General features: G+C 40.3%; 41 protein-coding genes and 3 pseudogenes. 26 read left to right on the top strand and 18 right to left on the bottom strand.

All coding sequences use genetic code 11. The features are described from left to right. Positions 1–34: 34 nt before the first annotated feature. The 4 genes from BP861_RS10835 to BP861_RS10820 form a co-directional block, all read right to left on the bottom strand. Positions 35–787, bottom strand: a complete 753-nt coding sequence (locus BP861_RS10835; protein WP_292375355.1) for a hypothetical protein — start codon at positions 785–787, stop codon at positions 35–37. Between the two features lie 415 nt (positions 788–1,202). Further along, a complete protein-coding gene (locus tag BP861_RS10830; RefSeq protein WP_292375352.1) occupies positions 1,203–1,604 on the bottom strand; it encodes a hypothetical protein in 402 nt (133 codons plus the stop codon). A 74-nt stretch (positions 1,605–1,678) separates the two neighbouring features. Then, entirely contained in the window at positions 1,679–2,212 is a 534-nt protein-coding gene (locus tag BP861_RS10825) for a gamma carbonic anhydrase family protein (RefSeq protein WP_292375349.1), read from the bottom strand. A gap of 355 nt (positions 2,213–2,567) precedes the next feature. Beyond that, positions 2,568–2,846: a hypothetical protein gene (locus BP861_RS10820; RefSeq protein WP_292375346.1), complete on the bottom strand. Its 279-nt coding sequence runs from the start codon at positions 2,844–2,846 to the stop codon at positions 2,568–2,570. 1,101 nt (positions 2,847–3,947) lie between these two features. On the opposite strand from BP861_RS10820, the gene BP861_RS10815 reads away from it, so the two are divergent. Both BP861_RS10815 and BP861_RS10810 read left to right on the top strand, forming a co-directional pair. Further along, entirely contained in the window at positions 3,948–5,183 is a 1,236-nt protein-coding gene (locus BP861_RS10815) for a radical SAM protein (RefSeq protein WP_292375343.1), read from the top strand. An 840-nt stretch (positions 5,184–6,023) separates the two neighbouring features. After that, positions 6,024–6,137 (top strand): annotated as a pseudogene (locus BP861_RS10810) (IS5/IS1182 family transposase); the annotation flags it as partial. 340 nt (positions 6,138–6,477) lie between these two features. On the opposite strand, the gene hypE reads toward BP861_RS10810, so the two are convergent. The 5 genes from hypE to BP861_RS10785 all read right to left on the bottom strand — a co-directional run bounded on the left by hypE (position 6,478) and on the right by BP861_RS10785 (position 10,154). After that, a complete protein-coding gene (hypE, locus tag BP861_RS10805) occupies positions 6,478–7,521 on the bottom strand; it encodes a hydrogenase expression/formation protein HypE (RefSeq protein WP_292375341.1) in 1,044 nt (347 codons plus the stop codon). Positions 7,522–7,648: 127 nt separating this feature from the next. Next, positions 7,649–8,317, bottom strand: coding sequence for a hydrogenase nickel incorporation protein HypB (hypB, locus tag BP861_RS10800; RefSeq protein WP_292375489.1), 669 nt, complete (start codon positions 8,315–8,317; stop codon positions 7,649–7,651). A gap of 44 nt (positions 8,318–8,361) precedes the next feature. After that, positions 8,362–8,763: a hydrogenase maturation nickel metallochaperone HypA gene (gene hypA, locus BP861_RS10795; RefSeq protein WP_292375338.1), complete on the bottom strand. Its 402-nt coding sequence runs from the start codon at positions 8,761–8,763 to the stop codon at positions 8,362–8,364. A 13-nt stretch (positions 8,764–8,776) separates the two neighbouring features. Further along, positions 8,777–9,886, bottom strand: coding sequence for a hydrogenase formation protein HypD (gene hypD, locus BP861_RS10790; RefSeq protein WP_292375335.1), 1,110 nt, complete (start codon positions 9,884–9,886; stop codon positions 8,777–8,779). 7 nt (positions 9,887–9,893) lie between these two features. After that, the gene (locus BP861_RS10785; protein ID WP_292375333.1) at positions 9,894–10,154 is read right to left on the bottom strand and encodes a HypC/HybG/HupF family hydrogenase formation chaperone; all 261 of its coding nucleotides are present in this window, start codon (positions 10,152–10,154) and stop codon (positions 9,894–9,896) included. Between the two features lie 1,291 nt (positions 10,155–11,445). On the opposite strand from BP861_RS10785, the gene BP861_RS10780 reads away from it, so the two are divergent. The 4 genes from BP861_RS10780 to BP861_RS10765 all read left to right on the top strand — a co-directional run bounded on the left by BP861_RS10780 (position 11,446) and on the right by BP861_RS10765 (position 15,751). Further along, complete coding sequence (locus tag BP861_RS10780) at positions 11,446–12,600, top strand: hydrogenase small subunit (protein ID WP_292375330.1); 1,155 nt, start codon at positions 11,446–11,448, stop codon at positions 12,598–12,600. A 7-nt stretch (positions 12,601–12,607) separates the two neighbouring features. After that, positions 12,608–14,383, top strand: coding sequence for a nickel-dependent hydrogenase large subunit (locus tag BP861_RS10775; RefSeq protein ID WP_292375327.1), 1,776 nt, complete (start codon positions 12,608–12,610; stop codon positions 14,381–14,383). Between the two features lie 14 nt (positions 14,384–14,397). Beyond that, on the top strand, positions 14,398–15,171 hold the full coding sequence (locus BP861_RS10770) for a cytochrome B (protein ID WP_292375324.1): 774 nt from the start codon (positions 14,398–14,400) through the stop codon (positions 15,169–15,171). A gap of 94 nt (positions 15,172–15,265) precedes the next feature. Continuing rightward, a complete protein-coding gene (locus tag BP861_RS10765; RefSeq protein WP_292375321.1) occupies positions 15,266–15,751 on the top strand; it encodes a hydrogenase maturation protease in 486 nt (161 codons plus the stop codon). Between the two features lie 92 nt (positions 15,752–15,843). Here BP861_RS10765 and BP861_RS10760 read toward each other — a convergent pair whose 3' ends face one another. After that, the gene (locus BP861_RS10760; RefSeq protein ID WP_292375318.1) at positions 15,844–16,764 is read right to left on the bottom strand and encodes a peptidoglycan-binding domain-containing protein; all 921 of its coding nucleotides are present in this window, start codon (positions 16,762–16,764) and stop codon (positions 15,844–15,846) included. A 495-nt stretch (positions 16,765–17,259) separates the two neighbouring features. On the opposite strand from BP861_RS10760, the gene BP861_RS10755 reads away from it, so the two are divergent. The 4 genes from BP861_RS10755 (at position 17,260) to cgi121 (ending at position 21,950) form a co-directional block, all read left to right on the top strand. After that, a complete protein-coding gene (locus BP861_RS10755) occupies positions 17,260–18,423 on the top strand; it encodes a hydrogenase small subunit (protein ID WP_292375315.1) in 1,164 nt (387 codons plus the stop codon). Further along, entirely contained in the window at positions 18,423–20,213 is a 1,791-nt protein-coding gene (locus BP861_RS10750; RefSeq protein ID WP_292375312.1) for a nickel-dependent hydrogenase large subunit, read from the top strand. Before BP861_RS10755 ends, BP861_RS10750 begins: the two co-directional genes overlap by 1 nt. 14 nt (positions 20,214–20,227) lie before the next feature. Continuing rightward, positions 20,228–21,019, top strand: a complete 792-nt coding sequence (locus BP861_RS10745; RefSeq protein WP_292375309.1) for a cytochrome B — start codon at positions 20,228–20,230, stop codon at positions 21,017–21,019. A 406-nt stretch (positions 21,020–21,425) separates the two neighbouring features. Next, positions 21,426–21,950 (top strand): KEOPS complex subunit Cgi121, encoded by a 525-nt coding sequence (gene cgi121 / locus BP861_RS10740; protein WP_292375487.1) that lies wholly within the window; start codon positions 21,426–21,428, stop codon positions 21,948–21,950. A gap of 161 nt (positions 21,951–22,111) precedes the next feature. Here cgi121 and BP861_RS10735 read toward each other — a convergent pair whose 3' ends face one another. Continuing rightward, complete coding sequence (locus BP861_RS10735) at positions 22,112–22,834, bottom strand: type 1 glutamine amidotransferase (RefSeq protein ID WP_292375307.1); 723 nt, start codon at positions 22,832–22,834, stop codon at positions 22,112–22,114. Between the two features lie 412 nt (positions 22,835–23,246). Here BP861_RS10735 and glpX point away from each other — a divergent pair, with 412 nt between their 5' ends. From glpX to BP861_RS10720, 3 genes are all read left to right on the top strand, one after another. Beyond that, positions 23,247–24,335 carry a class II fructose-bisphosphatase gene (gene glpX, locus BP861_RS10730; RefSeq protein WP_292375485.1) on the top strand — a complete coding sequence of 363 codons (1,089 nt, stop codon included), beginning with the start codon at positions 23,247–23,249 and terminating at the stop codon, positions 24,333–24,335. A gap of 195 nt (positions 24,336–24,530) precedes the next feature. Beyond that, on the top strand, positions 24,531–25,838 hold the full coding sequence (locus tag BP861_RS10725; RefSeq protein ID WP_292375305.1) for a tRNA (N(6)-L-threonylcarbamoyladenosine(37)-C(2))-methylthiotransferase: 1,308 nt from the start codon (positions 24,531–24,533) through the stop codon (positions 25,836–25,838). A 241-nt stretch (positions 25,839–26,079) separates the two neighbouring features. Further along, on the top strand, positions 26,080–26,736 hold the full coding sequence (locus BP861_RS10720) for a hypothetical protein (protein ID WP_292375303.1): 657 nt from the start codon (positions 26,080–26,082) through the stop codon (positions 26,734–26,736). A gap of 173 nt (positions 26,737–26,909) precedes the next feature. Here the strand turns inward: BP861_RS10720 and BP861_RS10715 are convergent, their stop codons facing one another. Continuing rightward, positions 26,910–27,188 carry a hypothetical protein gene (locus BP861_RS10715; protein WP_292375301.1) on the bottom strand — a complete coding sequence of 93 codons (279 nt, stop codon included), beginning with the start codon at positions 27,186–27,188 and terminating at the stop codon, positions 26,910–26,912. A gap of 182 nt (positions 27,189–27,370) precedes the next feature. Here BP861_RS10715 and BP861_RS10710 point away from each other — a divergent pair, with 182 nt between their 5' ends. After that, complete coding sequence (locus BP861_RS10710) at positions 27,371–27,736, top strand: cupin domain-containing protein (RefSeq protein WP_292375299.1); 366 nt, start codon at positions 27,371–27,373, stop codon at positions 27,734–27,736. A 242-nt stretch (positions 27,737–27,978) separates the two neighbouring features. Here BP861_RS10710 and BP861_RS10705 read toward each other — a convergent pair whose 3' ends face one another. Beyond that, positions 27,979–28,656: a hypothetical protein gene (locus tag BP861_RS10705; RefSeq protein WP_292375296.1), complete on the bottom strand. Its 678-nt coding sequence runs from the start codon at positions 28,654–28,656 to the stop codon at positions 27,979–27,981. Beyond that, complete coding sequence (locus tag BP861_RS10700; RefSeq protein WP_292375294.1) at positions 28,653–29,378, bottom strand: hypothetical protein; 726 nt, start codon at positions 29,376–29,378, stop codon at positions 28,653–28,655. The genes BP861_RS10705 and BP861_RS10700 overlap by 4 nt, the downstream gene beginning before the upstream one ends. A 121-nt stretch (positions 29,379–29,499) precedes the next feature. Here BP861_RS10700 and BP861_RS10695 point away from each other — a divergent pair. After that, positions 29,500–29,646: pseudogene (locus BP861_RS10695) on the top strand (IS481 family transposase); the annotation flags it as partial. Between the two features lie 89 nt (positions 29,647–29,735). Here BP861_RS10695 and BP861_RS10690 read toward each other — a convergent pair. The 4 genes from BP861_RS10690 to BP861_RS10675 form a co-directional block, all read right to left on the bottom strand. Continuing rightward, positions 29,736–30,515, bottom strand: coding sequence for a radical SAM protein (locus BP861_RS10690; RefSeq protein ID WP_292375483.1), 780 nt, complete (start codon positions 30,513–30,515; stop codon positions 29,736–29,738). Positions 30,516–30,965: 450 nt separating this feature from the next. Continuing rightward, positions 30,966–34,415 (bottom strand): HEAT repeat domain-containing protein, encoded by a 3,450-nt coding sequence (locus BP861_RS10685; RefSeq protein ID WP_292375290.1) that lies wholly within the window; start codon positions 34,413–34,415, stop codon positions 30,966–30,968. A gap of 386 nt (positions 34,416–34,801) precedes the next feature. Then, entirely contained in the window at positions 34,802–35,056 is a 255-nt protein-coding gene (locus BP861_RS10680) for a hypothetical protein (protein ID WP_292375288.1), read from the bottom strand. 154 nt (positions 35,057–35,210) lie between these two features. Beyond that, positions 35,211–35,783, bottom strand: a complete 573-nt coding sequence (locus BP861_RS10675) for a flavodoxin family protein (protein WP_292375285.1) — start codon at positions 35,781–35,783, stop codon at positions 35,211–35,213. Between the two features lie 254 nt (positions 35,784–36,037). Between BP861_RS10675 and pta the strand changes: the two genes are divergently transcribed. From pta to BP861_RS10620, 11 genes and pseudogenes are all read left to right on the top strand, one after another. Then, positions 36,038–37,039 carry a phosphate acetyltransferase gene (gene pta, locus BP861_RS10670; protein WP_292375282.1) on the top strand — a complete coding sequence of 334 codons (1,002 nt, stop codon included), beginning with the start codon at positions 36,038–36,040 and terminating at the stop codon, positions 37,037–37,039. Between the two features lie 122 nt (positions 37,040–37,161). Continuing rightward, positions 37,162–38,388, top strand: a complete 1,227-nt coding sequence (locus tag BP861_RS10665) for an acetate kinase (protein ID WP_292375278.1) — start codon at positions 37,162–37,164, stop codon at positions 38,386–38,388. Positions 38,389–38,569: 181 nt separating this feature from the next. Continuing rightward, a pseudogene (locus tag BP861_RS10660) lies at positions 38,570–39,319 on the top strand (acetate--CoA ligase family protein). 359 nt (positions 39,320–39,678) lie between these two features. Next, a complete protein-coding gene (locus BP861_RS10655) occupies positions 39,679–40,281 on the top strand; it encodes a helix-turn-helix transcriptional regulator (protein WP_292375275.1) in 603 nt (200 codons plus the stop codon). 1 nt (position 40,282) lies between these two features. After that, entirely contained in the window at positions 40,283–41,131 is an 849-nt protein-coding gene (locus BP861_RS10650) for a hypothetical protein (RefSeq protein WP_292375273.1), read from the top strand. A gap of 5 nt (positions 41,132–41,136) precedes the next feature. Next, entirely contained in the window at positions 41,137–42,636 is a 1,500-nt protein-coding gene (locus BP861_RS10645; RefSeq protein ID WP_292375481.1) for a HEAT repeat domain-containing protein, read from the top strand. 223 nt (positions 42,637–42,859) lie between these two features. After that, positions 42,860–45,040, top strand: a complete 2,181-nt coding sequence (locus BP861_RS10640; protein ID WP_292375271.1) for an S-layer protein domain-containing protein — start codon at positions 42,860–42,862, stop codon at positions 45,038–45,040. 385 nt (positions 45,041–45,425) lie between these two features. Then, on the top strand, positions 45,426–47,273 hold the full coding sequence (locus tag BP861_RS10635; RefSeq protein ID WP_292375268.1) for an S-layer protein domain-containing protein: 1,848 nt from the start codon (positions 45,426–45,428) through the stop codon (positions 47,271–47,273). Positions 47,274–47,724: 451 nt separating this feature from the next. Beyond that, a complete protein-coding gene (locus tag BP861_RS10630) occupies positions 47,725–49,062 on the top strand; it encodes a YncE family protein (protein WP_292375265.1) in 1,338 nt (445 codons plus the stop codon). A gap of 329 nt (positions 49,063–49,391) precedes the next feature. Next, the gene (locus BP861_RS10625) at positions 49,392–50,732 is read left to right on the top strand and encodes a YncE family protein (RefSeq protein WP_292375263.1); all 1,341 of its coding nucleotides are present in this window, start codon (positions 49,392–49,394) and stop codon (positions 50,730–50,732) included. Positions 50,733–51,059: 327 nt separating this feature from the next. After that, a partial coding sequence (locus BP861_RS10620; protein ID WP_394339176.1) for a YncE family protein occupies positions 51,060–51,437 on the top strand: 378 nt, incomplete at its 3' end.

Raw genomic sequence — 51,437 nt, 5'->3', positions numbered from 1 at the left:
ATAGTTTTATTTTTCTTCTAGGTGAGTAATCTCTTCAGATTCGCGGTATTCCCTTCCAGGATCCGGGTATATATCGAGGCTTGTAACTAACTTTCTCATTCCTCTTTGGAGCTTCTTTTATTCCTTTCCAGGAGCCGGGCACATAACGAGGGCTATAGCTAGCCTTCTCCGCGGTTCCTTTCCAGAATCCGGGAATATAACGCTGTTTATATCTGATTTCATTTATTTTTGGATTCTTTTTTGATCCTTTCCAGGATCCTGGTATGTATTTTGGCCTGTGACTGACTTTATCTTTCTTTTGGATCTCTGCATTTTCTCTCCAGAACCCGGGAATATACCTCTGCTTGTATTTGATTTCACTTATTTTCAGATTCTTTTTTGTTCCCTTCCAGGAGCCAGGAATATATCGAGGCTTGTAGTCACCTTTTTTCATCTTCAGAGTCTCTTCGGTTCCTTTCCAAAGTCCTGGAATATAACGTGGCTTGTACTTAATTTTTTCAATTTTTGGATTCTCTTTTGCTGCTTTCCAGGATCCTGGTATGTATCTGGGCTTATAGCTGATTTTCTCTACTTTTGATGTTTCTCCCTTCCAGAGTCCTGGAATATAATGCTGCCTTTGTCTGGTTTGCTCAATCTTTGAATTTCTTTTTGTTCCTTCCCAGGAGCCAGGGATATAACGGGGCCTGGAGCCAAATTTCTCATCTATCCCATGAGTTTTTTTGACTTCTATTTTTGCTGTCTTGGCTGCTTTGCCAATTTCTTCTTTTAGTTCATGTTTCTTATGCACGTCACTAACCTCTCTAATTAATTTTCCAGTTTAACTGCGAAATTTACGCATAAAGCATTAAATCCGCTAGATAATACACTTTTAACATATAAATAAATGTTCAAAAGTTAGCTCCATGCGATTTTAACCACTTTGTATCAGCAGGCAGTTAATTTTATCTAAATCTGTTTTAACCGAACCTATCTCTGAGAAAATTCTCTTGAATATTTGAGTTATATACGTCTACAGTTCAAAAAAGAATATTATTAATTTTTAAAATAGTATCTGTTTATATTGTTTATGTGAATAATAATAAAAATTAGTAAAAAATATAGAGAAGTTTGCTCTATGACTTTATTCTATGACTTTAATTTCTACATCTATGGTTTATTCTTAATATTTCCGGCAGTAAGAGATATCCTAAGAACCCGCGTTTTCATCTAAGCTCGTTTGCTCTCTTCTCTGCTTCTTCTTTTGTCTGGAAGATTTCGTCGGTGCAGTTACATTTTCTCATGTCATGGTCACAGTGATAAATAACATACAGTATGTCTGACAGGTTGTCAGTAGGCACATAACTTAACTCGTTTATTCCTCGGCCTATGCGGGTATAATTTTGCCCGTCAATCTCTATTTCTCCTGCATCTTTCATAGGATCATATTCAAAATACATCTCGCTGTCCAGCGCTGCCTGCCACTCCTCTACAAAATAGGCAGGCTGGCCCTCGATATAATCTTTTTCGCAATCCCCAATACCGGAACTTTTTACATACTCAAACATACTTTCATATACATCTACCTGTTTTATTTTTCCGTAATATAAGATGTTTATGTTCTTCATTTCATTTCACCCTCCTATCAAATTTGTTTAATCTATGGTAATTTTATTATTTATTCCTCTACATTTTTTGTAATTCACTTCTTTGGCTTTTCGTATTTTTTTATTTCTTCATTGTATTCCCTGACAAATTTCACATATTCTGCAGCGTTTTCTGCTATGGCTTCAATTTCGGATTTCTCAATTTCTCTCTTAACCTTTCCAGGAACTCCTATTATCAGGCTGTTCTCAGGAAATTTCTTCCCTTCAGGAATCAGTGCATTTGCACCTACTATAGAGTTTTTTTCAATTTCAGCCCCGTTCAGTACTGTAGAGTTCATCCCTATTAGCACATTACTTTCGATTTTGCATCCGTGGAGTACAGCTCCATGTCCCACACTTACATCATTTCCGATCTGAACTCCATTCTCAGGATCAGCATGAATTACGACATTGTCCTGAATACTTGTCTTGCTCCCGATTTTTATTTTATTTCGGTCTCCGCGAAGCACGGCATTAAACCATACACTTGAAAAATCTCCAATTTCAACATCCCCTATCACGTCTGCAGAATCCGCAATAAAAGCTGTCTCTGAGATTTTCGGGCTTTTGCCTTTAAAATCCATTATCATTAATCTATCTCCGTCTTATCTAACACTGTATCTCATGTTTTAGCTGCTCATTAACGCCTGATAAGGTCTAAAAGAGCTAGAAGTTGTCTTAATAATCAGATTTAGTGCTATTAAATACATCTGCCTCCTGGAAAAAGTAAACCATATGATCTGAGTCATGGAGGTGAGTTATTGAAAACCATAAGCATGAGAATCTCTCTTCATTTTCTACAAATATGGAGTGAATACCCATATCTTTTTTCAGAATTGATCAACAACTCAAGGACAAAACTTAGGATCTGATATTAAAGGAATCCGAAAAGAAATTAAAAGAATCAGAAACAGATAACAGAAATGAAACGAAAAACAAAACTTTTCAAAAAGGTTCTATTCTAGCATCACTCCAGACTTTGAGCACACTAGGAAACGATTTAAGTTCTTCTTCTTTTTCATCTTCAACAGTGCCCCGGATCAAAAATACCTTTTCGTTTTCAGCTTCCATCCCCTTACTCATCTCCTTAGGCGGGCTAATAGGAACTGGTTCATATTTCTGATCTATCTTGAATCCAGGAATCTTTGCCACATCTGAATCCAGTGCTGCCTGTATGGAAAAATTAGCCGGTGCTCTCAGCTCAACAATAACTCTTTTAGCCATAATTTATTTCCTTTTAGCTTAATTGATCTCTAACCTGCTAACAGAGAATGAATTTTACAGAGACTTTTTAATATCTTCTGGAATCACCAATAAATTTACCAATAATTTCTCTAGCAATTGACTGTAACCAATCAAAAACCCAGAAAATAATAAAAAGTATCAAATTTTATTGTCTTGCATAATTTTGAGTAAAAATATGAAGGCCAGAAAATAATAAAAAATCTCAAATTTTAGGTCGTGTACACGAGTTATTAATAAATTCCAAAAAAGTGAATACGTCTCATGTATTTGAGGAAAATGTAGAGATGTTCTTGTGCTTACGGTTTTCAATAACTCACACAATCTCTTCACGTTTGCAAGTGAAATCCTAATAACAGATTAATATTCAGAATAAAATATTCTTTAATATTTATATAATTTCGACTAATACATTAGTACTCAGTGAGCTGATTCTAGAATTTATTTCGTTCTTGGTCATTAGGATTTTCCAAGATTATTTTCATGATCAGAATCGCTTAAGCCCATATAGAGGTGTCTATATACATGACTGATTATGCACGATATACAAATATTTCTGAGATAGAATGTTTTATAGAGCCAGTATTTTCAAGTGGCAATAAAAACTCAACTTCTTCTGGGAGTCACAATGCATGCTTAGAATGTAGTTGTGGAGGTACTACCTTTTCGCAACACGAAGGCCATAATGCTGCAGTAACTAATGGATGATAAGAGTGTGCTGGGTTAGGCCAAAATGCTTTAGGAGGCACAACGAGGAGGCACAACGCAGCCATAAAATATTTTGGACTTGGGTATAATGTATCCCCAATCTAATCCTTTTTTATATTCATGTATATTATCTGGAACATAGAGGTTATTATGAACCTAAATAGGATTTCATTATTTAAAAAGTTCCATACTGATACCAATTATTATATATATGATACTTGTACGAATAAAATATTGAGGGTTAGCAAGATTATTTATGATATTATTGATAAATTTTTATTAGAAGGTTCTCAATCAGTCTTGTCCTATTTTGAAGAAGCTTATCCACTTGAAGCACTGAAAGAAGCCGTTTTTCAGCTAGAACAAATCATTGAAATGGAACAATATTTTTCTACGCTCAGGTCGCTTCGATTACAATTTCCCCTTACTACACAAGAAATTGAGAAAAGCCTCGATTATGGGATTCAGCAGCTTATTCTGGGCATAACAGAAGCATGCAACCTTCGCTGCGCCTATTGTGCATATTCTGGAAAATATTATTTCCAGCGTACACATACTAAAAGGTTTATGCCATTACACATAGCTAAGAGCGCAATTGAGTATTACGATCAACATTCCAATGATGTAGAAACACGGTGTATCACTTTTTATGGAGGAGAACCCTTATTGGCAATCGAGACAATCCAACAGGTCATTGATCATGTAAAGAAAAACTTTTCACAAAATTATATGTTCAATCTTTCTACTAATGGCACGTTGTTGAATGGGGAGACAACTCGATTGTTAATAGAAAACGATGTAGCTTTATTGGTAAGTCTTGATGGCCCTGCAGAAGTTCATAATAGTGTGAGAGCGTATCCAGATGGAGATGGATCATTTGATATGATTATACAAAACTTGCGGGCCTTAAAAGAAGAAGACCCAAATTACTATAAAAGAAAAGTCGTATTCAGACCTACGATCTCTCGCTTTGACAAGATTGAATCCATGTATAAATTTTTCTCAGAAAACTCAGAAAATCATGATTTATTCGAAGGACAATATGTAAGTACTGGTTTTGTCGACCCTTTTGACAACAGCATGAAAGAAGGCGTAATATCTACAGATAATGGTATTGGATACCACAACCTGCTCGAAAAATACAAGCAAATTAAAGTTCACGGGCTAGAGGTTCCTCTATTTTTTAATGAGATGTTCGAAGTTAAACTAAAGAAGATTCATAAACGTGACGCTAGTTTGATACCGGATTCGCTTTACCCGAATGGGATATGCTGTCCGGGAGTCAGGAGACTCTTCTGCACGGTCGATGGTCATTATACTATTTGCGAGAGAGTGAATTCCGGCCTAATTATTGGTGACGTTCGTCACGGCATCGATCCCACCAAAGTTATTTCACTTGTGGAGCATTATATCAAAATTAGTGATGCGGACTGCTCTCGATGCTGGGGCGTGCGATTCTGTACCAACTGCTTTACAGCCATCTATGGTAATCAGTTTGATATAGAAAGAAAAAGACAAGTCTGCAACCTTTTTCTGAAAGAACTTGAAAACATGATGAAGCTCTACTGTTCTATACGAGAATTGAACTATACAGCATTTGATAATTTGTAATGAGCCTATCCCAAAACTAAGATTATGTTGAAATTATAAATTTACTATAAGCATTATTCGACTCTGTAGGAAACCTATCTAAATCAGCTTCAAGAGCCTGAAATTAAAAAGACATTCTTCTTATCGGAAACTTTCAATCTGATTCTGCAATTTTAAAGCGGTAGCTTTCGAATAATTCTGGCAAAAATTTGAGGTTTGCACAAAAATAAATATATATGAGTGGATCAATTTATCCCAAATAAGGAAGGGGTTTAATGAATTTGGATGAAATTCAATTGTTCTTTTAAAATTGGAGAGCAACCAGAAAAAATTAAAAAGACTCATTTTACACAGTTCAGAACTGAAGTTGAAAATTTAAAGTTTGCAAGGAAAATAAAGCAAACTTTAAAATTTCGGCTTATAATACCTCACGATCTGGATTGTTACATTGGACGGGCAATGGATACTGAGCTGCTAACTATTTTGTTAAAGGCAGCTTCTACCTGGATTATTCCATAGCCTTATGTGGATTCCAGCCACTGCCACAAAAGTCCTTGGCAGTTTTCTGAAGGGCGTCTATATTCATTCATGTTTTAATAAGGTCATTTTTACAATTATTAATGATATACGATGGGTAAAATAAGATATAAAAATCAGAGAAAGCGTACTTAGAACCTTAAGTACATATAATAGGGTTTTCTTAAATTAACTATGAAACTGGGGTTTATTCCTTTTTTATTCGCTTAATTTAGGTTATTGATAGTTTCTCTCAAAAAAGCACATTCAATTTTTTACCTAAATTTTAATTAAGGTCATTAAAAATCGTAAATTTTATTGAGAAGGATTATTTATTCTTACTTGATGATGATTACGAAACCTCCGCTTATACTGCTAAACGAAGATTTCAAATGGAAACTATTGTCCGAAATATTTAATGTTTTTGATTTGAGATTTTGTAAGCAAACTCTTACACGGAGTGCATAGGGATAATTGTAAATTACGACATTAAAGAAAGGAATTACAAGCCTCTTCTGAATGAAGAAGTTAAGAGAGGGCTAAGTACATATAAAGAAATCTAAAGGATTTGACTAAAAAATGTTCACTCGAAAGAAAAAAGACAATAGATATGAAATTTTTGAATAACAAACACAAATAAATGAAAGTACTTGAAAGCACTTTCATGCCAATTGAAAATTAGTTAAAAATTAGTCCGCTTGAGAGAAGCGACGTGGAGCAAAAAGGACAGCTTACTCCCGAGATGCTACTATTAAGGTGCAATTCGGGAAGCTGAACTCTACTGGTGCTTTGTGATCTCTTAACATACTCTAGGAATTGGGTCTCCGGCAGGCACATCCACATAACGCATGCCACCAAAGCGATTTCTCAGAATTACTTCTCTTTTATCTGAAGTAACTTCTCCTATTACAGCTGCGTCCCTGCCGTATGGATGCTGCTTCAGGATTGAAAGTACTTCTTCTTCAAAACCAGGTTTGACTCCAATAACTGCTTTTCCTTCATTTGCAACTTCAAGGGGATCAAGGCCTAGCATTTCACAGGCTGCGGAAACGGCTGGTTTGAAAGGAATCCAGTCTTCTTCAATAATAATACCTGCTCCTGATTTTGTTGCCATTTCGTTCAAAGCATTTGCAAGCCCGCCGCGTGTAGGGTCTTTCATTGCCGTGATTACAGGTTCACCTTCTGGGGTTCTTAATTTCAGGAGGGGTTCTATGAGTTTCCAGAGTGGAGCTGAATCCGAGGCAAGGTCGGTATCAAAGTCAAAACCTTCCCTGTGAGCCATAAGCGAGATTCCGTGATCGCCAATGGTGCCTGTGACCAGGATTTTGTCTCCTGGCTGAAGTCCTGAATCCCTTATAGGGCTATCCGTAATCCCTAAGCCTGCAGTGTTCAGGATAATCGAATCAAGCGCAGTTTTCTCCACGGTTTTCGTGTCACCTGTTATTATGGGCACGCCAACCTCTGCAGCTGTTTCGTCCATTGTTTTGATTATTTCCTCAAATTCCTTTAGTGGAAAACCTTCAGGGACTATGACAGCACAGGTAAGAGCAAGGGGCTTTGCTCCCATAACCGTAAGGTCATTGACAGTGCCTGCAACTGCAAGCCTTCCTATATTGGTATTTGGGAAAAAGGCAGGTGTTATCACATGACTGTCAGTAGTCATTACGAGTTCGCATCCCGTATTGAAGCCTTCAAGCTTGACCGTGGACCCGTCGTCAAGACATTCAAGCCCTATCGAGCCTGCACTTTTATTTCGAAAGTTTTTAAGAATTATTTCTCCTATAAGTGCCTGCATTACCTCTCCGCCTGCACCGTGCTCAAGAGAAATGGTATTGGATTTCATATAAGTCTCCTTTTTTCCGCCTTTTAAACCCGCTGGATCTTCTCAATCTAATTTAAACCTTTTTAGCCCTAGTTTCGAGTTAATTTTTCTTTAACCTGGTTTTACCTTTATTTCCTTTAACCTTACCTTATTTCTTCTGAACTTCTTTAACTCCAAGCTCGATAAAGCTAATCCAGGTTTCCAGGCTTTCCCAGTCATGCTTTGAAGTCAGAATAACCGGCACATTCGGATTTAAAGAAAGAATATCGTCTCGCATTTTTTCGGCATCGACATCAACTGCATGTGCAATGTCAACTTTATTTATGACTGCAAGTTCCGCAGTCTTGAATATCATGGGATGCTTGAGGATAATGTCGTCTCCTTCAGTTACGCTCACGATTACAACCCTCAGGTGTTCTCCAAGCTTGAAGTCCACAGGGCAGATCAGGTTACCTACGTTTTCAATTAGCAGGAGGTCCGTGTTATCAAGATCGATTTCATCCAGGGCTTTTTCCACCAGTTTTGCATCAAGGTGGCACTCTTTTCCAGTGTTTACAGGAATAGTAGGGACATCGAGTTTTCTGAAACGAGAAGAATCCATCTCTGCGATTACATCACCTGCGATCACAGCTATCTTATACTTATCCTTAAGTTGTCTGATAGCCTCCTCAATCAGAGTAGTCTTTCCTGATCCGATTGCACCCATAACATTTACCGAGAAAACCTGATGCTTGTCAAGTTTCTTTCTGTTTTTTTCAGCAACTTTATCATTTGCTTTGTAGACATCGTGTCCCATATTGATTACGTGCATTAACATAAGCATCACTTGGGAAGTTATTTCTTATTTTTACCGGTTTGAGGTCAATCCTGGTTTTCAGTCTCGATCTCGATACTTTTAATTATCAGTTCTCTGCCGCCTTTAATGCGGGCATGCTTTCCACAGATCGGGCAGTCCATAACTGCTGCATAAGCAAGAAGTTCGCTTGTGAATCCACAATTCTCTTGTATCTGTTTTTCGTCTATTGGTCCCGTGTATCCACATTCGCATTCAAGGGAAGGTGGTATCATTTCGACAATAAAATCCGCATCTTTGGCAATACTGTCCTCTGCAATGGCTTTAAAACAGAAGCTAAGTTGTTCCGGATTTGTATGAGATAATCTTCCAATCTGAAGGGTTACATGCTTAACTTCCGTGGCTCCGTGCTCTGTGGCGGTAGCCATTACCTGCTCGAGAATTTCACATGCAATGGAAAGTTCATGCAAGCCTGTTGCCTCCTTATCTTGAGTACCTGAACCAGTTGTAACACATGCCTTCCTGGCTTACCATACAGGGGCCTGCAGGACTTTTTGGGGTACAGTCCTTCCCGAAGTTTGGGCATTGGGAAGGTTTTGCTTTTCCTGTAAGGATAGCTGCGCAGATGCAGCGCTTTTTGTCTTTTCTTCCTGTTTTCTTTCGGACATCTTCAAGAGCAGAGGTATATAGGTCTTCGTGCTTTTTTGCTGCGTCTTTTTCCTCAAACTCTTTTCTGAGCGCAAGTCCTGAATTTTCTATTCTTCCTATACCTCTCCACTCAGAATCCGAGGTTTCGAACACTTTATCCATTATTTTAAGGGCAATCTGGTTTCCCTCAGGTTTAACAGCTCTTGGGTAACCGTTATCAACCCTTGAGATTCCTTCCTCTGCCTGCATTTGTAAAAGGTTTATTCCAAGGAGAATATCTGCTGGTTCAAATCCGCTTACGACAACAGGAAAGCCTTTTTCTGCAAGAGATTCAAAAGGTTTTGTGCCTATTATGGTTGCCACGTGCCCGGGAGCTATAAAGGCATCAACATCTGCATCCCTGGCAAGGAGTTCTACTGCAGGGGGAGTTTGCTTCTGCGAGGCAAGGAGACTGAAGTTTTCAGGGGTCTTTCTTAAAAGAGCGGCCGCATTTGCGGGAACCGTGGTCTCAAAGCCTATTCCAAAAAAGACTACCTCAAGCTCTGGCTTTTCCTCCGCAAGGGCAATTGCATCGTCAATACTATATACCATTTTTACATCTGCCCCTTCAGACTTTGCATCCAGCAAACTTTCTCCCGAACCTGGAACTCGCATCATGTCTCCAAAAGTAACAACTGTAGCTCCACTTTTTGCAAGGGCTATTGCAACATTAATGTCTTCCTCAGGAGTAACACAAACAGGGCATCCGGGACCACTTATTACCTCAATATTCTTTGGAAGGACACTCCTTAACCCATATTTTGCTATAGTCCGCTCGTGTGTTCCACATACGTGCATTATTCGAAGCGGTTTCTTCGAGTCTCTGATTCTTTCCAGGAGCTTTCTTTCAAGTTCAGGAACTGCTGGTTTTGAAGGGAAATTCCCGTTTTCCATTTCTATCAGCATCCGTTATTCAGGGAGATTCACTTTCAAAAGTATCTATGTCTTCAAGTCCCGCTATTTGTTTGAGAAGGCGCATTGTTTCTTCACTTTCTTCTTCCGATATTTCAGCTATTGCATATCCAACATGGACAAGAAAGTGTTTTCCGATAATGGATTCATTGGCGCCTCCAACAAGGGCCATATTTACGTCCCTGCAGATTCCACCCATGTCAATTGTTGCAGTATTCTCATCTACAATGGATTTTATTTTTCCAGGAATAGCTATACACATGTTTCCTCTAACTCTTTTCTTTTAAAATCTTATTAATTTATATAAATATATAAACTATCTTTTCATGAAATAAATTCTTATAAAATGATTTTTACAAGAATTATTTTACAAAAGATATATATTTGTAAGGTATATATATTTTACAGGTCTTAACTGAGCAAAAAACCCTCCAGTTTTACTTTCTTAACTGGTTAAGTAGCTTTTATCCCCTTACCTATTTTTATTTCTCTACTGCTGCTTTTAATTTATTTGTTTTTCTTTTCTCCACTTGCCGCAGATAGAAATATGGAGATATATGGAGATATCGTGAACAAGAACCCAAATCTACGTTTCGAATTTATATATGTTAAAAATTGTTTCTGAAACTCTATGGTTCTATTTTATATGCTTTTTGTTTTTTCATTTCTCTTGCATAATTTAAAAGTGTTTTTGCCCTAGTCTTGAAATTGCTTTTGAGATATTCTATCTATAACTCTAAAATTGCTCTATTTGAATCTGAATTCACTGAATTTTAAAACGTATGAATAATCTGGAAATAAGTAATATTTCTTCCGAAACTTAGTGCAAAAAATAAGCTTCCTTAGCACTTCTTTTCGAGTTTTTTCTTTTTTTAAGCGTCCTCTTAAGTCCAGAGCACTGAAGATAAGAATTTATAGAGAAAACCTGGGATTAAAAACTAAAAAGCTTTTAATCAGGGGGTTGAATTTTTCCTAGCTCATTGACCCTAGCTGAGGCTCTAGAGATATTAAACAGGATCAATAGAAATACTATGGCTTCCTAAAAAATGTCAGTCATATTTGAGAAAGCTCTATTTACTGAAATATACCTTAGAAATAAGTGATTTTTTTTCTAAGTGATTTTTTCTTTGCGTTTTAAGACTTGTCGTCATTCTACCTTATTTTTATGCGTTTTTGTCATAATACAAGAAAATTTTTATGTATGAATTACTATTCTATTGGTAACTTTCAACTTTTGAACTTATATTAATTTTTTGATTCTATTTTCTCTTTCAAGAGGCTTCAAATTGGCTTATGTATATTCTGTTGCCCAGTTTTGTACATCAAATTACGGTCATTTATTCGGAGAGCTCATTATATTTATCATTGACCCACGTACCTTGAATGCAGCTAATTAATATATTTATCGCATCGTGTAAAAAACCTTATATACTATTCCCTCATTGAAAAACATTAGTGCTAAATTTATGTATGCATTTATATAATTTCCATGGACAATTATTCAAAATTTTCTTTCGGATGTATAATCTGGGTAAAATCAAGATGTGGTAGAGATGAGTACTGGAATAAAAAATCTTGTCCGTACACTGGACAGTGTGGACTTCTTAAAAATGGATCGACGCACTTTCATGAAAGCGTTAGGTGCAATGGGTGCAGCTACATTCCTGGGCACCTATAAGTCTGAGATTGTAAGTGCGCTTGATTTCGCAGAAACCAAGCTTGTCTGGCTGCATGGCTCTGAATGCACTGGCTGCTCCGAATCGGTCTTAAATGCAGGCAATCCTGACCTTGTACAGGCACTACAAAAGCTCAATGTCAATCTTGTTTTCCATGAGACTATTTGTGCACAGCAGGGAATCTGGAACGATGGTAAGCTTGTAAACAATGCCGAGCTTAACTCCGAAGTTCTCCTTGAAGATACTTATAAACAAGGTGGTTATATCCTGGTCGTTGAAGGCTCAATTCCGAATGGCCCGGACGGTTCAGGACGCTACCTGGTTATTGGAAACAAGACTTTCAAGGAATCCCTTGCAGAAGCTGCAAAGAACGCAGTTGCTATCGTTGCAGTCGGTGCCTGTGCTGCATACGGAGGAATTACCTCTGCAGACAGCGAGGTTGCCAAGGATACGGATTACAGGGGAGTAGCTTTCGCAAAGGAAGATCCTACGAAAGGCATGCTTAAAGAACTAGGCATCGATAAGCCGGTAATTAATATTCCTGGTTGCCCTGCTCACCCTGACTGGGTTCTTCTGACCCTGGGCGCGGTAATTCTTGGAAAGATCAAGATCCCTAACGATCTCGATACCCTTCTGGACAACTACGGCAGGCCAAAGGTCTTCTATCCCCCAGACCACACAGTGCATGACAACTGTCCCCGCCGTGGATACTATGACCGTGGAGAGCTCGATGAAGAAGTTGGCGGGCCTGGGTGTCTGTGGAAACTTGGATGCAAAGCTCCTTACGCCCATGCAGACTGTGGAATCCGCAGGTGGAACGGCTCAGTCAGCATGTGTACCCAAGCAGGTGGCCCCTGTATAGCCTGTGTGGAGCCTAACTTCCCTGATGGTTCGAGACCTCTGTATGTCGAAGCTGAAGATAAGGGAGTGCTTCTTGGAGCAAACATTGATACCGTGTCTAAGGTTGCAGTCGGTGCAGCTGCAGTTGCTGCAGGTGTACATGCTGTTAGGAGAATGGGAAAAGGAGAGTGAGTGAAAAATGGTAAACGTTACAGTTGATCCCTTAACAAGAATTGAAGGCCATCAGCGCATATCTACTGAAGTAGATGCTAATGGTTTTATTACCGATGCCCAGTCATCTTCCCTTATATTCAGGGGTTTTGAGCGCATTCTGCAAAAACAGGATCCAAGAGACGCAGCTTTTCTTACCCAGAGAATTTGCGGTGTCTGTCCCATTTCTCATGGAATGACAGCCACAAATGCTCTTGACGATCTTTATGGTGTGGCTGATCAAGTTCCAAAAGATGCTCTTGTAATGAGGAATATTTTCCAGGGCTTGAACATGATTGCAAGCCACGCAACTCATATATATGTCCTCTTTGGCCCTGACCTTGCAAACCCAGCTTACAAAAAGGTCCTTACAACACTTGGAGACACCGGAAGCGCAGTCTGGAATGAGATGGTTGGAAGGTTTGCCCCAATTAGCTACAAAATGGATGGCGCGCCTGTACCTGTGGGAAGTTCCTATCTTGCAGCAATTCCTGAAAAGAAACGCCTTCAGGAGGCTATCGCACTCATTGCCGGTAGAATGCCTGGTCCCTCATCCCTTTATCCAGGTGGATATACCTACCCGGCTACTGTCGCAGATATAACCAAACTTTCCACTTACTATCTGCAGGTCATGGACTTCGTATCCAAGCATACTTTGAGAGTTGATTTCAATACCTGGATCGAAAATACTTATAAGGCAAGCTCTCCTCAAAAAGCAGTAAGCTTTGTTACTGAACACCTCCAGGGACTTGTTGACAAGGCAACCACTTCCAACGACTTCTCCAAAGAAGCAGGTTGGGGAGATGTAGAATTCTATGCAGCTTTTGGTTCCGAACTTGTAGGAGAAACTCTGCTTGGCCTTCCAGCAAGCCTTAAACATGATACAATCGGTGGGTACAAGGATCCCTCAAAGATCTGCTTCGTTTCATATGGTGGATACTACAAGCCCAAAGATGGATACGACCCGAAGAGCCCAGCAGGAGACCGTATTTTCACCTCAGGTGTGGTATCAGGAAAGCTCGAATATCAGAAATTCGATCCGGAAAAGATTACGGAGAGCACTGCTCACTCCTTCTACAACAACAGTACCAAAGATCTCGCACCAGCAAAAGGTGAAACCATTCCGTATACGGATCCAAATAAAATCGCCTTCACAGGAGGTTCGGATAGCCAGTACAGCTGGGACAAGGCTCCGAGATACGACGGAATTCCAGGTGAAGTCGGGCCTCTTGCACGCATGCTAAATATAAAAGAACCGCTCGTAACCGGTCTGGCTCAGGTCTTTGCTGAGAAAGGTTACTCTCCAGCCAACGTTTACACCAGAATGTTGGCTCGTATGCAGGAAGTGACAATACTCGCATATGAACTTCTCAACTGGGTAACAGTTGACTATACACCAGGAGGCAAGATTTCCGTGCCTATAGACCTTAATGCAGCTAAAAATAATCAGGGAATGGGTCTATGGGAAGCACCTCGTGGAGCTCTTGGTCACTGGGTCTCTGCTGGCAGCGATGGAAAGGTTACCAACTATCAGTGTGTAGTTCCAGGTACCTGGTTAATGTCTCCAAGAGACAGCAATGGCATCCCTGGTCCGCTCGAACAGTCTCTCATTGGTTCAAAAATCAATACAGTAGGAGATGTCGACTATACCAATCCATTTGGTATCTTCCATATGGGTAGGTCCTATGATCCTTGCATTTCATGTGCAGTACACACCATTGACCTGACTGGGAAAAACGCTCCAAATACTCTAAGAATAGTATAAGGAGATGACCCTCAATGAAATCCAAGAACAACCCGTCACTGGTTGTTGAGCGGTATACCATTACTGACAGGATAGCTCATACTGTCCACGCTGTCGCAATGTTAGTGCTCATCATCACCGGGTTAAAGATCTATACGGGATGGGACTTTATGAGTTTCCATTCCGCCCGCGGTCTTCACATGATAGCGGTTCCGTTCCTACTTGCAGTGAACTGGATCCTTATCCCTTACAATATCTTCTCCGAAGGTCATGGGATTTTTGGAAAAATTTCACACTTTACGGATCATTATATTTTTGGTCCTAAAGATGCAACTCGTCTGGGCGGTATTATTAAAAACTTCTTCAGGAAAGGTCGATACCCTGCATATTCCATCTATGATGAAGAAAAAGGCCACTATGAGACCAAACTTCACCCCTTAATGAAGATCCTGATTGTGCTTGAAGGTACAGCTATCTTCCTTATTGCGGTCTCAGGCATTGTTCTTTACAAGCTTGACTGGTCACTTTTTGGCCTCCCTATAGCATCGTGGATCTTATCTGCGGGAGATATTATTGCGCCTATATTCGGAATGGGTTCCCTGCAGTTCCTCAGGGCTCTTCACCTGCTGCTGACCTACTGGTTTGTCTTTGAACTGGTAGTGCATGTCGGTATCCTGGAGTTTGACCCTCATGTCTGGAAGTACTACAAAGCTATCTTCTGGTCAGGAAAAGAAGATCTCTCAGACACTCACTATTCAGAGTTTGTAGAGAAATATTCAAGGTTTGATGCTAAGGAACACAAGCACTAAAAACTGCTAAAAAATTATTAAAGAATAATCTTAACTGGAATAGGTAATATAGGCATGTTCAAAAAATCCATACGACTTTTAATTAAGTGAGAACATGTCTATATTACGTGCTCCAGTCCGTGTCCTAGGATGCGGAAGCCCATTAATGGGAAACGATGGTGTCGGCCTCAAAGTCATTGAGGTTCTTCACAAAACCGAACTTAAAGACCTCAAAGATGTCGATATCGAGGACGCAGGGGTCTGTGGACTTGACCTTCTAAACCTTCTCGATGACGCCAGGAAAGTCATTATAGTTGATGCGATTCTGGCTAACAGCCCCCCAGGTTCCGTACACCGTATAGAAGGAAAGGACTTACTGGATGGTGCCGAATTTCATCCCCTGGTTTCAGTACATGACCTGACAATTACAGATGTATTGAAAATAGGAGAACAGGTTCAAGAGCTTCCGGAAATTATAGTCATAGGAATTGAAATTGGATATATTGTCACGGAAGCTACGCAGGAAATAAGTCCAGATGTCCTTAAAGGTGTAGATAAAGCGATAGAGATGATCAGGGAAGAGATATTTTCTTCCCTTTAATTATTTTTTTAACATATTTGGTTCGGTTTCGTTCTATTTTTTACCTGGTTTTTCCTATTATTTATCTCTATTCTGTCTTTTTCCTCAAATATTTACTCGTTTTTTCCCGGCACCCAGTTGCTATAAAGTTTCCACTCGATTAAAGAGTCTTCACTGTCGGTTTCGATGTAAAATCTCCATATAAAGGGTTCTTCTATTGCAGAGAATTCAAAATCTACAAGGGTATCAGATAAAAGTACAGATTCTTTTGCTTCTCCTGTGTTTGTTTTTATCGTGACGCTTGACTCCTTGACATTCAGGTTACTTACTTCAAGACTCACCGATTTTCCAGCCTCAGCTTCAAAAGAAGAATTACTCCCACTCCAGGTTCCTGCAGTATGGAACTTCCTTCCCTTACTATCGACCATATCGGGCAGTTTGGTTAAAGGTGGAGTTATGGGTTTGGTCACACGAACCGGGGTTTGTTCAGGTGGAACTGCCTGCGTTGTCAGGATTGGAGGTTCTGCTACCGGCATAACTGGAGGTTGAGGTATTTTTACTGCAGGAGCCTCTACCCGTGGAGCCCGAGGCACCTTTAATTGCGAGACTTCAGGTGCCCTTACTGGCCCGACCGGAGACGCCCTTGGAGATCGAACAGGAGATTCGGGAAATAGTGGAGTTGGAACCTCTGATACTTGTGGCTCAGTTACTGGTGCAACCGAAGGCTTTGGAACGCCAGTGGAAAATTCTGCATCGAGACTTCCTATAGTTTCCGATCCAACTACACCATCAACTTTTAGTCCTCGTGACTCCTGGTAGCTTCTTACTGCCAGTTCAGTTTCGTTACCAAAGATGCCGTTGGCTCCAACTTCGGGTACAGGAAACCCCAAAAATATCAGAGCCTGCTGAACTTTCCTTACTGCAGAGCCTTTGTCCCCTCTTTGAAGAACTCTTTCATTGTCATAACAAGCCTCTAATACCTCGTCGCCCTCAAATCTCTGCGATATCAAATCGTGACCATCCCCAATAGTCATATTCTATTCCCCCATATTTTGCTGCACAATTTCTTCCCTTAAATATGCAGATTATTACTAAATATTACTAACCTTAAAATTTCAATAAATATGGTAGTGATATTAAAATATATAAGTTTTTAGAAAAAATATATTTATTTTAAATGTACCCAATTTATCTTACAGCTGAAAGTATTAGAAATAAAAAAATCTCTCCAGTTTTCGGTTGTTAACTCTGCTCAAACTAAATTGCTCCAGGTTATTGTCTCCTTTTACGGAATTTGGAGCAGAGCGCGAACATACTCCGTTGCTTGCAGCGAGGTGCGCCAGCGCAACTTTGATTATCCTGCTGCCGCAACATAAAAACTTACTTACGAAGCAGGTTATTGAAGATGTGATAGTCTTTAATATATTGGATTCCATTTTTTATATATCTTTATATAAAATTATTTGCAACATGGGGGGAGTGGAACGGATAATGACAGCTTACTTGAAAAGTTTAAAAATCTCGATTTCATGAAAATGGATCGTCGGACTTTTATAAAAGCTGTTGGGGCGCTGGGAGCCTCACTTTTTTTACAAACATATAAAAGCGATATAGCGAAAGCCCTTCAACTTTCGGAAACTAAAGTAGTATGGCTTCATGGAGTAATGGACAGTGGATGTACCATATCAATGCTGGACGGAGGATCTCCTGATATCGTAGAATTCCTTCAGGAATATAATCTCAAACTGCTCTATCATGAAGTTTTAATGATGCAGCAGGGAATTTTCGTGGACGGGAAACTCGCAAATACCAGTGATCTTAATTCTGAGATTGTGCTTGATGAGATCTTGGGAAGGGAAAAAGGTTACGTTATAGTCTCTGAAGGAGCAGTCGCTAACGGACCTCAAGGTTCCGGAAAATATCTTATGTACGGAGGTAGGCCTTATAAGGATATTTACGCGGAAGCTGCGAAAAATGCTTTAGCAATTGTTGCAATTGGGAATTGTGCGACTAATAGTGGGGTAAACGCTGCTACGAGTGATATAGTTGAACTTATGGATCCCAGAGGGATTGCCTTTACTATGGAAGATGCTTCAAAGGGGATTTTAGATCTTCTTGGCATCGAAAAGCCTGTAATTAATCTTACTGGTTGCCCTACTCATCCAGACTGGGTTTTTTTGACAATAGGTGCAGTTGTTTTGGGAAAGATAAAGATACCCGATGATTTGCCTTATGTACTGGATAACTGGAAACGTCCGAAGGTTTTCTTCCCGCCTGACCATGTTATTCATGATAACTGTTCTCGTCGCGGATACTATGACCGTGGAGAGTTTGAGCTGACAGTAGGTGGACCGAAGTGCCTCTGGAAATTGGGATGCAAGGGGCCTTATACTCATGCAGACTGTGCTACTCGCAACTGGAACGGCCATCTCAATTACTGCCCTCAGGCAGGCTCTCCCTGTATTGGCTGCGTTCAGCCGGGCTTCCCGGATAGTACCAGGCCTTTTTTCGTGGAAATTGAGAAAACTGGAATTTTAGGCACGAATATCACTACTGTAGCAGGTGTGGCAATAGGAGGTGCTCTACTCGCTGCAGGGGCTCATGCTGTCAGGAGAACTGTCATGAAAAGACCTGAGGATGAGGAAGGCTTTGCCGAAGAAAGCACTCCAGAGGAAACCGGAGGTGAAAAATAATGGTACAGGTCACTGTTGATCCTCTTTCTAGAATTGAAGGGCATTACAGGATCAATACCGAAGTCAATGGGGAAGGCGTGATTACTGATGCCCAGAGTAACGGCTTGCAGTTAAGAGGCTTTGAAAGACTTCTTCAGAAGCATGATCCCAGAGATGCGGTCCTTCTGACCCAGAGAATCTGTGGAGTCTGCCCGGTTAGTCACGGCATAACTGCAGCAAATGCCCTGGACGAACTTTTCGGAGTTGCAGGCGAGGTTCCAAAAAATGCTCTTGTAATGCGAAATATTCACCAGAGCCTTAATTATATAGCCAGCCATGCAGCTCATATCTATGTACTCTGGGGTCCTGATCTTACAAACCCGGCTTACCGTGATATTCTGGTAAAATACGGGGATGTTGGAAATGCAGTATGGAAAGAACTCCAAGGACGTTTTACGCCTTTGATTAATCAGATTAACGGTACCAGTTATCCAGCTGGTTCGTCCTATCTAGGCGCTATAGTGGAATTTCGCCGCCTGCACGACGCAATCTCTCTGATAGCTGCCAAGATGCCGCATCCGGTTCTTCAGCATGTTGGGGGAGTGGTTTATTCTCCGACGGTTGCTGATATCGGGCAAATTGTAGGCTATGTATCGAAGACCATGAAATTCATTGAAGCATTTACCCTTGGTGTCTCTCCCGATACCTGGATAGAAAATACTTACAGGGCTTCTTCCCCGCAGAAGGCTGTTAATTTCGTTATCGGACACCTGCAGGAGCTTCTGAATAAATCCCTTACCAGCAAGGACTTTTCACACTCTGCAGGCTGGGGAGATGTTCCCCTCTTTGCGGCTTTCGGCTCAGAGCTGATAGGAGAAAAACTTCTCGGTCTGCCTATCAGTATGAAAATGGACCTTGCAGGGACTTACAAAGATCCCGATAAGATCGGTTTTCTTTCATACGGAGTTTTCTTCAAGCCTGAGAAAGGAGATGGATATGATCCCACAAGTCCTGCGGACAGCAGAGTTATTACCTCCGGTTATATGAATGGATATTTCAAGCTTGAAAAATTCGATTACAAGAAGATTTCCGAAAGTATCCATCACTCCTTCTATATTGACAACATAGAAGACCGTCCTCCCTGGGACGGAGTTACGGTTCCAGAAGGAAATCCTGAAAAAATAGACTATACTAAAGGATCAAAGAGCCGCTACTCATGGGTAAAAGCTCCTCATTATGACGGGATTCCGTGTGAGGTCGGCCCCCTTGCTCGTATGATGATTATGGGAGAACCTCTTGTTACGGGATTGGTAAAAACTTTCCAAGATAACGGCTATTATCCTGTCAATAACTACACCCGCATGATCGCAAGGATGCAGGAAATTCTTGTAGTGGCTCCAGAACTTATGAAATGGCTCACACAGGATCTTCAGGCCGGCGGAAAGGTTGCTGTGCACACCGATCTTTCCATGGCAAAAAGTTCCGCAGGAATGGGCTTATGGGAAGCTCCGCGAGGGGCACTTGGGCACTGGATTGCCACAGGGCCGGATTCTATGGTAACCCTTTACCAGGCTGTGGTTCCGAGTACCTGGAACCTTGCTCCCAGGAATTCGCAGGAGATTCCAAGCCCTGTTGAGCAGGCTCTCATAGGCACCAAAATTTCAGCTGCCGAAAATGCACTTGGAGTAGATTATTCGAATCCTCTCGGAATTCTGCATACAGCCCGCTCTTACGATCCCTGCCTGGCATGTGCAGTTCATACAATTGATAAAACCGGAAAGCACCCGAATTATACAATCAAGGTACTTTGAAGGAGGTTGGAAGTATGGTACGATCGGCTCAAAGACCCGCTTCCAGAAGAGTAATTGTTGAACGCTATACCTGGCTTGAGAGGATTACTCATCTGGTGCATCTTATTACCATGTTTATCCTACTTATTACAGGATTCAAAATCTATTTTGGTTGGGGTTTCATGGCTTTTCAAACGGCCCGAACTTGGCATATGATCGCTGTACCTTTTTTCCTGGCTGCAAACTGGATTTTGGTCCCGTACAACCTTTTTTCTTGCAAAGAAGAAAGATGTAGTGTCAAAGACAGGATAGTGCATTTCAAGGACTCTTACGTTTTCGGAAAAGCTGATGCAGAACGTCTCATCGACATAATAAAGAACTTTTTTGGAAGAGGCAGGTATCCGGCTTTTACTATCTATGATGAACGTAAAGGACACTATGTAACCAAGCTTCATCCTGTACTTAAAATTCTGATTGTTCTTGAGAGTATAGCAATTATCATTGTAGCAATTACAGGAGTAGTGCTTTACAACCTTGACTGGGCTCCTTTCGGAATTCCTATTGCGTCATGGATACTTTCTGTAACCTGGTATTTTGCGTCCTTTTTCAATGTCAATGCCTTGGGGTTACTCCGCTTATTACATCTGCTTGCAGCTTGCTGGTTTGTCTTTGAACTTGTGATCCATGTAGGAATTCTTGAGCTTGATCCTGATGCGTGGAAATATCATAAGGCAATCTTCTGGTCTGGAAAAGAAGATCTTTCAGACAGGCATTTTGTCAAAGTAATTGATGAGACCGATCAAAAAATAGCAACAAAAGAAGGCTGATGACAAACGTTCCTCCTTTATATATTTATTATGTGATGTATATACAAATGGTTATATACTAATCTATCATTATTATATATGGTAATTTGGATGTACGGATTTGGGGAAGTTCTAAGAAGAATTGACCCAATCATTCTCAACCTTTTGATCCTTTTCTTTTTTGTAGTACTGGGGCTGATTGTGGTTGAGTTGGTTCTTAAAAGTTTAGTAATTTATAGCCCTTTTTGAGAGTTCTCGGCTTTTCTTTTATTCCAATCTTCTATTTTTGTTTCTCCTTTTATATTTAGTCAATTTTTGTTTAACTATTTTACTTCCATCTTTTCTCATTTTTTCTGCCTCCGATTTTTGTTTTCTCATACAACCGAAATCCTTATTGTAAAGCCCGCGCTATGGCAGGACTATGGAAATGCAAAGGGAAATCCAGGTAATCTGCGGGAATGTAAGTATCCCGAATCTTTCCGGCTTTCTAAAAACGATAGGTTCAATTGCTTCCGAAAATGAAGTTATTATCCAGGGCTTGAACGCAGATCTGATTGCAGGTGATAGGCATCTTCATTTTGCAGTAGGAAAAGCTCTTCGGGCAATTGCTGCGGGCAGGAACATAGCAAAAGATCCAGGAATCGAGATTATGCGGTATGCATCAGGAGAAAGACAGATTGAGAGGAGTTTTTCTATAGGGCTGCATAAAGGGGAAAATAATGCCGTATTTGTGCTCCTTGGAAAAATGGACAATCTGTTGCTGGCTCTCTCTGCATTAAAAGAACTGATCTCTGAAAAGCCCTGTTCCGAGCTGCTTGCTTATTCTAATTCCAAAAGGCAGGGAATCCTTTCCGTATTCGGCATCACAGATGCTGAAATTGAGGCTTCAGGAGAAGAGCACATTCCCGAACTTGTGATTGAGAGGGTAGCACTGGCAGATTTTGTAAAGTAAAAAAGGCAATCTGAAGCGGTTACAGAATCTCTCTTCGGCTTTCTTTTTTGATGACAATATCTCTCTTGGATCTTACTTTTCTTCCATCTCTACTCTCTTTTACATCTTGCTTATTTTTCACAATCTATTTTCTTGCTCCCACGTTAATTTCTTTTCATATCTTACTTTTCTTGTCTATATTTTTCTTCAAACCAGCCCATTAGAGAAAAAGTCAGGTTTCTGGAATCTTCAAAAAAGCTTTCTTGCCCAAGTATTTCCTTCTCTGACTGGATATATTTTCCTGGCACAAGCTCGTGCCCCAAATCCTTGATAAGGTTTCTTACCCACTGCCTGTCGGCCTCAGGATGGAACTGCAGGCCAAGGGCCTTTCCATCATAGATAAATCCCTGATTTGGGCAGGCTTCACTTTCAAAAAGCTTCACTGTGCCGGTTGGAATTTCAAAAGTATCCCCATGCCACATAAAACCGGTAAATTCCGGAAACATACAGGATGGAAATTTCAAACCTCTTATCTTGCACTGGCTTTTCCCTTCCATAGACCGTACCGTGTGCCAGCCGATTTCCTTATACTGGTTCTCCGTAACTTTTCCGCCCAGTACTTCGGCAATTATCTGAGCTCCAAAGCAGCTTCCAAGTATAAGTTTGCCTGCTTCTATCGTTTTTCTAACAAATTCTTTTTCAGGCTTTAACCAGGGATATTCGTCTTCTTGGTAAACACTCATTGTGCCACCCATTATGATGAGTAAATCGAATTCTTCGGGGGCAGGAAAAGAAGCATCTTCGTAGGGTAGTGTTTTCGTAAGTTTATATCCTTTTTCGGCTATCCAGGTCCCTATATTTCCTAGGGTATCGTTTTTCAGGTGTTCTAGACAATGAATTCTCACGGGTGTTTCCCCTTGAAGTAAATGGAGCAGAAACTTCTCTTTTTGAATCAAACTCTAGGTTATGCTTCAGGTTGGGCTCAAATTAAGCTTTTTTAACAATTTTATAATACCTTCAGGCAGGTTTTAGACCAGCTTTTAGCAGTTTTAGGCTATATTTTTTTGGCCATTTTTTTATATTTCTTCTCTGTATGCTTTATTTTGAAGCCTGTTTGAAGGCCCTCTATTTGCAGGACTTCTTTGATGAAAGCTTCATAAAATAAATATCTGACTCTAAATATCTGACTCCGGTTCGGCCAATTCATTAATATACTATTGTGTTAAGAGATCAATTAAATAACCAGAGTAAATTACTGAAACATATTTCATTATCCGGAAGCAGATTATCTGCAACAAAAAATGGGAGTTGATTCCTATATCTCATCCAAAAACCGTAGAAGAAATGATTAATTGTGCAGGGCCTATTGAGTGTGAGTTGTTGCCCAGACTTATTCAGGTAACCGAAGCGGCTGCCATTGCCGCAGCGTACCAGATGGGGCGCGGGAACAAAAATTTTGCCGACCAGGTAGCAGTTGCCGCCATGCGAAGAATGCTGAACATGCTTGACATGAAAGGAATAATCAAGATCGGTGAAGGAGAAAGGGATGAAGCTCCCATGCTTTATATAGGGGAGCATGTAGGAACAGGAAAGGGAGATCTTGAAATTGATATTGCAGTCGACCCTCTTGAGGGTACAAACCTTACCGCAGATGGTGTCCCTGGCTCTGTTGCGGTCATGGCAATGGCGGAAAGAGGTGGGATCTTCCATGGCCCGGATATCTATATGGACAAGATAGTTGTCGGTCCAGATGTGGTACGCTATGAAGAGGAACACCCTGATGAAAAGATTGATTTGGATGCCCCTGTCAAGCACAATCTTGAGATAGTCGCAAAGGCTCTCGAAAGAAATATTGAAGAGCTCGTTGTTGTAATTCTTGATCGGCCCAGACATGCCCAGAAAATAACTGAAATTCGGGAGGCAGGCGCCCGCGTAAAGCTAATCAGCGACGGAGACCTTATGCCTGGAGTTTCAACTGCGATCCGCGGTTCAGGTATTCATATGGTAATGGGTGCGGGCGGTTCAGGTGAAGCCGTGCTCACAGCAGCTGCAATCAAAATTCTCGGCGGAAAAATCCTTGCAAGGCTTGTGCTTCCCACGGTTGCAAACGGAAAGAGCCAGGATAAGGTCGATGAAGAAATCGAAGAAAAAATGCCAAGGCTCGAAAAGATGGGAATTTCCCTTGAAAACCTTAACAATATTCTTGATACCAACAAACTCGTGCCCGGAAATGATGTGATTTTTTCAGCAACGGCTGTAACTCCCGGTCATTTTCTGCGAGAAGTCAACCTGTTCGGTGGCGGAGACGCAAGGGTACACACAATTTCGATGGGCGCATCCGGATCTGTCAGATTTACAGACAGTATTTATATAAAGGATAAGCGGGAGAATCCTCTCTACCTGTAAATCCTTTTATTCTCTTCTTTTTCATCCTTTTTTGAAACACGATTTTATGAAAACATAGTTAGACATACAGTTTTTAGAGTAGAGAACTATAAAATGTGGAATTACCCAGCGATATAAGTAGAGATTAAGAATTAAGGAATTAATAATAGAAATTAAAAATCCGTAATTGAAAAACATAGAATCTAGAGTTAAATCATGAAGGTCTATCTTGAAAGTTTTGGCTGTTCGGCAAGCCAGGCATCAGCCGAGATAATGAAAGCAAGCGTTGAAAGGCTAGGGCATAAACTGCTGGAACCTGGGGTTGCCGATCAGGCAGAGGTCTATATCTGCAACTCCTGTACGGTAAAATACACTACAGAACAGAAAATTCTCTATAAAATCCGCAGCATGGGCGAGAAAAATGTGGAAGTTATCGTTTCTGGCTGTATGCCTGAAGTCCAGCTTGAGGACATTCTGCATGCAAATCCCGAAGCCCATATTCTGGGAGTAAATGCAATTTCCCGCCTTGGCGAGCTTCTGTCCTCAATCGAGCAGAGAAAAATGAGAGGTCAGCTCGAAGGAGAGCATTTTGAATTCCGGACTTCCGAACCTCTGGGTTTTCTTAATGTTCCGCGTGAACGTTCTAACCCCAATATCCATATCTGCCAGATATCCCAGGGTTGCAATTTTGCCTGTTCCTACTGCATTGTAAAACATGCAAGAGGCAAGCTGCGTTCATTTCCACCGGATGAGATAGTCGAAGACATACGCACGGCGGTTGCCGAGGGTTGCAGGGAAATCTGGCTTACTTCCCAGGACGACAGCCAGTACGGAATGGATACGGGTGTCAGACTCCCGGAACTTCTGCGCATGATCTCGAAAATCCCAGGTGACTTCAAAGTGAGAGTAGGAATGATGAATCCCTTTTCTGTCCTTCCCATTCTCGACGACCTTGTAGAAGCTTTTGATTCCGATAAGATCTTCAAACTCCTCCATCTTCCGATCCAGTCCGCTTCTCATTCGGTTCTGAAGAGAATGAATCGCCTGCACAAGATGGATGCAGTGGACAAGATCATTAATACATTCAGTGCTCGTTTCGACGATCTTTCCCTCTTTACCGACATAATTGTTGGCTTCTGCGATGAAACCGATGAAGATTTCAAAGAGACTGTAGAGTGGGTACAGAAATACCGCCCTGAAAAAATCAATATTTCTAGATATTCTCCCAGACCACACACGAAAGCCTTTTCATACCGGAACCTCGACTCAAGGATTTTGGTACAGCGTTCCCATGAGCTGCATAAAGTTTGCGAACAAGTTAAGCTTGGGTCCAAGCAGGCAATAATAGGCTGGGAAGGCCGGGTCTTTGTCTCAAAATATACGGAAATGGGGGATGTTCTCACCCGTACGGATGCTTACCGCCCGGTTGTCATAAGAGGTTCGAATCTAAAACCCGGCCAATATGCTGATGTGGAAATTGTTGCTGCAAAGCCTGGCTATTTTCTGGGAAAGCTTCTCAAATGAGGGTGCAGGCTTTTAATTTTCAACTCGATTTTTTCTAATTTTACTTTTTACTACTTTAAGTTTTAGAATCTCAGTTATTTTTGTGAGCTATTAATTTATATAATATCCTTTTTATATAAAACTCCAAAACTAATAATCTCAAACCTTTGTTTCTGATACTCATCGGGCTTTTGCCTGTACTTCTTTAATTGAAAGCGTTTAATCGTTAATTGAAAGCGATTAATCGCATACAGGGGGTTTAGTGCTGAAATATATTACTGTTGGAACCTGTGTACACCTGTTATCCCGGATAGATGACAAAGCTCTTGACGAGTTCTGGAGAGAAACCTCTGCAGGCAAATCTCCTATAGTTGATTCTCATGGCAATCTGGGTTATTCCTTGTTGAGCGAGGATAGCATATTATTTATCAGAAATGATTTTACGGCTATGAATTATGAGCAGTTTGAACTGGTTTTTGGGGACCTTTTCCTGCCAGACACGGTTCAGGAACTCCTTCTTAAAGACAAAGTGCTGCTTCTTGTGGTATACAGGAAAGGTACGCAGGATCTTTTACTCTCCGAGCTTCGTACTGATGTCAAGTTCATGCTTGACCTACCGCGTGGGGAATACTTCTTTTTCGTATTCCTTCTGGACGCGGGCGCTGAATCCCTTTTAAACTCCACAGTCCATGCCATAGGTTTTCCATCGAGGATGCATTTGAACAGCCCGGAGCTTGAGACCTTTTATCTCAAACATCCTGTTGACATCTGGGAATTCGTAGACCCCTCACCTATAGAGATTAAACGCGGAGGGCCTTTCTATATTAATATGATTATGGTAAATATCGAACAGATTCCGGGCTGTTCCCTGCTTTTTTCCGAACTTCTGAAGGAAGACGAATCCACACCTCCTCTTTGAAATCTTCTCTCTTAAATGGGATTTGCATCTAAAGCCCTATTTTCTCTCGACTTCAGGTGCAGATTGAGGACTTTAGGTGCAAGTGTAAAATTAGTATAGTTTTTCAGATTCCAAAAGTTCAAAAACAATAAATTAAAGCGAAAATATACTACAGATATTATATGACAAGAAACTCAATTTCTTGCAGTCATTATTTGATTAACTGCAAGCATATCAAATAATGTAATTGCTCCAGCCACGAAGAAAATTACTGAAGGTATTGTGGTATAAATAATCGAACCTCCTGTAGCTAATGAATATAAAAAATAAAGCGTGTATAATGGACTTATAATTAAAATGGCCCATATAATGTATGTGAACGCATCCTTACTCATATTTTCGCTATTGATATCTAGTTTTTTATTTGGTTTCACATTTTTGCTATCGATATTTGGTTTTTTATTTGTTTTCATATTTTCATACTCCGAGTATCATTATTCATCAAATTTTCTCTTAATATTAATTAATAATGTAAAACATATATAATAATTTGAGCCTGAGGTGGCTTTGCAAGAAAAGTTCCAAATAAGAGAGTTTAGGTGCAAACTCTCTTGAATGAAAAAATAGTTATAACTTCGGTTTCCAGTAATTTACAATGCAGATCTTTACCAGATACAAAGAAGTAGAACCTTACATCACGAAAGACGGTTCAATTATCCGAGAACTCATGCATCCTTCAATCCACGGCAATTCAAACCAGAGCCTTGCCGAAGCTACCGTGCCAGCCGGCGGAAAAACCCTTCTTCACAAACACCACCTGACCGAAGAGATCTATCACATCACAGACGGTAGCGGAATAATTACTCTTGGCTCTGAAGAATTCGAGGTCAAAAAAGGAGATACCGTTTGTATTTCTCCTGACACTCCGCACAGAATTCAAAACACAGGAAATACGCCGCTGAAAATTCTCTGCTGCTGTGCGCCGGCTTATTCGCATGAGGATACGGAATTGATGAAATAAAAACTTTTATTACTATAGAGCGCAGAGGGTCACTAATAACCCCATCCTTCTTATTTATGTTATATATTAACAGTTTAATTTTTATTCATTTTACCTGATTATAGAATTTTCTTGCCCTTAATACTTCTCCAAATCTTAGGAATTTTATTGATTGATTAATGGGATAAAAGGCAGGCTTGTGAAAGTACATGTTGGAATCAAGTACTAATTTTGGAAATCAGTCTTCTATAAGATTATTTTTGTTATCCCTTGAAAACAATTGCAAGTATTATAGTTATTATTGTACCTACAATCCATTTCCAATTATGCTCTAAGAAATACCTAGGGTTGACTTTTACCTCAATTTCTTCCTCTAACATCGTAATGTGGCGTTCTCTATCGATATCTTGAGGCAACTTTACTATAATGTCAACGCTAAGAAGTAATTTTTGTATTCCATACTTTAGTGGCTTTACAGTCCATCTCCAAGTAGTCGCTTCGTCATTTAATATTTGTTGTACTTCAGGAGTTGTCGCTTTAATCTCAAAATTAGCTCCTTCTAATGAAATTCTCATAAGTGAAGTTATTTTAACTGCCTTAAATAACGAACTGATTTTGTCTTCTCCATGTAAGTAATAGTTCTCTATCTTTTCATTAATTTGACACAAGTCTTTAGCTATGTACGCTTCTACTTTCTCTGAAATATCAACTCTCATTTTTTTATTAAAAATGAATGTAACGAGTCCTTCCGGGAGCTTACCAAATTGTTCTTCAATTATTCTATCTATTTCAGAAGATAACAAACAAGCTAACTTAGGATTTAATTCTTTTATAACTTCTTTGTTTCCTTTAAGTTTCTTCTCTTCCTTTTCTTCGGTCTCTTTTCTTTTATTCCCTTCTATACTTCGCTTCTCATCCTCATTTTTTCTATCTGCCTTCAAATTTTTTTTTGCTGCTCTTCTTGGCTTTCATTATTTCTTCTATCTGCTTCTTTCCTTTCTTTCTCTTCGACTTCTTGCCTTTGTTTTCTTTCCAGAGCTTCTCTCTCTTTTCTTTTTATCTCTTCTTCCCATTGTTTTCTTTCCAGAGCATCTCTCTTTCTCTCTTCTTCCTCCTGAACCCAATTCGATTCGGTCAGGATAACGCAGTCGAATAACAGAACATTTCCCTTTCTCTCTTCTTCCTCCTGAACTTTACGAGATATTCCTTTGACATCTTTAGATAGCTCTTGAACTCCTTGATTTATCTCTTGGGTTGTTTTATCTTTTTTCTTTGCTAAGTAGAGCTCAAGATAGTCTCTAAGTTCAGGTTCTTTTTCTATTTCGGTGTCTATTATCTCAAAAAAGGAGTCTAAGATTAAATCTGCGTCTTCGTGGGAAAAATCTTCCTCGCTGAATAATTCAAAAAACTCGTTGATCAAAATATTTGAGCAATCAAGCTTATCCGGATTTTTCAGGTATTTTTTGATTGCTTTTTCCACGTTTTTCTGGCGAAAAAACGTATCAATTTGTATTCCAGTCAATTTATAATTATTATTCGAGAACTCTTCAATTGCTTTATCATATACTTTTGAAGAAGTATCAGAAATATATTCAGGGATATTCTTGAAAGACTCATATAAGAGGTTAGTAAATAAGCCTAAAGCTAATTCTGAAATAACCATCGTATCCCCGTTGATATGAAAATCTCTTCTTTACTTCTCAATCAACTCCCTTATGAGACCATCTAAATTAATTCTTTCTATTTTATTCGGCAAAGGCCGCTCTCCTACGTCGAGCGTGATAATCAACAAGGATGGTTCATGGGACAGTGAGTTTAAAAGGCTAATTGGAGGGTCTGGAATTAAATCAGTACTTGCAGGCGTCAGCCATCCTCGGACTAACGGAAGATTAGAAAAATGGTTTGATACATATCAGAGGTTTAGAGGAGAAATGGGAGTTAGACTTTTTGGGTTGTGAAAATATGGACAAAAGCAAAAAGGTTTCAAGGCGAAATTATTTCAGGATAAAACAAACTCATTTTAAATCCATTCATCTTCTTTTCGCTTGCTAATGTCCCATGGGAAAAAAATGCGTTCTTTCCAATTACAGAAACCGCAGCAAGACTGAGGTTTCAGAGTATAATTAATAATCTCCTTTCCAGTAATATTTTCGTGGATGTTGATTCCTTGAACTGGTTTTATATTTAGAGGCGGGATTATATCAAATGCATTCTCAAATAGCTGAAACATTGTCATATGGGCACATAAATATATATGTCCATCACGAAGAAAAGGACTGTAGAAGTTTCCACGACATGTATCTAATGACTGCTTAATATTGCAATCGCCATTAAAATTTATTGGTATTTTACGGAAACTTGTTGGATAATTAATGTCCAGATCTATATCATATTTCTCCGCGAGAGCTTTTATGGTACCTACTCTTACAGGTACTTTGGGATATACGGTAATATCGATAGAGATTTTTGAGTCTGCCATTGTTTCCCAAAACAAAGGAGTCATTTTCGGAAGCAATATTCCATTGGTTACAATTCGGATATTAGATGCAGGTAATTTCATCCTTGCAAAAGATATAAATTTAATTATTTCAGGATGCAATAAGGGTTCTCCACCTAATATACGAAATCGATTTATATTTTTAAATAGTTCTGATAATCTAGTGATATCCTTAGAAAATTGGTTAAAATCTGCGAAAGCTGGGGAGCTTAGTGGACTAAAGTGACTACAACCTTTGCAGTTTAAATTACAATGATCTACTAAATGAGTTTCGAGCTTTGGAAGAACATTGTTATAACACATTAGCCCTGCTCTATATTTGTATATCTTTGACTTTACATATACTACTCTGGGATCAGTTAGGTACTGATATATCGTATCGCGGTATGTCATATTGTAATACATACATTCTAAAAATATTTCTTTTTTTTCATGTGTTTGATCTTGATTTCTCTACTCCTAAATATTGAGCCAGATGGATCGAAGGTAGTTTTGAAACAGCTCATTGGTTAATATGAAGATTGGATCTCTCTGAGTAATTGTATTCCTTTAATAGCAGAGAGAGTTAATTTGTGTTTTGGAATTTCTATACGAAGAAAGACCGCTCTCCTGCGTCGAGCGTGACAAATTGAGGAAAAATACGGCTAGCACGGTTATTCTGTCTTGTTTTTCCTTTTTTTCCATTCCTCTGGTTGAAATGAAGTTATTTTCTTCTTCATTGTGGCTTGCTACTGCTTCCTACAGTTTTCTGGTTTATTTCAGTTCTAAATATAGCCCAGTTTTTAAGATCTTCTCCATTTCAATGCCTTCCAGAATCTCAAAAGCAAGATTTGCCGTAAATTCATCTTCCGAGCCAAGTAAAGCCTGCAAACGTGGCCTGTCTTCTTCAGTACATATCTTTTTGAGGGCTCCGGCTGCTTCGGCTTTTACGAAGCGGTTCCAGTCATATAGGCTGTTGAAAAGAGGTTCAATGGATTTTTTCGGCTTTATCCGGCCGAGGGCTTTTGCAGCAGCTATACGCGTGAAATCATCCGTGTCCGCAAGGGCGACAATAAGGTGATCTACTGTATTTTTGGCTTTAATACGGCCGAGAGCCTCGGCTGCTCCCGATCTTCCTTCATTATTTTGATCCATCAGCGCGTCAATAAGAGGTTCTACGGCCCGCCTAGATTTTATTTTTCCAAGCGCTCTTGCAGCTTCTTCCCTCACGGAGCCATTGTTATCAAAAACCAGAACGTCTATCAGGGGTTGGAGGGCTTTTTTTGACCTGATCCTGCCGAGGACATCAGCTGCAAAACGGCGCACGGTTGCGTCTCTAGACTTGAGAGCACTGACTAGTAGGGGGATAGCTTTTTCACAATCAAAAAGTCCCAAGGACTCGGCTGCAAGCCTCCTAACCTCATCATCTTCATTATCGAGTGCCTTGATCAGGGATTCAAAAGCTCTTTCGCGTCTGCTTTCGGATAGGCTTTGTAGGGATTTTGCGGTCTCCTTTCGAACAAGCTTATTTTCGTCTTTGAGGGCATTATCAATGAAATCAAAGATTCGATCTGATATGCAGTCCGGAATCCCCTCTAAATTTATCTGGCCCAGGGTTCTTACTGCACTCTGCCTTGTAAAAGGGTCTTCGGACTTGAAAATTCTAATAAGAGGCTCAAGAATTTTTTCAGATTCAAGTTGTCCGAGTGCATTTGCCGCTTCCTTCCTGACAAAACGGTTTTCGTCCCCCAGTGCAAAAAGTAGTGGAGCAATAGCCTTCCTGACTTTTATCATTCCAAGGGCTTTTGCGGCTTCCAGCCGGACTAAATGGCTGTTATCGTGGAGTTTACTTATCAGGGTTTTAGCAGCTTTCTCGGACTTAATTTCTCCAAGAGATTCTACGGCTGTCTTTCTTACAAATTCGTCCTCATCCGAGAGTGCGGAGACGAGAGAGTCAAGTGTTTTCTCGGATCCAACTACTCCGAGTCCTTTTGCGGCCTCCCTTCGGACGAAACGGCTTTTATCCCCAAGCATATTGACGAATGTGCCGGAAGTTTTATCTGATTTGATTTCTCCAAGCGCTCTTGTAGCAATCCAGCGTACAAATTCGTCTTTATCTTCAAGGGCATCTACAAATGGCTCAACAGCTCTTTCAGATCTCATCCTACCCAGGGCTTCAGCAGCTCCCAACCGGACAAGCTTATCTTCTTCTTGAAATGCTTTTATGAGAGCTTCCGCCACTTGCCTGGAATTTGTCCTTCCAAGAGCTCCTATAGCCCCAATCCGAACAAAGTCATCATTGGCCCCAAGTGCGGAAATAAGGACTTCCAGCGCTTTTTCAGATCCAATCTGCATCAGCGCATCGGCAGCCTCCAGCCGGACAGCTCTGTTCTTATCCGCAAACGTATTCCTGAGCAACTCGATTGCTCTCTCGGATCCTATTAAGCCAAGAGACTTTATAGCTTCTATCCTTACAGAATAATCTTCGTCCCCAACTGCAGCCTCAAGAGGGACGAGTGCCATCTCGGACCTTGTTTCCCCAAGCACTTTTGCAGTTTCTCTTTTCACCCTGATATCTTTATCCTCAAGTGCTCCAGTATTAGCTCTGATCCCACAGGCTCCGAGCCTTCCAAGGCTTTGAACAGCCTTTACTTTTTCTACGGTATACCTGCTGTCAAGTTTCCTGGCAAGTAAAGAACATAGCTTTCCTTTTGTTTCGGGGCTGGCTCTCACAGCACATTTTGAAGCCAGGTATAAATTTCCGCTTGAGACCATCGAATTTACAAGTTCTTCTCCTGAATCAACTAACTCCGAGGTTAACATTATTACATTTTCCCATCTCGGATTCCTGAATGCCTCTGAGATGTCCATTCCTTTTCCAAGGTACGTTTTCAGCTTTAAAGCCGCAAAATATTCCTGAAAAGCTCTATCTATCCCAAACTTTACTTCGGACCTCTTTTTTATTAGGAGTCCGAACCCTATACAGGCCTGAAGGAGTTTTCTGGACTTTATCTTTCCAGATCTGCTGCACTCAGTACACGTTTCTGCCACTTCAAGGGCATAGTCATACTTACATGAGATCTTATTCCTACACTGGAGTTTGAAGGATAATTCCATCAAGAGATTTTCAATGTCTGTTCTTCCGATATTAAGCTCCTCAGAATTTGTTTTTTTGACATTAAGCTCCTGAAAATCTATTCCTTTGGCACCAAGCTCCTGAAAATCTATTCTTTCTATACTCAGCGCGTGAAAATCCATTCTTCCAGAAAGCATCCTTTGTGAACTTTTTCTCTCAAAGCTTATTTTTAGAGGCAATTGATCCTGGAATCTGGAAAACTCGTCTCTTATTCTGTAATCTTTAAAAATCTCTGAAACGAAAGCCTGATATATTTCTACCCGGCTGGAAGGAATAGAGTCAAAAAGGGTAAAGTGTTTGATATCTTCCGGTCTTTCTCTTGTCCCCATATGCGCTGTTGAAAGTCTGATCCAGAGGTAAAGTAGCAAAGGATTCTGGAGAACCGGTTTTGACTGAATCTCAGCCAAGACTCTGGCTTTTAATAGCTTTGCCTGTCTCTTATTCGAGACATTCTTTTCTGTAAATAACTTTATTTTTTCATTGGTCAATTTTTCAAGTTCGCAAAGTGCAAACATACTTTTTAAACTATCAAAAGCCTCAGGTCTTGAGGCAATAACATATCTGCAATCTTCATACTCGGAAATAAAATCGGAGATTTCATCAAAGGGAGAGAAATTCTCAGAAGGCGTGAGCAGGTCAAGTCCGTCTAGTAACAGCAGGGCTTTTCCTTCGAGCAGTTTCTTAAAATCCGTCTCATAAATGCCTTTTTTCGCTAATTGTACTTTTAAATAATTGTAAAAAGAACCTTTAACATAGGAGTCGAGTGCTATATATATTGGAACAAATTCTTCTTTTTTCTTGAGGTATTCTCTGGCATAGACAGTACTCAGCCACTTAAGAGTGCTTGTCTTTCCAGAACCTGCCTCCCCGTAAATTATCAGATGCTTTTCTTTTTCCACAATTTGTGAGATCTTGAAGTCATAAGCAAGGGAAACTCTCTCTTCGAAAAGCCTGCGCGTTATTGGTAGTATTTCTCTAGCAGATAATTCTACGTAGTTGCAAGTTTTATCTCTATCTTCCAGCATTACATTTTTCAGATACTTTTCCAGATCTCCATTTGAGCTGCTTTCAGTTACGGATCCAAGCATAGCGGCCCCCCACTATCTATAAATGATGTTTCCTTTCTAGGTCTTATTCTTTTTGTCAGGGGACCTTTTTTAGGTTTACTGCTTTTGGTAAGTATCTTGGGCGATTTAAATTGGGAGTAATATTTTACAGGTCACTTCAAAGACCTGGGATCAAATAAGCAAGCTAAGTCTCTGAAAACCATTCACGATAAAAAGTGCTATATGATGGCTCATAGTACTGTATTCCCAGGGAACCTTCTGAACTAATTGATTATTGAAGTAAAAGCCTCCAGAAAAACATCCCTTAGCTTAAGTCTTGCTCCGAGGAGGATTATAGTTTCTATGAGCCCATCAACGACATATTTCTTTTTCATCAGAAAATGGAAGTTACTCCTACCAGTAACCCTTCAAGGGCGGGCATGAATAATACATAAGGTGTGGGAACTCGTGTAAAAGGAATCCATGTGTATACCCAGGAAAAGGTTGCTGTACTGGAGAGTCCGATCATAAACTCCTATTACAAACCCTATAAGGAGCCCAATTATAAAGACAATTGAATTGGCCCTGGCAGTTTCGGTATCAAACCGAACAATATATTCTGTCATCCTTAGGTATTCTTTTATACTATGGAATATCAACCTGGACCCTGGACCAATTTCCAAAAACTCGTGCCTCTTGAATCCTTTTATTTCTGCTTTTTTCTTGAACAAAAAGGTAAGTTTCAGGCTTTATTCTGCCTGAATATTTTTGTTCAAAGGATTTCAAGCATTTATTTAAATGTATCTGTATTATATTGTTTAATGTACTTCATTTGTCTTATTTTACGTTTTTTCGGATAAGTTCCACAACTTCACAGAGTTTTTTTGCAGTTTCGGAAACGGTCTGCATACCAATGGAGTCTTCTTCTGCCGGATTCCATGTTATTCCGCCGAAGTGAGCGTTATCGCCAACTACAATCATGCCTTGAATGTGCATCCAGTCGTGGATGGATTGAATAGTTTTTTCCTGCCCTCCGTTTCTTGAGCCTCCAACTGAGAGAGCTGCTCCTACTTTGTTTTTAAGTGCAAAGTTTTTGCGGCGAAGCAGGACACTTCTGTCAAAAAGAGCTTTGAGCTGGGCAGGATAATTACCCATATATACCGGCGATGCAACAATTATACCGTCGGCGGCTCTCATTTTCTCGTAAACTTCATCCATTCCGTCATCAATCACACATGAATCTTTTTCTATGCAAGCCCCACAAACTTTACAGGGGGCGATTCCCTTATTTGAGAGAAAGATTGTATCGGTTTCAAAACCTCTTTCTTTTGCAGTTTCGAGAGCAGATGCGATCATTTTCTCACAGTTCTGGCCCTTTCGCGGGCTACCTGAAATTCCCAGTATTTTCATTGAAATCATTCCGGAATTCTTTTATATCAATTTGTCATTTATATTCAGTAATATTGTCTTAAGTTTTACATATATAATATAAAATTAATCCAGATCATTATACATCATAAGGATAAAATTCGTATTTAAATCGGTGCTGGTCGCTCTAAATATATATTTTTCATTTTTATATATATCCCTATCAATTTTACGTAAATTTATATATTAAGACCCAGCTAACTTAAACTACTCTAAATCTATAGGAGGTTGGTTGATTGGTAACATTTTTAGAAAAGATCAGTGAAAGAGCAAAGAAACTCAACAAAACAATCGCTTTACCTGAAACTGAAGATATAAGAACCCTCCAGGCAGCTGCCAAAATCCTCGAAAGAGGTATTGCAAAGGTCGTTCTTGTTGGTAATGAAGAGGACATCAAGGCCCTTGCTGGTGATCTTGATCTCTCAAAAGCAAGAATTGTAAATCCTGAAACATATGAGAGAAAAGACGAATATGTTCAGGCTTTCTACGAATTGAGAAAGCATAAAGGTGTTACACTCGAAAGTGCAGCCGAAATTATGAAGGATTACGTTTACTTTGCTGTTATGATGGCCAAAATCGGTGAAGTCGACGGCGTAGTCTCAGGTGCTGCTCACTCTTCCTCTGATACACTTAGACCCGCTGTCCAGATCGTTAAGACTGCTCCGGGTGCAGCTCTTGCATCTGCTTTTTTCATCATTGCCGTACCGGACTGTGAATACGGGTCAGACGGGACATTCCTCTTTGCTGACTCGGGTATGGTCGAAATGCCCAGTGTGGAAGATGTTGCAAACATTGCTGTCATTTCTGCAAAAACCTTTGAACTGCTGGTTCAGGACACGCCATATGTTGCAATGCTTTCTTACTCCACCAAGGGAAGTGCACACAGCAAACTGACCGAGGCAACAATCGCTTCGACAAAGCTTGCACAGGAACTCGCCCCTGATATCGCAATCGATGGAGAACTCCAGGTAGATGCAGCAATTGTTCCCAAAGTTGCAGCTTCAAAGGCTCCAGGAAGCCCTGTTGCGGGCAAAGCTAATGTTTTTATATTCCCCGACCTCAACGCTGGAAATATCGCATACAAGATTGCCCAGAGGCTTGCAAAGGCTGAAGCTTATGGCCCTATCACCCAGGGACTTGCCAAGCCAATTAATGACCTGTCCAGAGGCTGCAGCGACGAAGACATTGTCGGTGCCGTTGCAATTACCTGTGTCCAGGCTGCAGCACAGGACAAGTAATCTCAAGTCGTTTCTATGTATACGAACGTTTTAGGAAGCTTTTTATTGACTTTCATATATAAAATATTTTATTGTATATATAAAACGTAAATTAAAAGCAATCTATGAATTGGGGTTTAAACATGAAGGTATTGGTAATAAATGCAGGAAGCTCATCTCTGAAATATCAATTAATTGATATGACCAATGAGTCCGCTCTTGCAGTTGGTCTCTGTGAGAGGATAGGTATCGATAATTCGATCATTACCCAGAAAAGGTTCGATGGCAAAAAGCTGGAAAAGACTACTGACTTCCCCAATCACAAAGTAGCTATGGAAGAGGTTGTTAAGAGTCTTACTGATCCGGAATTTGGTGTCATCAAGGATATGAGTGAGATTAACGCTGTAGGGCACAGGGTTGTGCATGGTGGCGAGAAATTTACTGCTTCGGCTTTAATTGACGCAGATGTAGAAAAGTCTATAAGAGACTGTTTTGATCTGGCTCCTCTCCACAACCCCCCAAATATGATGGGTATTACTGCCTGTCAAGAACTCATGCCTGGCGTACCAATGGTTGCCGTGTTTGACACTGCGTTCCACATGACAATACCAAAATATGCCTACATGTATGCTCTGCCATACAGCATGTACGAAAAATACGGGATCAGGAAATACGGTTTCCACGGAACTTCCCATATGTACGTTTCCAAAAGGGCTATCGCTATGCTTGGAAAATCCGCAGAGGAAACTAAGATTATCACCTGCCACCTTGGGAACGGTTCAAGCATCGCAGCTGTTAAAGGTGGAAAATCCATTGAGACCACCATGGGCTTTACCCCGCTTGAAGGGGTCTGCATGGGCACTAGATGTGGTTCCATTGACCCTGCAGTAGTTCCCTTCATTATGGAAAAAGAAAACCTCTCTCCTAGGGACGTCGACACCCTTATGAACAAGAAGTCCGGTGTGCTCGGAATTTCCAGCATCAGCAATGACTTCAGAGACCTTGATGAAGCCGCATCCCACGGTAATGAGAGAGCCGAGCTTGCACTCGAAGTCTTCGCTTACAAGATCAAGAAAGTCATTGGTGAGTATTCAGCTGTGCTCGATGACCCAGATGCAATAGTTTTCACCGCAGGCATCGGAGAAAATAGCGCAACCATCAGAAAGAGAATTCTTTCCGGTCTTGAGAACTTTGGAGTAAAGATTGACGAAGAAAAGAACAAGATCAGAGGTCAGGAAATCGACATCTCCACTCCAGATTCAAAGGTTCGAGTCTTTGTTATCCCAACCAATGAAGAACTTACCATTGCAAGGGATACTAAGGAAATTGTTGAGACCGAAGTTAAACTACGCAGTTCCATACCTGTCTGAAAGTAAAGGAGATTTCTCCTTTACTTTTTCTATTTTTAAGTTTATACAGTATTTTTTCCGTTTTTCCGCGTTTTTTCAAGAATTGCTTTTTCGGCCTTCCAGAGCTGAAATTTTATATTGTCACAAAATTAATACCCTTAAAGAATAACTGTCCTTAAGCTGTTATAGCTGTTATATAACTATGAACCAGATAGATTCTATCCCTCATGTATTCGAGCCAGATAGGGTATTGACAGCCAGAGTTTTTGAGGCTGCCAGAGCAAAGAACCAGCACATACTGGGCCTTGAAGCTTTTGATATTCTGAAATCTTACGGCATTCCTGTATTGAGGACTACGTTTGCAAAAACTGCAGAAGAAGCTATAATTGCTGCAGAAAAGATAGGTTATCCTCTTGTAATAAAGATCGTTTCTCCGCAGATTCCTCATAAGTCGGTATTGGAGGAATCAAACTCTCCCTTCAAAATGCCGCTAAGGTGAAAGCTGCCTATCAGGAAATGATGGGAAAGCATCCCAAAGAAACTGCCGGACGCGCTTCTTGAAGGTGTACAGCTTCAGCCAATGCTCTCAGGCGGTAGAGAAGTAATTATCGGGATGGTACGCGATCCTACTTTCGGGCCCATGCTAATGTTCGGGCTTGGCGGAATTTATGTAGAGATTATCAAAGATATCCAGTTTGCGATAGCCCCTGTTGACGAAAAAGAATCAAGAGGGATGATTACAAGAATTAAAACCTATCCACTTCTTGCCGGAGTCAGAGGGGCAAAGCCTTCTGACATTGACGCGCTTGTAGACGCAATTCTTAAGTTTTCGAGGCTTGTTTGCGATTTTCCGGAGATTGAGGAATTCGAGATAAACCCTATGATGGTTTTTGAAGATGGAAAAGGCGCTCTTGCTGTAGATTTAAGACTGATACTGAAAAGTGACCTGTGACTTTTTTCAATCAAGCGCAGCCTTGATCCGCAACCATTGCACCGGTTGATCCGTCGCTCACATCGTTTTCGCTCAAGCCTTTTTTTGAAAAGGCTTGCGGTCAAGCAGTTTTTGAAAAGGTTTTCTTTTCTACTCAAACTATTTCCAAGCTGTTCTAATTCCTACCACAGTCCATTCTATCTAAGTCATTTCTTCTAGTTTTTCAAATCCTTCTCAATAACTTTTTCGCCATCAGATGGCAGTGGTTTCAGATTCCTGAGACGTTTCAGGCCTGGTCATACTAAAATTATAACATTTGTTTCGTACATACTAGGAGTAGTAAATGAGGTGGTAAGACGGCCCAGGAACGGAAAAGACTCATGCTGGCTGTGGGTATCCTGCTTATTTCGAGCACTGTAGCCATTAATCTCCTGCTTGAGGATTCACCAGTGGTAATCCAGCTTGAAGGGGATACGTTCAAGGTTGTGGATATCCCGTATGTATATACTGTAAAAGAAGCGTATATTCTCCTTTTTTCCGGGTTTTTTGGAGGTCTGGCGCTGGCCCAGGTTTTGCGGTCACTGGGAGTTCAAGGCTCTGAGCTTTCAATAACCGGACAGGCAGCACAGATAGCGGCTCTCAACGTTATCACAGAAAAACCTCCAGAGAAGGTTTTTGAGGTCTCGCTTGAAACTGACTCTATTGAGGAAACTTTGCCCAAAGCTAACATTGACCCTACAGATGTTCTTCTGCGGGCCCTTGAAGGAGACGAACGGAAAGCCGTTGAATTGATTGCAGCAAAAGGAGGAAGAATTCTCCAGAATGAACTTGTAAATTCTCTCGACTTTTCCAAGGCCAAAGTTTCTCGAGTTCTCATGAACCTGGAAAAGAGAGGCATAATAACAAAGAAAAAGTATGGGCTTACAAATTGCATTTCGATAGCTGATGAGCTTAAGGATAATATAGGGTTGAGGGGTGAATGACGTGAAGAGAGGTGCTCTTATTTCGGTTTCAGTTGTTTTACTGGTTCTGGTTCTGGGAGGGTCATGGTACTATGGAAATGGAGCCGATGTAAAAATTACTGATATTTACGCTTCTCCTTTTGGGGCCAATGACCCTGGAAAGCTGAACATAACGCTTCAAAATAACGGTTTAAAGCCCGTGGATGTGTGGCTTGAGATTGAGAATGCTTTTGTGGACGAAAATGGGGTAAGTTACTCAACTCCAAGGCTGATAATTTCCGATAATTCCACAGGTCCATGGGATGAAGGATCAGTTTCTCTTCAGAAGCCGATAAAGCTTGTTCCAGGAAATAACTCGGTCAAGGTATGGCTTGGGTATCAGCTTCCAGGGGAATACCCTGTAAAGGTTAAGGTCGTTCAGAATGGCAGACTTCTGGACGAAGACACTTATCTTGTAAATGTCCCGCTTCCCGAACTACATCTTAAGCTTGAGAATGAACTCGAACGCGGAAACACCTCTGATGTGTATAAGGTTTATGCCTATCTTATAAATTACGGGTTGAGCTCTGCAGACAAAGTGAGTACTAACTTAACAGTGACAAACGAAAGAACAGGGAAAATTGTGTTTACATCTTCCGAATTTTATTCCGTGGGCGGAAAGGATAAAAGTGCCCTAAGAGCCTGGCCGGGTTATCCATATGCAATTGTGGAAATTGCGCACGGTAAACCCTCAGGAGATTCATATAAGCCTATCCCGATTGTGATTGTCGGGCAAAACGGGGATCGCTTCCTGCTGAATATAACATCCCGATGGCAGGATCAGGTAACATCTGCCGAATTAAATATTCCGGCTCAGGAGGAGGGCAGGTGAAGCATATGATAAAAAGAGATGAACTTTTCAGTTGCAAGAGTGCAAAACTTTTGATTCTTATGTTCTTGCTTTTCGGAATCTGTGCTGGCTGTCTTGATAAGGATCCGGTAGAAGCTCGAGTGAATACACTGGTTCAGAGTCTCGGGGATGAGGATGAGAGAGTCAGTTCACTTTCAGCTAATGAACTTTGCGCGATCGGGGAACCTGCAGTAGACCCACTTATAAAAGCTTTAAAGGATGATAATCCTCAGGTTCGAAGCCTTGCTGCCCAAAATCTGGGAATAATAGGTGACAAAAAAGCTACAAATTCGTTAATAAAAGCTCTGAAAGACCCGGTCTCGGAGGTTCGTATGAATGCAGCTTTTTCACTTGGACAACTTCAAGCCGTTGAAGCTGTTGAGCCCCTTATTGAGCTTTTAAAGGATGAAAACGGAGAGGTAATTCGCTATACGGTAATTGCGCTTGGAATGTTGAAAGATCCCAGGGCTACTGAACCTCTTTGTGAGGTTCTGAAACGCGATGATGCCAGTATAAGCTATGATGGCGATTCGGATATGCGCTACACGGGCAATTCGAATATACGCTCTGAGGCTGTATTTGCCCTTGGAGAAACTGGAGATCCGCGAGCAGTTGACACCCTCTTGGATCTATTAGCTGACAAAGAAGTTGGAAGGTCTGCAGCTTCCAGTCTTGGCCGTATTAAAGGGGAATATGTGTTCGGAAAACTTATTAAACTGCTGGACAGCAAAAATCCTACAACCCGGACCAACGCCGTAGCTGTATATGAGCATATTCAGGACCCTGCTGCTGTTCCTATTCTGGTTCGGATGCTGAATGACCAGGTTCCAGAAGTGCGCATAGGAGCCGCTTACGCTTTGGGTCATTTTAATGAGTCTGAGGAAATTGCCCAGACCGAGCAGCCCCTAATTAATGCCCTCGGAGACAGTAAAGTAAAGGTACAGGCAGCTGCCGCTGGTTCTCTTGGACGTATTGAAAGCAAAAAAGCGATACCACTCCTTGCAGAGCTCATTCAGTCTAAAGATTCTACTCTCTGCGAGACTGCTATCTATTCCTTGGCAAGATATAAAGATCCTGAGGCTGCAGACGCTCTTATTGCCGCTCTTGGAAATGAAAACTGGCACATACGAATGAAAATTGTTTATTCTCTTAGGGAAGTCGGGGACACCCGGGCGGTCGATCCTCTAATTTCCTTGCTTGGGGATGAAAGTTCTGGAGTAAGAAAAGGTGCTGCAAGTGTACTTGGATCACTTGGCGATAGGAAAGCTGTTGAGCCTATCATTAAGGCCCTTGAGATCGAAAGAGAGTCGGATGTCAGAGTATCGGAAGTTCAAGCTCTTGGGATACTGGGAGGACCAGAAGCTATCAACTGTTTGAGCCGGGTCAGCACCGATAAAGACGAGTATAACTACGTCAGGAGTTCTGCAGAGAAAGCATTGGTGATACTCAAGGGAGGTGGGACAGTGAATCCCTCCTCTTTTTATTAATGACATATTTGGAGTGAAAAGAGAAGAACTTAATGTAATAAGTTTTGAATCTAAACTAATGTAATAAGTTTTGAATCTAAACAATTTCGAAGTGAACACATTCCACAAGCATTTCAAATTTTTACAGCCCACGAGTTGTTGATTAATAATGCCAAATGTTAGCGGGAGTTCTGCTAGGGTTGGAATGTCCAAAAAAATATTAAAACAAGGAGGAAACAACTTAATGAAGAAATATACAGTAATTTTGCTGGCTGCCTTCACTATCCTAATTTCAGTTGCTGCATATAACGCAAACGCAGCAGACAATGCCAGCAGTATAACCAAAGTTTGCGATGTAACCGGCACCGGCTATAATAGCGAGAGTTGGTCTAACGAACAATATCCGATAATCGATTTATTTGGAGAAAAAGAGGTTCCACTGTTTACCACCAATGGAAGCACTGGGAATGTACATGTTAACAAACTTGCCAAGTTGATTCTTGATGATAATGAGACTTACACCCTCCAAGACGGTGAAAAACTCGATCTTGGCAATGGATACGCTCTTGAAGTAAAGCAGATCAATATTGACAATGAGGAAATATGGTTTGAGTTCAGTAAGGATGGAAAATATATTACTGACCAAATAGTCCCAGCCAATACTGATAGCAACAAGACATGGACTGTTGCCCTTGACAATGTTCAGGGCGAAAATAATATTGTTGTCATGAAAGTTTATGTCAATCAGTTATTTGCGGGTGCAGTAGATAATATCGTTCGGATTGACGGGATCTGGTTGATTGATTATGCAAATGCCACAACTCTCAAGGTAGGAGATAAAATAGGAGAATTCACTCTTGAGAATATCGTCAGCGGAGTAAACACTTCTAATATGGGAGGCCTTGTTTTTGAAAATACCACGGGATCTTCAGTAGCTTGTAATGTTGTCGGTACAAATTATAAATGCGACAGCTGGTCTGATGTTACAGCAGACACTGCAAATACGGCAGACACTGCAAACACAGCAGACAATGTAACAGACAATGTAAGCAATATAACCGATGTTTGTGATGTTGTTAGTACCAGTTATAAATGGGTATCTAATGAACAGTATCCAGTAATCGATTTATTTGGAGATAAATATGTTCCGCTGTTTAACACTAATGAAAGTATCTGGGATGCACATATTGACAAGCTTGCCAAGTTGATTATTGACAGTAATGAACGTCACGTTCTCAAAGACGGTGAAAAACTCGATCTCGGCCAGGGCTACGCTCTCGAAGCAAAGCAGATAAGTATTCCCAATCAGCAAGCCTGGCTCGAGTTCACAAAGGACGGAAAATATATTGATGATCGAATAGTTACACTCAATGATGACAAGAATACAACATGGACTGTTACTCTTAACAATAATATTCAGGGCGAAAACAACGTTATTGTCATGAGAGTTCATGTTGACGGTGTAAGCGGATTGGTAGAAAATAATATCCTTCAATATAGTTGTGTTTCGATTGACGGAATCTGGCTCACTGACTATTTAGATGTCAGAAACCTTAAAATCGGAGATAAAATAGGAGAATTTACACTTGAAGAAATAATCAGCGGAGAGAATATCTCTAACCAGGGGAGCCTTGTTTTTAAAAATGCTACGGGATCTTCTATAAGCTGTAATGTTGTTGGTACTAATTATAAATGTGACAGCTGGTCTAATCAATATCCATCCATCAATTTATTTGGAGAGAAGTATTTTCCGTTGCTTGCCAATAGCGACCAATCACGGAAACCTCATAACGACCCAATCTGGGAATGTCATGTTGATAAGCTTGCTAAACTCGTTCTTGATAGCGATGAGAAACACCTCCTGAAGACCGGTGAAAAACTCGATCTCGGCCAGGGCTACAGCCTCCAGATCAAGCAAATCGACGTTGCTGGAGATAGGGCTTTGATCGAATTCGATAAAGATGGAAAATATGTAGATGACACTATCGTTTTAACTTATCCCAATGAGCATTATTGGACTTGTTTACGTGATAATATTCAAGGGGAAGACAATATTCCTGTCCTGAAAGTCTATGTTAGCAAAGTCTATCAGGACGGAAGCGATAGTATTGTCCAGATTGACGGGATCTGGCTAATTGATTATGCAAATGCCAGAACCCTTAAAATCGGGGATAAAATCGGAGAGTCCACGCTTAAAAAAATAGTTAGCGGGACAAATTCGTCTAACCTGGGAAGTCTTGCTTTCAAGAATACTCAAACTGTTGGTTCTTATTCACATGCCTCCAAAGAGGAACCGATCGTATCTAGTAACAAGAGTACAAGCCCATCTATTTCATGGCACCTGGACTTTTTGAAGTTTTTCACAAGCAAATTTTTAGATGAAGGAGAACCCGACTCTACAAAAGCATCAAACACCACAGTATAAAGAAAAAAATCAACAAACAATTTCCAGCTCTGTAGAAGTCCTCTTCAAATAGACAGAAACGGATCATCTTCAATTATCGAGAATCCAGCCCACATCTTGAATCACAGGTATTTAAGGCTACTCCAAGAAGATTTCTATAGAGCCCAATTTCCTGACTTCATGTTTTTATCAGTCTAGCAATAAAATTTGGGTCTTGTCGAAAGACTTTATATTGTTTTCCTCGTTTTTGATCGATAACGGTCAATGATTAGTGGAAACTATGCTAGATTTTGAGGATCCAACAAACTACTAAAAAACTGAGTGCAGTTAAGACACCCTGGACGAATCAAAGTCTGAAGGATGCTCTTAGCAACCTGTAGATAGAAGAAACAAGGAGGACAGTAAAGTGAAGAAATATAAAATAGTTGTACTTTTGGCTTTTACTCTATTAATTTCAATAGCAGTAAACACAGGAAGTGCAGCAGACAATAATTGCAGTAAAGCTAATATTTGCAATGTTGTTAGCACCCATTATAAATGCAGTACCTGGTCTAATGACGAGTATCCAGTAATCGATTTATTTGGGGAGAAAAATGTTCCACTGGTTGCCAATTACAACCCAATCTGGCAGTGTCACGTTAATAAACTTGCCAGGCTCGTTCTTGACAGTAACGCAACTTATACCCTCAAAGCTGGCGAAAAACTCGACCTTGGTCAGGGGTATGCTCTTGAAGTAAAGCAGATTGACATTGACGGAATGAAGGTTTGGCTTGAATTTACCAAGGATGGGAAATATGTTGCTGATCAAATTCTCTCGGTTAATACTGATAGCAACAAGACATGGACTGTTGCCCTTGACAATGTTCAGGGCGAAAATAATATTGTTGTCATGAAAGTTTATGTCAATCAGTTATTTGCGGGTGCAGTAGACAATATCGTTCGGATTGACGGAATCTGGCTGATTGACTATGAAAATGCCAGAACTCTTAATGTTGGAGATAAAATCGGAGGATTCACACTTCAGCAAATCATCAATGGAACTAATTCATCTAACCCTGGGAGCCTTGTTTTCGAAAAGGTTACGGAATTTCCTGTAAGCTGTAATGTTGTCAGTACCGATTATGAATGCGATAGTTGGTCTAATGAACAATACCCAGTAATCGATTTATTTGGAGAAAAAAACGTTCCATTGGTTGCCAATTATGACCCTATCTGGAAATGTCACGTTGACAAACTTACCAAACTCGTTCTGGATAGCGGTGACAAACACAGCCTGAAGGCAGGCGAAAAACTCGATCTCTGCAAGGGATACAGCATCCAGGTCAAGGAGATCGATGTTGATGGAAAGAAGGTTTGGCTTGAGTTCGATAAAAATGGAAAATACGTAGATGATACTATTATCTCAACTGATCCTGGTGACAATAATTGGACCTGTTATCTTGACAAAATTCAAGGTGAAGACAATGTTCCTGTCCTGAAAGTCCATGTTAGCGACGTATCCAGAAGTGGAGATGACAGTATTGTCAATATTGACGGAATCTGGCTGATTGACTATGCAAATGCCAGGACCCTTAAAATTGGAGATAAAATCGGAGGATTCACACTTGAGAAAATAGTCAATGGGACAAGTTCATCAAACCTTGGGAGCCTTGTTTTCGAAAAGATTACAGAATCTCCTGTAAGCCGTAACGTTGTTAGCACCAGTTATAAATGCAGTACCTGGTCTAATGAACGATACCCCTTAATCAATTTATTTGAAGAGAAGAACGTTCCATTGGTTGCCAATTACGACCCTATCTGGAAATGCCATGTTGACAAGGTTGCCAGGCTTGTTCTTGACAGCAGTGACAAATTCACCCTGAAGGCTGGCAGTAAACTTGGTCTTGGCCAGGGCTACAGTATCAAGGCCAGGCAGGTTGACGTTGACGGTAAAAAGGTTTGGCTTGAGTTCGATAAAAATGGAAAATACGTAGATGATACTATCCTTTCAACTGGTGAGAACTGGACTTGCTTCCTTGACAGTATTCAAGGCGAAGACCATGTTCCTGTTCTGAAAGTCCATATTAGCAACGTCTATCAGAGTGGAAACGACAGTATTGTTCAGATTGACGGGATCTGGCTGACTGACTATGCAAATGCCAGAACTCTTAACGTTGGAGATAAAATCGGAGGATTCACACTTGAGAATATCGTTAATGGAGTAAATAAATCTAACCTGGGAAGCCTTATTTTCAGAAAAATCTCAAATAGCTAACTACCTGCACCACCCACCTTAAAAACAAAAACATTACCCACCTTAAAAACAAACTAATGTATCGATTCCAGAACTAGTCCATCACTGAAAAAAATTCATTGTTAATGAATAAATTTAAAATTTCAAGTCCGTGAAGGTGTTTCGAAATCGATACATTGAAAAACACCATTGAAAGTTACAGCCTGATTTCCCAAGTTTCAAGATATAAATCGAATTTCACAGGTCTAATAGCCAGATGATTTAATTCCAAACTTAGAGCCTGAAGTTTATATGCTTAAAAAATTAGCATAATTCGACATCATGAGAAATTTGTGCACTTAAAAAGTGGAACTTAGGTTATGGCAGAAGAACGTATGTATATCAATAAAATTATAATAATTTCATTATGATAATTACATTATAATAGTGGACCACGTCACTATCATTAGACAAACACTGGCAGGGGAAAAAGATGAAAAATACAGTTATGTCAATGACACCGATTTCCACTTTTTCGCTTCCACTCTCATCTATTGCGAGATCTAATAAAGCAAACAGAAAATGCAACATTATAAATCTTTTTGGAATAACGACACTTTCTGTTTTTATATTGATAAGCGTCACAGGTGCATCACCATTTGCATATGTTGCAAATGTAGAGAGTAACAACGTTTCTATAATTGATACATTCACAGATACCGTTGCAGCCACAGTACCTGTAGGAAACTGTCCTCTGGGAGTTGAAGTCAGTTCTGATGGAACTAGAGTATATGTGGCAAACTGCATGAGCAATAGTGTTTCCGTAATTGACGCAACCAAAAATAAGGTAATAGGCACAGTCCGAGTAGGAAGCTATCCTGAGGGAGTTGCAGTCAATCCAGATGGAACGAAGGTATATGTTGTAAACGCTGCGAGCAACACTATCTCTGTAATTGACACGGCAACAAATGAAGTTACAGCCACAGTACCTGTAGGAAACTTGCCTGTGGATGTTGCAATCACCCCTGACGGAAGAATAGTATATGTGGCGAACTCCGGCATTCCTCCTGACTACCAAGGTAATATTTCTGTAATTGACACAGCAACAAACACTATTACAACGTCAGTAAATGTGGAAAAAGATCCACATGGAATTGTAGTCAACCCGGATGGAACAAAGGTGTATGTTGTTAACTCCAATGGTTATCCTTACTACAAAGGTACTGTTTCTGTAATTGACACTGCAACAAACAATGTTACAGCTACAGTGCCTGTAGGAAGCGCCCCATCTGGAATTGCAGTCAACCCAGATGGAACAAGAGTATATGTGGCGGTAGAAAATCCAGATGGATATTTTTTAGAACGCATAGGTGGTGTAACTGCAATTACAGGTGCTGTTGATGTAATTGACACAGCTAAATATGAGTTTATAGACAGAGTGAGTGTGGGATCAGCTCCTCAAGAAGTTGCAGTCACCCCAGATGGAAATAAGGTTTATGTAGTGAACTATGGGAGCAACACTACTTCTGTAATTGACACAGCCACAAATACTGTTAATACTACGATGCCCGTAGGAGGATCCCCTACTGCTGTCGGAATTGGTCCGGTAATAAAATCCAGTTCTATTATTGGATTAAACGGTACTTCTTTCTTAAACTCTAAAACTCGAACAAGGAACCAGACAAATAATACCGAAATTACAGCAAATGCAGGAGCAGCAGGTAAGCAGGAAAGATCTATCCCTACTCAAGCATCAATTCCTTTTCTAAACTCTATTTGGGTACTTATCTCAATTTTAGGAGCAGTTGCATTTGTAAGAAAGATGAAGTAATAATACGATTCTGTTGACACATCTTGTTATTTAACCTAGTAAACCTAAGCAAGGGGATTTTACATTTTCCCCTTACTTCTCAGTGCAAATTTCGATAAATTCAGTTGTCTGTTTATATTAGTGTATCGATTCCAGAATGAATCCATTATTGAAGGAAGAATTCGTTGATCAATGGATATGTCTTATAATTCAGATTTGTGAGCGTATTTTGGAATTAATACAATAGAACATACCATAAAGAGTTATAGCATAAGAACACGTGTTTATTAATTACATTATAATGTTGAACCACGTCACTATCATTAGACAAACACTGGCAGGGAAAGAAGATGAAAAGTAAAATTATATCAAGAACATCGATTTCCACTTTTTCGTTTCCAACCTCATCTATTGCAAGATCTAATAAAGCATGCGGAAGATGCAGCATCATAAAAGTTTTTGGAGTGGCGACACTTCTGGTTTTAATACTGGCGGGTGTCACAGTTGCATCACCGTTTGCATATGTTGCAAATACAGAGAGTAATAATATTTCTGTAATTGACACTGCAACAAACACCGTTACAGCGACAGTAAATGTTGGAAGCTGTCCGCAGGGAGTTGCAGTTAGCCCGGACGGAACAAGAGTATATGTGACAAACTGCCTGAACAATAGTGTCTCTGTAATTGACGCAACCGAAAATAAGTTAATAGGCACAGTCCGAGTAGGAAGCTATCCTCTTGGAGTTGCAGTCAATCCAGACGGAACAAAGGTGTATGTTGCGAACTCTCCGAGCAAAACTATCTCTGTAATTGATACGGCAACAAACAATGTTACAGCCACAGTAAAAGTAGGAAATTTGCCTAGGGATGTTGCAGTCGCCCCTGACGGAAAAAAGGTATATGCAGTGAACTTTAGCGAATACTCTGACTACCAAGGTAATGTTTCTGTAATTGACACGGCAACAAACACTATTACAGCAACAGTAAATGTAGAAAAAAGTCCAGAAGGAATAGCAGTCAGTCCGGATGGAACAAAGGTGTATGTGGTTAACTCTAATAGTCATCCTTACTACAACGGTACTGTTTCTGTAATTGACACGGCAACAAATAAAGTTACAGCGACAGTAAATGTTGGAAGCTGTCCACAGGGAATTGCAGTCAGTCCGAATGGAAAGAGGGTATATGTAACGGTAGATATGCCCGATGGATACTCAGGTAAAGGTGATATTGATGTAACTTCAACAGGTACTGTTGATGTAATTGACACGACCACAAATAAGGTTATAGACACAGTGAATGTGGGATTAACTCCTCATGAAGTTGCAGTCACACCAGATGGAAATAAGGTATACGTAGTAAACTATGGGAGCAACACTACTTCTGTAATTGACACAGCAACAAACAAAGTTAATACTACGGTGACCGTAGGAGGAGATCCTACTGCTGTGGGGATTGGTCCGGTGACAACTTCCAGTTCTACTGAGTCAAACAATACTTCTTTATTAGGCCATATAAGTCAAACCGAAAACCAGACAAATGATACCGGGATGACAGCAAATGCAGGAACAGCAAGTAAGGAGGAAAAAGAATCCATCCCTACTAAAGCATCAAAAGATACTCCTTTTCTAAGTCCTATTTGGGTACTTGTAGCAGTACTGGGGGCAGTTGCATTTGTAAAAAAGATGAGATAATATAGATTATGTTGACACATCTTATTATTTAACCCAGCAACCCTAAGCAAGGGAGAAAAATAAAATCTCCCTTGCTTCTCAATGCAAATTTCTAAAAATTCAGTTTTCTGCCTATATTAGTGTACCGATTCCAGAACTAATCCATTATGAAGGAAGGGTCCAGTGGTCAATGGATGACGTCTTATAGTCAGGTTTGTGAGCGTATTTTGGAACTAATACAATAGAACATACCATAAAGAGTTATAACATAAGAGGACTTGTTTATTAATTACATTGTAATGTTGAATCATGTCACTATCATTAGACAAACACTGGCAGGGAAAGAAGATGAAAAGTAAAATTATATCAAGGACACCGATTTCCACTTTTTCGCTTCCACTCTCATCTATTGCAAGATCTAATAAAGCAAACAGAGAATGCAACATTATATACACTTTTGGGATAGCAACACTTTCAATTTTAATATTAGCAGGTGTCGCAGGTGCATCACCATTTGCATATATTACAAACTTAGAGAGTAACAATGTTTCTGTAATTGACACTGCTACGGATACTGTTAAAGCTACGGTTAATGTAGGAACCGAGCCTTTTGGAGTCGCGGTCAGCTCGGACGGAACAAGAGTATATGTGACAAACTGCATGGGTAATAGTGTCTCAGTAATTGATGCAACCAAAAATAAGTTAATAGGCACAGTCCGAGTAGGA

The organism is Methanosarcina sp. UBA411 (genome assembly GCF_002495725.1).
In the GTDB taxonomy this organism is placed as follows: domain Archaea; phylum Halobacteriota; class Methanosarcinia; order Methanosarcinales; family Methanosarcinaceae; genus Methanosarcina.
The sequence above is the reverse complement of the archived record's forward strand: the minus strand, read 5'-3'. Positions and strand labels throughout refer to the sequence as shown.

What these genes read in the sequence shown, in the direction of transcription:
- BP861_RS10830 (WP_292375352.1), bottom strand. Translation starts at nt 1,604, where the DNA reads ATGAAGAACATAAACATCTTATATTACGGAAAAATAAAACAGGTAGAT.
- BP861_RS10825 (WP_292375349.1), bottom strand. Translation starts at nt 2,212, where the DNA reads ATGATAATGGATTTTAAAGGCAAAAGCCCGAAAATCTCAGAGACAGCT.
- BP861_RS10820 (WP_292375346.1), bottom strand. Translation starts at nt 2,846, where the DNA reads ATGGCTAAAAGAGTTATTGTTGAGCTGAGAGCACCGGCTAATTTTTCC.
- BP861_RS10815 (WP_292375343.1), top strand. Translation starts at nt 3,948, where the DNA reads ATGGAACAATATTTTTCTACGCTCAGGTCGCTTCGATTACAATTTCCC.
- hypE (WP_292375341.1), bottom strand. Translation starts at nt 7,521, where the DNA reads ATGAAATCCAATACCATTTCTCTTGAGCACGGTGCAGGCGGAGAGGTA.
- hypB (WP_292375489.1), bottom strand. Translation starts at nt 8,317, where the DNA reads ATGTTAATGCACGTAATCAATATGGGACACGATGTCTACAAAGCAAAT.
- hypD (WP_292375335.1), bottom strand. Translation starts at nt 9,886, where the DNA reads ATGCTGATAGAAATGGAAAACGGGAATTTCCCTTCAAAACCAGCAGTT.
- BP861_RS10785 (WP_292375333.1), bottom strand. Translation starts at nt 10,154, where the DNA reads ATGTGTATAGCTATTCCTGGAAAAATAAAATCCATTGTAGATGAGAAT.
- BP861_RS10780 (WP_292375330.1), top strand. Translation starts at nt 11,446, where the DNA reads ATGAGTACTGGAATAAAAAATCTTGTCCGTACACTGGACAGTGTGGAC.
- BP861_RS10775 (WP_292375327.1), top strand. Translation starts at nt 12,608, where the DNA reads ATGGTAAACGTTACAGTTGATCCCTTAACAAGAATTGAAGGCCATCAG.
- BP861_RS10770 (WP_292375324.1), top strand. Translation starts at nt 14,398, where the DNA reads ATGAAATCCAAGAACAACCCGTCACTGGTTGTTGAGCGGTATACCATT.
- BP861_RS10765 (WP_292375321.1), top strand. Translation starts at nt 15,266, where the DNA reads ATGTCTATATTACGTGCTCCAGTCCGTGTCCTAGGATGCGGAAGCCCA.
- BP861_RS10760 (WP_292375318.1), bottom strand. Translation starts at nt 16,764, where the DNA reads ATGACTATTGGGGATGGTCACGATTTGATATCGCAGAGATTTGAGGGC.
- BP861_RS10755 (WP_292375315.1), top strand. Translation starts at nt 17,260, where the DNA reads ATGAAAATGGATCGTCGGACTTTTATAAAAGCTGTTGGGGCGCTGGGA.
- BP861_RS10750 (WP_292375312.1), top strand. Translation starts at nt 18,423, where the DNA reads ATGGTACAGGTCACTGTTGATCCTCTTTCTAGAATTGAAGGGCATTAC.
- BP861_RS10745 (WP_292375309.1), top strand. Translation starts at nt 20,228, where the DNA reads ATGGTACGATCGGCTCAAAGACCCGCTTCCAGAAGAGTAATTGTTGAA.
- cgi121 (WP_292375487.1), top strand. Translation starts at nt 21,426, where the DNA reads ATGCAAAGGGAAATCCAGGTAATCTGCGGGAATGTAAGTATCCCGAAT.
- BP861_RS10725 (WP_292375305.1), top strand. Translation starts at nt 24,531, where the DNA reads ATGAAGGTCTATCTTGAAAGTTTTGGCTGTTCGGCAAGCCAGGCATCA.
- BP861_RS10715 (WP_292375301.1), bottom strand. Translation starts at nt 27,188, where the DNA reads ATGAAAACAAATAAAAAACCAAATATCGATAGCAAAAATGTGAAACCA.
- BP861_RS10710 (WP_292375299.1), top strand. Translation starts at nt 27,371, where the DNA reads ATGCAGATCTTTACCAGATACAAAGAAGTAGAACCTTACATCACGAAA.
- BP861_RS10700 (WP_292375294.1), bottom strand. Translation starts at nt 29,378, where the DNA reads ATGGTTATTTCAGAATTAGCTTTAGGCTTATTTACTAACCTCTTATAT.
- BP861_RS10690 (WP_292375483.1), bottom strand. Translation starts at nt 30,515, where the DNA reads ATGTGTTATAACAATGTTCTTCCAAAGCTCGAAACTCATTTAGTAGAT.
- BP861_RS10685 (WP_292375290.1), bottom strand. Translation starts at nt 34,415, where the DNA reads ATGCTTGGATCCGTAACTGAAAGCAGCTCAAATGGAGATCTGGAAAAG.
- BP861_RS10675 (WP_292375285.1), bottom strand. Translation starts at nt 35,783, where the DNA reads ATGAAAATACTGGGAATTTCAGGTAGCCCGCGAAAGGGCCAGAACTGT.
- BP861_RS10665 (WP_292375278.1), top strand. Translation starts at nt 37,162, where the DNA reads ATGAAGGTATTGGTAATAAATGCAGGAAGCTCATCTCTGAAATATCAA.
- BP861_RS10655 (WP_292375275.1), top strand. Translation starts at nt 39,679, where the DNA reads ATGCTGGCTGTGGGTATCCTGCTTATTTCGAGCACTGTAGCCATTAAT.
- BP861_RS10645 (WP_292375481.1), top strand. Translation starts at nt 41,137, where the DNA reads ATGATAAAAAGAGATGAACTTTTCAGTTGCAAGAGTGCAAAACTTTTG.
- BP861_RS10640 (WP_292375271.1), top strand. Translation starts at nt 42,860, where the DNA reads ATGAAGAAATATACAGTAATTTTGCTGGCTGCCTTCACTATCCTAATT.
- BP861_RS10630 (WP_292375265.1), top strand. Translation starts at nt 47,725, where the DNA reads ATGAAAAATACAGTTATGTCAATGACACCGATTTCCACTTTTTCGCTT.
- BP861_RS10625 (WP_292375263.1), top strand. Translation starts at nt 49,392, where the DNA reads ATGAAAAGTAAAATTATATCAAGAACATCGATTTCCACTTTTTCGTTT.